The 56955-nt window shown below is 55.8% G+C and carries 57 protein-coding genes, 1 other RNA gene and 3 pseudogenes (2 of these 61 cut by a window edge); 22 read left to right on the forward strand and 39 right to left on the reverse strand.

Annotated elements, in window-relative coordinates; genetic code table 11:
* The 24 genes from BN1135_RS04050 to BN1135_RS21320 all read right to left on the reverse strand — a co-directional run.
* Positions 1-928: the 5' portion of an HD domain-containing phosphohydrolase gene (locus BN1135_RS04050; RefSeq protein ID WP_042019035.1), read on the reverse strand. The gene continues 617 nt to the left of window position 1, outside the view; only the first 928 of its 1545 coding nucleotides appear in the window; the start codon lies at positions 926-928; its stop codon lies beyond the left edge, outside the window.
* Position 929: 1 nt separating this feature from the next.
* On the reverse strand, positions 930-2387 hold the full coding sequence (locus BN1135_RS04055; protein ID WP_042019036.1) for an HD domain-containing phosphohydrolase: 1458 nt from the start codon (positions 2385-2387) through the stop codon (positions 930-932).
* Positions 2384-3520 (reverse strand): FIST C-terminal domain-containing protein, encoded by a 1137-nt coding sequence (locus tag BN1135_RS04060; RefSeq protein ID WP_042019037.1) that lies wholly within the window; start codon positions 3518-3520, stop codon positions 2384-2386. Before BN1135_RS04060 ends, BN1135_RS04055 begins: the two co-directional genes overlap by 4 nt.
* A 238-nt stretch (positions 3521-3758) precedes the next feature.
* Positions 3759-5222, reverse strand: a complete 1464-nt coding sequence (nuoN, locus tag BN1135_RS04065; protein ID WP_042019038.1) for an NADH-quinone oxidoreductase subunit NuoN — start codon at positions 5220-5222, stop codon at positions 3759-3761.
* Positions 5219-6763: an NADH-quinone oxidoreductase subunit M gene (gene nuoM, locus BN1135_RS04070; RefSeq protein ID WP_042019039.1), complete on the reverse strand. Its 1545-nt coding sequence runs from the start codon at positions 6761-6763 to the stop codon at positions 5219-5221. Before nuoM ends, nuoN begins: the two co-directional genes overlap by 4 nt.
* Before the next feature lie 98 nt (positions 6764-6861).
* Positions 6862-8709, reverse strand: a complete 1848-nt coding sequence (gene nuoL, locus BN1135_RS04075; RefSeq protein WP_042019040.1) for an NADH-quinone oxidoreductase subunit L — start codon at positions 8707-8709, stop codon at positions 6862-6864.
* A complete protein-coding gene (gene nuoK, locus BN1135_RS04080) occupies positions 8706-9014 on the reverse strand; it encodes an NADH-quinone oxidoreductase subunit NuoK (protein ID WP_042019042.1) in 309 nt (102 codons plus the stop codon). Before nuoK ends, nuoL begins: the two co-directional genes overlap by 4 nt.
* Positions 9011-9562 carry an NADH-quinone oxidoreductase subunit J gene (gene nuoJ / locus BN1135_RS04085; RefSeq protein ID WP_042019043.1) on the reverse strand — a complete coding sequence of 184 codons (552 nt, stop codon included), beginning with the start codon at positions 9560-9562 and terminating at the stop codon, positions 9011-9013. Before nuoJ ends, nuoK begins: the two co-directional genes overlap by 4 nt.
* A gap of 10 nt (positions 9563-9572) precedes the next feature.
* Complete coding sequence (gene nuoI / locus BN1135_RS04090) at positions 9573-10115, reverse strand: NADH-quinone oxidoreductase subunit NuoI (RefSeq protein WP_042019044.1); 543 nt, start codon at positions 10113-10115, stop codon at positions 9573-9575.
* Between the two features lie 10 nt (positions 10116-10125).
* Positions 10126-11094, reverse strand: coding sequence for an NADH-quinone oxidoreductase subunit NuoH (gene nuoH / locus BN1135_RS04095; RefSeq protein WP_042019045.1), 969 nt, complete (start codon positions 11092-11094; stop codon positions 10126-10128).
* Positions 11091-13829, reverse strand: coding sequence for an NADH-quinone oxidoreductase subunit NuoG (nuoG, locus tag BN1135_RS04100; protein WP_042019046.1), 2739 nt, complete (start codon positions 13827-13829; stop codon positions 11091-11093). The genes nuoH and nuoG overlap by 4 nt, the downstream gene beginning before the upstream one ends.
* A gap of 41 nt (positions 13830-13870) precedes the next feature.
* Positions 13871-15256 (reverse strand): NADH-quinone oxidoreductase subunit NuoF, encoded by a 1386-nt coding sequence (gene nuoF, locus BN1135_RS04105; RefSeq protein ID WP_042019047.1) that lies wholly within the window; start codon positions 15254-15256, stop codon positions 13871-13873.
* Positions 15253-15795 carry an NADH-quinone oxidoreductase subunit NuoE gene (gene nuoE, locus BN1135_RS04110; RefSeq protein WP_042019048.1) on the reverse strand — a complete coding sequence of 181 codons (543 nt, stop codon included), beginning with the start codon at positions 15793-15795 and terminating at the stop codon, positions 15253-15255. The genes nuoF and nuoE overlap by 4 nt, the downstream gene beginning before the upstream one ends.
* Before the next feature lie 91 nt (positions 15796-15886).
* On the reverse strand, positions 15887-17692 hold the full coding sequence (gene nuoC / locus BN1135_RS04115; RefSeq protein WP_042019049.1) for an NADH-quinone oxidoreductase subunit C/D: 1806 nt from the start codon (positions 17690-17692) through the stop codon (positions 15887-15889).
* A gap of 2 nt (positions 17693-17694) precedes the next feature.
* A complete protein-coding gene (locus tag BN1135_RS04120) occupies positions 17695-18369 on the reverse strand; it encodes a NuoB/complex I 20 kDa subunit family protein (RefSeq protein WP_042019050.1) in 675 nt (224 codons plus the stop codon).
* Positions 18370-18398: 29 nt separating this feature from the next.
* On the reverse strand, positions 18399-18803 hold the full coding sequence (locus tag BN1135_RS04125; RefSeq protein ID WP_042019051.1) for an NADH-quinone oxidoreductase subunit A: 405 nt from the start codon (positions 18801-18803) through the stop codon (positions 18399-18401).
* Positions 18804-19182: 379 nt separating this feature from the next.
* Positions 19183-19752, reverse strand: a complete 570-nt coding sequence (locus BN1135_RS04130; protein ID WP_042019052.1) for an Lcl C-terminal domain-containing protein — start codon at positions 19750-19752, stop codon at positions 19183-19185.
* A 13-nt stretch (positions 19753-19765) separates the two neighbouring features.
* A complete protein-coding gene (locus BN1135_RS04135) occupies positions 19766-21205 on the reverse strand; it encodes an Lcl C-terminal domain-containing protein (protein ID WP_042019053.1) in 1440 nt (479 codons plus the stop codon).
* A 59-nt stretch (positions 21206-21264) separates the two neighbouring features.
* Positions 21265-23712, reverse strand: coding sequence for a proprotein convertase P-domain-containing protein (locus BN1135_RS04140; RefSeq protein WP_082186717.1), 2448 nt, complete (start codon positions 23710-23712; stop codon positions 21265-21267).
* Positions 23709-25715 (reverse strand): prolyl oligopeptidase family serine peptidase, encoded by a 2007-nt coding sequence (locus tag BN1135_RS04145; protein ID WP_042019054.1) that lies wholly within the window; start codon positions 25713-25715, stop codon positions 23709-23711. Before BN1135_RS04145 ends, BN1135_RS04140 begins: the two co-directional genes overlap by 4 nt.
* Positions 25715-27853 carry a TonB-dependent hemoglobin/transferrin/lactoferrin family receptor gene (locus BN1135_RS04150; RefSeq protein WP_042019055.1) on the reverse strand — a complete coding sequence of 713 codons (2139 nt, stop codon included), beginning with the start codon at positions 27851-27853 and terminating at the stop codon, positions 25715-25717. Before BN1135_RS04150 ends, BN1135_RS04145 begins: the two co-directional genes overlap by 1 nt.
* Positions 27854-28015: 162 nt before the next feature.
* Complete coding sequence (locus BN1135_RS04155) at positions 28016-28894, reverse strand: flagellar motor protein MotB (protein ID WP_042019056.1); 879 nt, start codon at positions 28892-28894, stop codon at positions 28016-28018.
* On the reverse strand, positions 28869-29627 hold the full coding sequence (locus BN1135_RS04160; protein WP_042019057.1) for a flagellar motor protein: 759 nt from the start codon (positions 29625-29627) through the stop codon (positions 28869-28871). The genes BN1135_RS04155 and BN1135_RS04160 overlap by 26 nt, the downstream gene beginning before the upstream one ends.
* A 288-nt stretch (positions 29628-29915) precedes the next feature.
* A non-coding RNA gene (locus BN1135_RS21320) (RtT sRNA) lies at positions 29916-30045 on the reverse strand.
* Between the two features lie 243 nt (positions 30046-30288).
* On the opposite strand from BN1135_RS21320, the gene BN1135_RS04165 reads away from it, so the two are divergent.
* Positions 30289-31497, forward strand: coding sequence for a tyrosine-type recombinase/integrase (locus tag BN1135_RS04165; protein ID WP_042019058.1), 1209 nt, complete (start codon positions 30289-30291; stop codon positions 31495-31497).
* A gap of 2 nt (positions 31498-31499) precedes the next feature.
* Entirely contained in the window at positions 31500-31703 is a 204-nt protein-coding gene (locus BN1135_RS04170; RefSeq protein ID WP_042019059.1) for a hypothetical protein, read from the forward strand.
* Between the two features lie 23 nt (positions 31704-31726).
* Here the strand turns inward: BN1135_RS04170 and BN1135_RS04175 are convergent, their stop codons facing one another.
* From BN1135_RS04175 to BN1135_RS21340, 10 genes and pseudogenes are all read right to left on the reverse strand, one after another.
* Positions 31727-32149 carry a hypothetical protein gene (locus BN1135_RS04175; protein ID WP_042019061.1) on the reverse strand — a complete coding sequence of 141 codons (423 nt, stop codon included), beginning with the start codon at positions 32147-32149 and terminating at the stop codon, positions 31727-31729.
* 33 nt (positions 32150-32182) lie between these two features.
* A complete protein-coding gene (locus BN1135_RS21325) occupies positions 32183-32365 on the reverse strand; it encodes a hypothetical protein (RefSeq protein WP_082186718.1) in 183 nt (60 codons plus the stop codon).
* Between the two features lie 9 nt (positions 32366-32374).
* Positions 32375-32653, reverse strand: a complete 279-nt coding sequence (locus BN1135_RS21330) for a YceK/YidQ family lipoprotein (protein WP_082186719.1) — start codon at positions 32651-32653, stop codon at positions 32375-32377.
* A 186-nt stretch (positions 32654-32839) separates the two neighbouring features.
* On the reverse strand, positions 32840-33610 hold the full coding sequence (locus BN1135_RS04180) for a hypothetical protein (protein ID WP_139245135.1): 771 nt from the start codon (positions 33608-33610) through the stop codon (positions 32840-32842).
* Entirely contained in the window at positions 33586-36156 is a 2571-nt protein-coding gene (locus tag BN1135_RS04190; protein WP_223290093.1) for a hypothetical protein, read from the reverse strand. The genes BN1135_RS04180 and BN1135_RS04190 overlap by 25 nt, the downstream gene beginning before the upstream one ends.
* 25 nt (positions 36157-36181) lie before the next feature.
* The gene (locus BN1135_RS04195) at positions 36182-38263 is read right to left on the reverse strand and encodes a type VI secretion system Vgr family protein (RefSeq protein WP_042019064.1); all 2082 of its coding nucleotides are present in this window, start codon (positions 38261-38263) and stop codon (positions 36182-36184) included.
* A gap of 11 nt (positions 38264-38274) precedes the next feature.
* On the reverse strand, positions 38275-38562 hold the full coding sequence (locus tag BN1135_RS21335) for a type VI secretion system PAAR protein (RefSeq protein WP_042019065.1): 288 nt from the start codon (positions 38560-38562) through the stop codon (positions 38275-38277).
* A gap of 182 nt (positions 38563-38744) precedes the next feature.
* A complete protein-coding gene (gene hcp1 / locus BN1135_RS04205) occupies positions 38745-39263 on the reverse strand; it encodes a type VI secretion system effector Hcp1 (RefSeq protein ID WP_042019066.1) in 519 nt (172 codons plus the stop codon).
* Positions 39264-39360: 97 nt separating this feature from the next.
* Complete coding sequence (locus BN1135_RS22550) at positions 39361-39486, reverse strand: hypothetical protein (protein WP_263053670.1); 126 nt, start codon at positions 39484-39486, stop codon at positions 39361-39363.
* 6 nt (positions 39487-39492) lie between these two features.
* Positions 39493-39699, reverse strand: a pseudogene (locus tag BN1135_RS21340) (response regulator transcription factor); the annotation flags it as partial.
* Positions 39700-39823: 124 nt separating this feature from the next.
* Between BN1135_RS21340 and BN1135_RS04215 the strand changes: the two are divergent.
* Positions 39824-40021 (forward strand): annotated as a pseudogene (locus BN1135_RS04215) (transposase); the annotation flags it as partial.
* Between the two features lie 37 nt (positions 40022-40058).
* Here BN1135_RS04215 and BN1135_RS04220 read toward each other — a convergent pair.
* On the reverse strand, positions 40059-42752 hold the full coding sequence (locus BN1135_RS04220) for an AAA domain-containing protein (protein ID WP_042019071.1): 2694 nt from the start codon (positions 42750-42752) through the stop codon (positions 40059-40061).
* Positions 42753-42856: 104 nt separating this feature from the next.
* Between BN1135_RS04220 and BN1135_RS21345 the strand changes: the two are divergent.
* A pseudogene (locus BN1135_RS21345) lies at positions 42857-43063 on the forward strand (IS5/IS1182 family transposase); the annotation flags it as partial.
* A gap of 180 nt (positions 43064-43243) precedes the next feature.
* On the opposite strand, the gene BN1135_RS04225 reads toward BN1135_RS21345, so the two are convergent.
* The 4 genes from BN1135_RS04225 to BN1135_RS22610 form a co-directional block, all read right to left on the reverse strand.
* Positions 43244-43645 carry an H-NS family histone-like protein gene (locus BN1135_RS04225; RefSeq protein ID WP_042019072.1) on the reverse strand — a complete coding sequence of 134 codons (402 nt, stop codon included), beginning with the start codon at positions 43643-43645 and terminating at the stop codon, positions 43244-43246.
* Between the two features lie 71 nt (positions 43646-43716).
* Entirely contained in the window at positions 43717-44388 is a 672-nt protein-coding gene (locus BN1135_RS21125) for an inovirus Gp2 family protein (RefSeq protein ID WP_042019074.1), read from the reverse strand.
* A 416-nt stretch (positions 44389-44804) separates the two neighbouring features.
* Positions 44805-46418, reverse strand: coding sequence for a YfjI family protein (locus BN1135_RS04235; protein ID WP_042019075.1), 1614 nt, complete (start codon positions 46416-46418; stop codon positions 44805-44807).
* A 22-nt stretch (positions 46419-46440) separates the two neighbouring features.
* Complete coding sequence (locus tag BN1135_RS22610; protein ID WP_317624011.1) at positions 46441-46824, reverse strand: helix-turn-helix transcriptional regulator; 384 nt, start codon at positions 46822-46824, stop codon at positions 46441-46443.
* 87 nt (positions 46825-46911) lie between these two features.
* Here BN1135_RS22610 and BN1135_RS04240 point away from each other — a divergent pair, with 87 nt between their 5' ends.
* The 18 genes from BN1135_RS04240 to BN1135_RS04320 all read left to right on the forward strand — a co-directional run.
* Positions 46912-48981, forward strand: coding sequence for a hypothetical protein (locus BN1135_RS04240; RefSeq protein WP_042019076.1), 2070 nt, complete (start codon positions 46912-46914; stop codon positions 48979-48981).
* 748 nt (positions 48982-49729) lie between these two features.
* A complete protein-coding gene (locus tag BN1135_RS04245) occupies positions 49730-50278 on the forward strand; it encodes a recombinase family protein (protein ID WP_042019077.1) in 549 nt (182 codons plus the stop codon).
* 75 nt (positions 50279-50353) lie between these two features.
* Positions 50354-50797, forward strand: coding sequence for a hypothetical protein (locus BN1135_RS21355; protein ID WP_042019078.1), 444 nt, complete (start codon positions 50354-50356; stop codon positions 50795-50797).
* Between the two features lie 41 nt (positions 50798-50838).
* Entirely contained in the window at positions 50839-51282 is a 444-nt protein-coding gene (locus BN1135_RS04255; protein WP_052443813.1) for an IrmA family protein, read from the forward strand.
* An 86-nt stretch (positions 51283-51368) separates the two neighbouring features.
* A complete protein-coding gene (locus BN1135_RS04260; protein ID WP_042019079.1) occupies positions 51369-51947 on the forward strand; it encodes a lecithin retinol acyltransferase family protein in 579 nt (192 codons plus the stop codon).
* Between the two features lie 19 nt (positions 51948-51966).
* On the forward strand, positions 51967-52392 hold the full coding sequence (locus BN1135_RS04265; RefSeq protein WP_042019080.1) for a DUF2787 family protein: 426 nt from the start codon (positions 51967-51969) through the stop codon (positions 52390-52392).
* Between the two features lie 9 nt (positions 52393-52401).
* Positions 52402-52704, forward strand: coding sequence for a hypothetical protein (locus BN1135_RS04270; RefSeq protein WP_042019081.1), 303 nt, complete (start codon positions 52402-52404; stop codon positions 52702-52704).
* Between the two features lie 89 nt (positions 52705-52793).
* Positions 52794-53291, forward strand: coding sequence for a RadC family protein (gene radC / locus BN1135_RS04275; protein ID WP_042019082.1), 498 nt, complete (start codon positions 52794-52796; stop codon positions 53289-53291).
* The gene (locus BN1135_RS21360) at positions 53288-53479 is read left to right on the forward strand and encodes a hypothetical protein (RefSeq protein ID WP_082186721.1); all 192 of its coding nucleotides are present in this window, start codon (positions 53288-53290) and stop codon (positions 53477-53479) included. The genes radC and BN1135_RS21360 overlap by 4 nt, the downstream gene beginning before the upstream one ends.
* Before the next feature lie 24 nt (positions 53480-53503).
* Positions 53504-53842: a hypothetical protein gene (locus tag BN1135_RS04280; RefSeq protein WP_223290094.1), complete on the forward strand. Its 339-nt coding sequence runs from the start codon at positions 53504-53506 to the stop codon at positions 53840-53842.
* A gap of 117 nt (positions 53843-53959) precedes the next feature.
* Entirely contained in the window at positions 53960-54466 is a 507-nt protein-coding gene (locus BN1135_RS04285) for a hypothetical protein (RefSeq protein ID WP_042019083.1), read from the forward strand.
* A complete protein-coding gene (locus BN1135_RS04290) occupies positions 54466-54681 on the forward strand; it encodes a hypothetical protein (protein ID WP_042019084.1) in 216 nt (71 codons plus the stop codon). The genes BN1135_RS04285 and BN1135_RS04290 overlap by 1 nt, the downstream gene beginning before the upstream one ends.
* Positions 54678-55040, forward strand: a complete 363-nt coding sequence (locus tag BN1135_RS04295; RefSeq protein WP_042019085.1) for a hypothetical protein — start codon at positions 54678-54680, stop codon at positions 55038-55040. Before BN1135_RS04290 ends, BN1135_RS04295 begins: the two co-directional genes overlap by 4 nt.
* Positions 55037-55363: a type IV toxin-antitoxin system YeeU family antitoxin gene (locus BN1135_RS04300; protein ID WP_042019086.1), complete on the forward strand. Its 327-nt coding sequence runs from the start codon at positions 55037-55039 to the stop codon at positions 55361-55363. The genes BN1135_RS04295 and BN1135_RS04300 overlap by 4 nt, the downstream gene beginning before the upstream one ends.
* Before the next feature lie 28 nt (positions 55364-55391).
* Positions 55392-55934, forward strand: a complete 543-nt coding sequence (locus BN1135_RS04305; RefSeq protein ID WP_042019087.1) for a hypothetical protein — start codon at positions 55392-55394, stop codon at positions 55932-55934.
* A 1-nt stretch (position 55935) separates the two neighbouring features.
* Positions 55936-56277 carry a hypothetical protein gene (locus BN1135_RS04310; protein ID WP_042019088.1) on the forward strand — a complete coding sequence of 114 codons (342 nt, stop codon included), beginning with the start codon at positions 55936-55938 and terminating at the stop codon, positions 56275-56277.
* Positions 56278-56348: 71 nt separating this feature from the next.
* Entirely contained in the window at positions 56349-56645 is a 297-nt protein-coding gene (locus BN1135_RS04315; protein ID WP_042019090.1) for a hypothetical protein, read from the forward strand.
* A gap of 115 nt (positions 56646-56760) precedes the next feature.
* Positions 56761-56955 carry the 5' portion of a hypothetical protein gene (locus BN1135_RS04320; protein ID WP_042019091.1) on the forward strand. Its footprint extends 120 nt past the window's final position, so only the first 195 of its 315 coding nucleotides appear in the window; the start codon lies at positions 56761-56763; its stop codon lies beyond the right edge, outside the window.

A 56955-nucleotide genomic window follows, 5' to 3' on the forward strand; every position in this document is an offset into this window, starting at 1 on the left:
CCTGCTGCGAGTGCAGGTAGGCCTGCTGGGTATGGCGCGCTTGCAGGCCGTAGGCGAGGTAGTCGGTTAACTGGATGAAGAGTTGCTCCTCCTCCTGACTGAACAGCCGTTGCTGGTCGCTGTGAATGATCAGTGCACCCGGTTGCTCTCCCTGCAGTGGCAGGGGGATAAGCAGGTGGGAGTAAAGTGGGTGGCGTCTGTGCTGCGACCGCTCATGGCAGATGATCTGATTGAGGCTACGCTGGTGGAGGATGGCCGGTCCGAGTGCATCATCGGTCAACCACAGTGCCTGCTCTGATGCGTCGGCACTGCCTGCCCGCGCCACGATCCGGGGCGGTTGGCCGGGATCCGGGGAGTTTTGCAGCACGGCCACTAACGGAAAGCGATCGTCGAAGGCGATGGCATCACAAATATCTTGCAGCAGCAGCGGCTCATCGCCCGGTTTGAGCAGGGCGTGATGGGCGCGGCTGATCGCCTGCTGGGTCCAGCTGTACTGCTGCAGTTTCTCCTGCTGCCACTTCTGCTCGGTAATGTCTTCAAAGAAGATGCCGACCCCCACGATCGCTCCCGCTTCATCGCGCAGGGGAAACTTGGTGGTGCTGAGCCAGCGGGACTCTCTGCCCTTGAGATAGGGCTCTTCGATGTGTTGACGTATACCTTCGCGCATCACCCGAGTGTCATCCTCCCGATAGCGTCGCACCAATTCGGGCGGAAAAAAATCGCTGTCATTCTTGCCGACCAATGCCTCGGGAGGAAGGGCCAGATCATCGGCCAGCAGGCGGTTGCCGGCGAGGTAGATGAAGCGGGTGTCCTTGAGCAGCACCCGGTAGGGGAGCTGGTCCATCACCTGAGTCAGCAACATGGCCGATGAGGGGAGGGCATCTGGCAGGTGATGGTGGAGTGAATAGGGGGTGAGCAGTTCAGACATATTATCCCGCCTTGTTCATGGCCTGGCTGATGGGGGGGCTGAAGTGGTAGCCGGTTTGCCACAGCTGGATGCAGGTATTGACGACCTGTTCATCGTAGCGGATCCCGGCATAGCGGATCAGTTCGGCAAAGGCGTCGCTCAGGGGCATGGCGCGGCGAAACGGACGGTGGGCCGTCATGGCGATCAGCGAGTCTGCCACCCGGATTATTCTTGCTTCCAGGGCAATGGCATTGCCCGCCAGCCCTTGCGGATAGCCGCTGCCATCAAGGTTTTCGTGGTGTTGCTGCACTATGGTGGCGATGGGCCAGGGGAAGTCGATCTGCTTGAGAATATCGTGACCTGCTTGCGGATGCTGTTTGATCAGTTCGAACTCCACCGGTCGCAGTTCACGGGGGCGGGTGATGATCTCGGTGGGGGTCTGCAGCAGGCCGATATTGTGCACCATGGCGGCCAGCCCCAGCCCATCGAGCTGTTCCTGACGCAGCTGCATGGTCTGCCCGATAGCCAGCGCCAGATCATGCACCCTCCGCTCATGGCCTGCGCTGTTGCGATCCTTGTGAGAGATGGCGCTGGCGAGGGCGCTAATGGCCTGGAACAGCAGATCACGCTGGTGGCGTTCGCTCTCTTTAAGGCGGGTGATATCGACCAGCGTGCCGATGATGCCCGCGATCATCCCCTGATGGTCGTAGAAGAGATCCTTGAAGCAGATGACCTGATAGCGCATGCCATTGCGATCGTGCAGCTGTAGCTCGAAGCACTGGGGCTGGCGGTTTCGCAGTAATTCGGTTTCCCGTACGGAGTACTCCTCCGCCATGCCGACTGGCAGCAATTCATTGGTCCGCTTGCCGAGTAGCGCCTCTTTGTTGATCCCGATCACCTGACTGAAGGCCGGATTGCAGCCCAGAAAACGCCCCTCGATATCCTTGTAGAACACCGGGATCGGGATGGCTTTGAGCAGGGATTCGTTGAAGTGCTGCAGATCTTTCAATTCGGCTTGCTGGCGCAGGGCGAGTAGTTCGCTGTCTTTGCACAACTGAATGGTGCGCGCCAGATTGCCGAGCACCGGGCTGAACAGATGACAGACGGGCACCAGTTGCTGCTGTGGCTGGGGGGCGAGCAACAAGATGAGATAGCCCCCGTCGACTCTGAGACGATAGGCAAAGCGATAGGGGCGGCTACCCGGCAGCGGGATCGTCTGCTGCAGCAGGCAGTGCGCCTCCTCGCTGACCCATGCAGGCAGGGTCAGGGTGGTACCGGTATGCTGGCACAACTGCTCGTCGCCAATCGCCTTGAGCAGGGTGTATCCCTCCGGTTTTTGTTGCAAGACCACACCGACTGGCGTGGCGCAGTGGTACATGAAACGTTGCAATACCTTGGTAAGCAAGGCATCCAGGGTCACTTCGCGCCCGATACAGAGCGCCAGATCGCACACAATCGCCATGGCGTGATCGTTATTCATACCAATGCCCCGTTGCAGAGAATGGCGCCGTTATGAAACTGGGGATAATCCCCACTGCGGATGCTGCCAATTTCACCCAGTGAGAGCGCGCCTGCCAGCTCGCCAGCGCCCGAGTCGCTCAGCAGGGTGTGCAACTCGGTCACCGTCTGCTGGCCAAAGTGCAACTGGCGTCCCGCGCAGTAGTAGACCTCCAGCAAGTGCGCCCGGGTGAGGGCTTGTTGCTGGTTGAGGCGCCTGGCCAGTGAGCAGGCATGCTCGGTGGCACTCTCCGGCGCCTTCAGTAGTGTGAGGATGCTGTGCTCGGATACTTCGCTCGAGCAGATCAGGGCACCCTCATCCGTTACATCGACCGGGATCCTGACAATCACATCCCCATTGGCCCGCAACAGGCCAAGGGGCATGTGTACCACGAAGTGGTAGAACTCCTCGTGCGTCAGCGTGTGTTGGAACTGCTGGCGGATCAGCTCCTGATAGGTGTGAAAAGCCGGTTGCCAATCGATGTAGGTGATGGTGTTGGCACTGCTGCTGGTGGCCAGCATCGGTTGGGCCGAGAGTTGATAGCCATGCTCCAGAAAGGGAAAGCTGTTGTTTGGCAGCAGCGTGCAGGTGACCCCGTAGGCAAGTTGCCGCTGGTTGTCGAACAGACAGGCAAGGGGGGTGAAGCTGCCGCTGCCAGCGTTGGTTCCGGCATAGTTGACGCGATTGGCCAGCCGCAGATAAAGGGCATCCAGAATGGAGGCAATATTGGGAATGAGGTTGTCGAAGGTCAGAAACAGGGTCGGTGGCGGCGAGAGGGTTGGCCAGGTTGCCAGTATGCTTGCCACCTGATCTGCGATCAGTCGGGCCAGCTGTGCGGCATCCCCCTCTGGTGGCAGTGGTATCAAGGTCGCCTGATAGGGTTCTGGTCTGGGCAGTAACCATGCCCCTTGTGGTAGCAATCCTTGCGCGCCGAGCAGCTGTGGGAAAATGGCGCCATCTAGGGTGATCTCAAGGTCGTTGCACAACTGCTGCAACAGCGCGACCTGTGAACTTTCCTGTTCAGCCAGCAGTATGGTCAGTTTTCCGCCTTGATAGGGCCTGAGCGTAGCTGCCAGTTCTGTCGGGTTAAATTGGCAAACGTAATGTTGCTTCATCAATCTGAACTCCATTCCAGAATCTGATGACTATATCAACATGAGATTCATAAGGATATTTTTAATCCCTGTGACTGTGACTGAACACCAACTCGGGTGACAGCGACTCTCCTGTCGCAGGGGGATTGGGTGGCGAGTCAAAGAGAGCGGAAGCACGTTAATTGGGCTGGAAAGAAAAAACCGGCAGCCAAGGCTGCCGGTTTTGACGGGTAATGATGAGGGGGAATGTCAGCGAAGGTTACTGCAACACCACGTGCTGGAACCCTTGTACCAGGCTGATGACCGGCTGGGGATAGAGCCCCAGCAACACCACCAGAGCGGCAGAGAGCAGTACCACCACGCCGCCGGAGGAGAGTGCCCAGTCGGCGCTGGCATCGCGCTGCTGCATGCCCGGTTCGCGCAGATAGAGGGTCACCATCACCTTGAGGTAGTAGTAGAGACCCAGCGCGCTGCCGAGCACGATGGCACCGGAGAGCCACCAGAGCTGCGCCTCGACGGTCACGCCGATGAGGTAGAACTTGCCGATAAAGCCGAGGGTCATCGGGATACCCGCGAGGGAGAGCATCATCACCGTCAGCACGGCAGTGAGGTATGGGCGCTTCCAGAACAGGCCGCGATAGCTGTGCAGGGAGTCTGCATCCTTGCCGCGATAGGGGCTCGACATCATGCTTACCACGCCAAAGGCACCCAGACTGGTGAAGAGATACATCAGCAGGTAGACCCCGGCCGCTTCCACCGGCATCTGGCCGATGCGGCTCGCCACGATCACCGCCAGCAGGTAACCGAAGTGGGAGATGGAGGAGTAACCCAGCATCCGTTTGACGTTGGTCTGCACCAGCGCCAGCAGGTTGCCGACCAGGATGGAGATGACCGCCATGGCTGCCAGCAGCCAGTGGATCATGGGATCGCTCGCCGCCGGTACCGCCAGATAGAAGCGCAGCAGCACGGCAAAGACCGCCACCTTGCTGACGGTGGCGAGGAAGGTGGCGACCGGGGCCGGGGCTCCTTCGTAGACATCCGGGGTCCAGAGGTGGAAGGGAGCCAGCGACAATTTAAAGGCAAAGCCGACCAGCATCAGACCCAAACCGCCCATCAGCAGCGGGTGGTGAGCCGGGCTCTCGGCCAGGGTCTGTCCCAGGGCGGCAAAGCTCAGGCTGCCTGCCTGTGCATAGAGCAGCGCCATGCCAAACAGCAGGAAGGCGGTGGCGGCGGCAGAGAGCACCATGTACTTCACCGCGGCTTCCAGCGAGTGGCGCTCGCGGTAGGCGTAACCCACCAGACCGAACATCGGCAGGGTCAGCATCTCGATCCCGATAAACAGGGAGGCGAGGTGACGGGAGCAGGCCAGCACCAGACCACCGGCAGTGGCGATCAGCAGCAGCAGGAAGAACTCCTCCCGGTTGTCCGGGTAGGCTTTCAGCCACGATTGACCGAAGGTGCAGGTGGCCAGGGCGCCGATCAGTACCAGTCCCATGTAGAAGACGGCGTAACTGTCCACTTGCAGCAGCGGGGTGACGCCCTGATCCCCCTGCGCCATCACGATGGGCAGCGAGAAGAGCGCCAGGTTGAGGCCAACAATGGTCACGGTAAAGGCGGTGGTGACACAGCGGCGCCAGGCGATGGCCAACATCAGGGCCGCCATGGCCCCGGTGGTCAACAGCAGGGGAAGCAGTGCCAGCAGTTGGGCAGCGGTGAAAGTCATTGCAGGGCTCCAGCAGTCGGCAGCAGATACCAGTGCAGCACGTTGATGAGGCTGCTGCTGGCGGTATCAATCACGGGTTGGGGATAGAGGCCAAGCAGTACCAAGAGACCTGCGATCACCATCATCATGGTCAGCTCGCGGCGATCCAGTCCCTTGAGCACGCGCTCATCTTTGGCGGGGCCAAAGCAGGCGCGCTGCAGCATGATGAGGGAGTAGACCGAAGCCAGTACCAGACCGAAGGTGGCGACCGCCGTGATAACCGGGGCAACCTGGAAGCTGCCGACCAGGATCAGGAACTCGCCGACGAAGTTGCCGGTGCCCGGCATGCCCAGAGAGGCCACCGAGAAGAACAGCATCACGCCGGGCAGATAGCGCAGGCGCCCCCACAGGCCGCCCATCTGGCGGAGATCCCGGGTGTGCAACCGCTCGTAGAGCTGACCACACAGGATAAAGAGACCTGCGGCAGAAAGGCCGTGGGCGATCATCTGCACCACGGCGCCCTGCAGGGCCACTTCGCTACCCGAGTAGATGGCGATCATCACAAAGCCCATGTGGGAGATGCTGGTGTAGGCCACCAGCCGTTTGATGTCGGTCTGGCCGAACGCCACTATAGCGCCATAGATGATACCGATCAGGCCCAGCACCATGGCGTAGGGGGCAAATTCGGCAGAAGCTTCGGGGAACAGCGGCAGGGCAAAGCGCAGCAGACCGTAGGCTGCGGTTTTCAGCAAAATACCGGCCAGGTCTACCGAGCCTGCGGTTGGCGCCTGACTGTGGGCATCCGGCAGCCAGCCGTGCAGCGGCACCAGCGGCATCTTGACCGCGAAGGCGATGAAGAAGCCCAGCATCAGCAGCCACTGAACGCCCTTGCTCATCGGGGTGTTGAGCAGATCCAGATAGTTGAAGGTGAAGACACCGGTCGCGTGCTGGTGGGTCAGCACCAGCCCGATGATGGCCACCAGCATGACAAGGCCCGAAACCTGGGTGTAGATAAAGAACTTGGTCGCGGCGTTGATCCGTGATTTGCCGTCAGTGACCGAGTGGCCCCACAGCGCAATCAGGAAGTACATGGGGACCAGCATCATCTCCCAGAAGAAGAAGAAGAGGAACAGGTCCAGCGCCATGAAGACGCCGAGCACCCCGCCCAGGATCCACAGCAGGTTGAGGTGGAAGAAGCCGATGCGCTGCACGATCTCTTTCCACGAACAGAGGATGGCCAGTACCCCGATAAAGCAGGTGAGGATCACCATCAACAGCGACAGGCCATCCACCGCCAGATGCAAAGAGATGCCAAAGCGGGGGATCCACGGCAGACGCCACTCGGCGGCCCAAGCAGAGGCGGCACCGGTGACGCCAGCACTGTCGAGGCCGGTCGTGGCAAGCGAGAAGTCACTACCGAGCCAGATGGCGCAGGAGAGCAGCAGGCTGGCGCTCATGGAGATAAGGGCTACCCAGCGGACAAACTGCCCGCCGAGACGCTCCATCTGCCAGCAGAGCAAGCCGCCGATAAAAGGAATTAGCAAGATCCAGAGTAAGGTCACGGTATCAGCTCTCGTTCAAGTTCATATGAGATTGCGCTCCCTGTTCCATCAGGGAGAGCAAACAGCCTGGCTGTATGATTGTCCGGTTGTTCATCGCGTTACCCCAGCAGCAATAGCGCCAGCACCAGCACGGCGCCGATCCCCATGGAGGCGGCATACCAGCGCAATTTGCCGGTCACGGTCCAGGCCAGCAGCTGGTTGCCACGCAGGGCAAACCAGGCGGGCAGTTCCATGGTGCGGTCCAGTGGGTCGCGGGCCAGCAGCCGGGTAGCCAGCAGATAGGGTTTGACCAACAGTTGGTCGTAAAGCCAGTCAAAGCCCCAGGCGTTGAACCAGAGGGTGCTGAGCAGGCGACCCGGCGCACTGTTGGCAATCGAGGTGGCCAGTCGGCGCTCACCGAGGAACAGCAAGGCCGCCAGTGCAATCCCTGCGATGGCGATGATGCCGGAGGTGATCTCCAGCGCATGGCGACCCTCTTCGATATGATCCCCGGGGCCTGCCGGCAGTACCCCAGCTAGCGGCGGGGTGATCAGCGCCCCGATGCCGGTAGAGAGCACCAGCAATACCAGCAACGGCAAGTGATGAGCCAGACCGTGGCCCGCATGGGCTTTGGTCTGCTCTTTGCCATGGAAGGCGATAAAGATCAGCCGGAAGGTATAGAGCGAGGTGAGGAATGCCCCCACCAGACCTGCCCACAGCAGCGCGCTCTGGCCCGAGGCTTCTACTTGCCACAGGATGGCGTCCTTACTGTAGAAACCTGAGGTGACCAGCGGCAACGCCGCCAGCGCCGAGCCACCCACCAGGAAGCAGGCATAGACCAGCGGCAGGCTCTTGCGCAGCCCGCCCATCTTGAAGATGTTCTGCTCATGGTGGCAGGCGACGATGACGGCACCGGCGGAGAGGAACAGCAGCGCCTTGAAGAAGGCGTGGGTCATCAGGTGGAAGATGGCCCCTTCCCATGCGCCGACACCCAGTGCCAGGAACATGTAGCCAATCTGGCTCATGGTGGAGTAGGCGAGGATCCGCTTGATGTCGGTCTGAACCAGCGCCGCAAAGCCTGCCAGCACCAGGGTGATGGCGCCAACCAGCCCGACCAGATGGAGGATCTCCGGCGCCAGCAGGAACAGGCCGTGGGTACGGGCAATCAGGTAGACCCCTGCGGTCACCATGGTGGCAGCGTGGATCAGCGCAGAGACCGGGGTCGGGCCTGCCATCGCATCCGCCAGCCAGGTTTGCAGCGGCAGCTGGGCCGATTTTCCGACCGCACCACCCAAGAGCATCAGGCAGGCCAGTGACAGGGCAGGGGAGCCCTCGGCAAACATGGTCGGCGCCCGCACCAGCAGTTCGTGGATATTGAGGGTGCCCAGTTCCCGATACAGAATAAACAGGCCGATGGCGAGGAAGACATCACCCACCCGGGTCACGATAAAGGCCTTGAGGGCCGCCGCGCCGTTGTTGCGATCCTTGTAGTAGAAGCCGATCAGCAGGTAGCTGCACAGCCCCACCCCTTCCCAGCCGAGGTAGACAAACAGCAGGTCATCGGCCAGCACCAGAAACAGCATGCTGGCGATAAAGAGGTTGGTGTAGGTGAAGAAGCGGGAGTAACCCTCTTCTCCGCGCATATACCAGGAGGCAAACAGGTGAATGAAGAAACCGACCCCGGTCACCACCCCCAGCATGGTCAGCGACAGGCCATCCAGTGCCAGAGAGAAGCTTGGGGTAAAGTTGCCCACCGCCATCCATTGCCACAGGCGCTGGACATAGACGCCCCCCTCGGGCGGGTTGGCCAGAAAGTCGATGCCGACCCACAGGGTGGTGAGGGCTGACAGGCCAATGGAGCCCACCCCGATCAGTGCCGAGGTACGCTCGCCAAACCGGCCGAGGGAGAAGGCCAGCACCAGCCATCCCAGCAGCGGAAATAGAAAAGTCAGGTATAAGAGGCTCATCCGCGCATCTCGCTCACAATGTCCACGTTCAGGGTGTGGTAACGACGATAGAGCAGCAGTAACAGGGCGAGGCCGATACTGGCCTCTGCTGCTGCCAGAGAAATCACCAGGATGTACATGATCTGGCCATCGGCCTGGGCCCAGCGGCTACCTGCCACCACAAACGCCAGTGCCGAGGCATTCATCATGATCTCGATGCTCATCAGGATGTAGAGCAGGTTGCGGCGGATCAGCAGACCGCACAAGCCGATGCAGAACAGCACCGCGGCCAGCAAAAGTCCGTGCTCCATAGGGATTCCATTCATTGCTGATCTCCTTCTTGTGCAGAGCGGGATGCTGCGCGAGGGACCGAGAGTACTTCACCGTTCTTCTCTTCCCGACCCAGATGGTAGGCGGTCACCAGACCGGCCAGCAGCAGGATGGAGGCGAGCTCGACAGCCAGTACATAGGGGCCAAAGAGCTCGATACCGACCTGCTTGGCAGTCACCTCGGTCACCCCGATCAGGCCCCCGGTCACGCCGAGAATGCCGTGGGCCAGAAAGCCCAGCAGCACCAGAGAGAGCAGGGCAGGGCCAACCCAGGTCATGGGGGTAAGCCAGTTCTTCTCCTGCACTTGCGCCGTTCCCAAGTTCAGCATCATCACCACGAACACGAACAGCACCATGATGGCACCTGCGTAGACGATCACCTGCAGGGCGCCTGCAAAGGCGGCGCCCAGGCAGAAGAAGATCATGGCCACGGCGATGAGGGAGATGATGAGATTGAGCAGCGCATGCATCGGATTGCTGGTGCTGATCACCCGCAGCGTGCTGTAAATGGCCACCAGGGCCGAGGCATAAAATGCCAGTTCCATGATTGACTCCTCAGGGCAGCAGGCTCTTGACATCGATGGGTTTGGCTTCGTTTTCGGCATCCCCTTTCGGTTTGCCGTCGATGGCCATCCCGCTCATGCGATAGAAGTTGTAGTCCGGGTATTTGCCGGGCCCGCTGATCAGCAGATCTTCCTTCTCGTACACCAGATCCTGGCGGCGATACTCACCCATCTCGAAATCCGGCGTCAGCTGGATGGCGGTGGTGGGGCAGGCCTCTTCGCACAGGCCGCAGAAGATGCAGCGAGAGAAGTTGATGCGAAAGAACTCCGGATACCAGCGACCATCTTCCCGCTCGGATTTTTGCAGCGAGATACAGCCGACCGGGCAGGCGACCGCACAGAGGTTGCAGGCCACACAGCGTTCGTCCCCGTCGGGGTCACGGGTCAGTACGATGCGACCGCGGTAGCGGGGGGCCGCATAGACCGCCTCTTCCGGATAGCTCAGGGTTTCACGGGGCCGCCAGGCATGGGAGAAGACCATGGCCAGGCTGCGTAACTGGGTGCCGACACCCTGAATAATGCTAAAAATTTTCATAATGAGTGCCTCACTGCGTACTTATCAGTACAACTGCCGCGGTGATCAGCATATTGATCAGGGTCAGCGGCAAGCAGACTTTCCAGCCAAACGACATCACCTGGTCAAAGCGCGGGCGAGGCAGGGAAGCCCGCAGCAGGATGAAGAACACCATGAAACAGGCGGTCTTCAGAGCAAACCAGATGAAGGGGGGCAACCAGGGGCCATGCCAGCCACCGAAGAAGAGGGTCACGATGAGCGAAGAGATCAGCACGATGCCGATATATTCGCCCACGAAGAAGAGACCCCACTTCATCCCCGCATACTCGATGTGATAGCCGTCGGCGAGCTCCTGCTCGGCTTCCGGCTGGTCAAACGGATGGCGGTGGGTGACGGCGACACCGGCAAACAGGAAGGTGACAAAGCCCAGAATTTGGGGCACCACGTTCCACAGGTCCGCCTGTGCCTCGACAATATCCCGCAGGTTGAAGCTGCCGGTCTGGATCACGATCCCCATCAAGGAGAGCCCGAGAAACACCTCGTAGGAGAGGGTCTGGGCCGAGGCGCGCAAGCTGCCGAGCAGGGAGTATTTGTTGTTGCTCGACCAACCGGCGAACAGCACCGCATAGACCGCCAGCCCCGCGATGGCCAGGATGTAGAGCAGCCCCACGTTGAGATCCGCCACGCCCCAGGTGGGGGTGATGGGCACCACCGCAAACGCCAGAATAAAGGCGGTGAAGGCGATGATGGGGGCCAGGATAAAGATCCGGCGATCGGCGAACGGCGGGATCCAGTCCTCCTTGAAGAACATCTTGATCATGTCGGCGGCCAGCTGGAGCAGGCCAAACGGCCCCACCCGGTTGGGGCCGTAGCGATCCTGCCACAGGGCCAGCAGACGGCGCTCGATGAAGCTCATGAAGGCGCCAGCCCCCACGATCCCCACCAGCACGATCAGTGCCTTGCCCACCTCCAGCAACAGATCGATCAGCGACTCGCTCATGCGATCACCTCCTGCAGGTTAGTGATTGAGGCTTGTTGCAGGGCCGTTGGCAGGCCGTTCACCCCAAGGGGGAGCCCCACCAGACCGGCGCTCAGCTGTGCACTAAGACGCAGGCGCAGTTGCCAGTGGCTACCGCCCCAGGAGAATGAGACCTGACTGCCCCCATGGAGGGTCAGACGCTGTGCATCTGCCGGATTTAGCACCAGCTCGGGTTCGTTCATGCGGGCCTGAATCACCGGGCTGCGGGCCGACAGCTCCTCGCCGCCAAACAGCTGGGCATAATTGACCACCTGCAGTGCCTCTGCGGCCTTGAAGGGGGCTGGGATGGTGGTGAACCAGCCAAGGGTATCCTCTGTTGCTTCCAGCAAACGGCGACCCGGATCGCCAGCACGCAGATGACCACCAACTTCATCCTGGAACTTGTTCCAGGCGGAGGGTGAGTTCCAGCCCGGTGCCCAGGCAAAGGGCACTTGCGGCATGTTCTGGCGGGCACCGGCATACCCTTCCATGGAGAAGTTGAAGGGGGAGTCGGGATCTTGCGCCACCCGCGGCTCGCTGACGTTCTGATCCGCCAGCATGGAGGTGCGACCGCTGTAGCGGTGCGGCTCACGAGCCAACCGCATGCCACGGATGCGCAAGCCCGCGTTGGGGGCCGCTTCCAGCATGGTGGCCAGCAGCGGATGGCTGGTGGCGCAGTCATGGCTTATCTGTTCATAGGTCTGCCAGCGCAGCGGCTTGTGCTCGAGCGCCCCTTGCAGTGCCGCCAGCCAGCGCCACCCTTCACGCACCTGAATGTCGGCGTTGTAGAAGGCGGGCGCATAGACCTGGAAGAAGCGCTGGGCGCGCCCTTCCATATTGACCAGGGTGCCATCGGCCTCGGCAAAACTGGCCGCAGGCAGCACCAGATCGGCCTTGTTGGCGGTCAGGGTCGCCTGATGGTCGATGACCAGCAGGTGTTGCAGCCGGGCCAGTGCTGCGTCCACCCGGTTGCGCGGTGCGCGGCGGTAGAGATCGTTCTCCAGGGTGACCAGCGCCAGCCCCTCTTCGGCCTCGATACGCTCAAGGGCGGCTTCAAGCGGCTTGTCTGACAATGCTTGAGCGCCCAGCATGGCTAGACCCAGCGAGTTGGCCTCCTGGCCAACCAGCGCGATGCTGGCTTCCAGTCCACGGTTTTTCAGGGCGTGGGCAATATTGCTGGCCGCGTCGACCAATGCCACATCGCGGGCACTGGAACCTGCAATGATGAGCGGCTTCTTGGCGTTGCCCAGCAGCTCGGCCCAGCGAGCCGCTTGTGCCTGTTGCTCGGGGCTGAGATCGGCCACGGCCGGTGCGCTCGGGTCGAGCAGGTTGGCGATGGCAAAGCCAAGGCGCGCCTGATCGGCGTAGGGGGCGTGCAGCTTGTCGGCCGCTACATCGTCAAGACGGGTGGTGTCGAGACTGGTGATGAGCAGCGGGTAGCGCTCGTTCTGACCCAACGTCTGAACGGCGGCGACTTGCCACAGATCCACCTTCATCTTGCGGGCCAGCTCGCGAGCCTTGCCCTTGACGGCCTGACGCAGCGCAAGCGCGATACGGGCGGCGCTCATGGTGACATCTTCGCCGAGCAGCAGAATGGCATCGGCCTCTTCCATGTCCCGCAGGCTCGGGGTTGGCACGCCGCCCTGTTGCAGGATCTGCAGCATTTTCAGCTGACAGGCCCATTCTGCCTGCTCGACGCCTGCATAGAAGTTGCCTTCACCCACCAGCTCGCGCAGGGCAAAGTTGCTCTCCAGCGAGGCGCGGGGCGAGCCGATGCCGATGAGGCCATTGGCGGTGCGCAGGGCATCGGCGGCGCGGTTGAGGGCGCCATCGACTGTGATGGTCAGCTGGTCGTTGCCATCTTTGAGCAGCGGCTGGCGCGGGCGATCCGCCAGATTGACGTAGCCATAGCCAAAGCGGCCACGGTCACAGAGGAAGTAGTGGTTGAGGCTGCCGTGGAAGCGGTTTTCGATGCGGCGCAGCTCGCCATAACGCTCACCCGGGCTGATGTTGCAGCCCACGGAACATTGCTGGCAGATGCTGGGGGCAAACTGCATGTCCCACTTGCGGTTGTAGCGCTCGGAGTGGGTCTTGTCGGTGAAGACGCCGGTGGGGCAGACCTCCACCAGGTTGCCGGAAAATTCGCTCTCCAGGGTGCCATCTTCGACCCGGCCGAAATAGACGTTGTCGTGGGCGCCATAGACACCCAGATCCTCGCCACCGGCATAATCCTTGTAATAACGAACGCAGCGATAGCAGGCGATGCAGCGGTTCATCTCGTGATTGATGAAGGGGCCCAGCTCCTGATTCTGGTGGGTGCGCTTGGTGAAGCGGTAGCGACGGCTGTTGTGGCCGGTCATCACCGTCATGTCCTGCAGGTGGCAGGCGCCCCCCTCTTCACAGACCGGGCAGTCGTGGGGGTGGTTGGTCATCTGCCACTCCACCACGCACTTGCGAAACTCTTTTGCCTCTTCATCTTCGATGGAGATATAAGTGCCATCGGTAGAGGGGGTCATGCAGGACATGACCAGACGACCGCGCTTGTCGTCGGCATTCTGATACTGCTTGACCGCGCACTGGCGGCAGGCGCCGACGCTACCCAGCGCCGGATGCCAGCAAAAATAGGGGACGTCCAGACCCAGTGACAGACAGGCTTGCAGCAGGTTGTCTGCCCCGTCTACCTCGAACTCTTTACCGTCTACATAAATGGTTGCCATACAACTTCCCTGAAACCTGTTTTGTGAAATCGGTGGTGTTGTTACCAGCGTTCGCCCAGCAGATTGGGCTGGATCCCTTTAAATGGCTTGTGGTTGTCACCAGCGCCCTTGATCCCTGCCTCGAATTCGGAGCGGAAATATTTGATTGCGCTGGCGAGCGGCTCGACGGCGCCCGGTGCGTGGGCGCAGAAGGTCTTGCCCGGGCCAAGGAAACCGCAGAGTTGCTCCAGGGTGGCCAGATCGCCGGATTGCCCCTCACCACGCTCCAGTGCCCGCAGCAGTTTGACGCTCCAGGGCAGGCCGTCGCGGCAGGGGGTGCACCAGCCGCAGGATTCGCGAGCGAAGAATTCTTCCATGTTGCGCAGCAGGCTCACCATGCTGATGGAGTCATCCACCGCCATGGCAAGACCAGTTCCCATTCGGGTGCCGACCTTACCGATGCCAGCGGTATACATACGGGCATCAAGGTGCTCTGGCAGCAGGAAGCCGGTACCGGCGCCCCCCGGTTGCCAGGCTTTCAGGCGATAGCCGCTCTTCATGCCGCCGGCATAGTTTTCAAACAGCTCGCGGGCAGTGATGCCAAAAGGCAGCTCCCAGACCCCCGGGTTGTTTACCTTGCCGGAGAAACCCATCAGCTTGGTGCCGTGATCTTCCGAGCCCGGCAGCGCCAGCCCCTGATACCAAGCCACGCCGTTGCCGATGATGGCGGGTACGTTGCAGAGGGTTTCGACGTTATTGACGCAAGTGGGTTTGCCCCAGACGCCGGAGACGGCGGGGAATGGCGGTTTGGCGCGCGGGTTAGCGCGGCGCCCTTCCAGCGAGTTGATCAGCGCCGTCTCTTCGCCACAGATGTAGCGACCGGCGCCGGTGTGGACGAACAGCTCGAAGTCAAAGCCCGAGCCGAGAATGTTTTTGCCAAGCAGGCCCGCTGCTTTTGCCTCTTCTACGGCCCTGCGCAGGTTGATGGCGGCATCCACATACTCGCCACGCAGGAAGATGTAGCCGCGATAAGCCTTGAGGGCCCGTGCCGAGATGATCATCCCCTCGATCAGCAGGTGGGGCAGTTGCTCCATCAGCAGGCGATCTTTCCAGGTATTGGGCTCCATCTCATCGGCGTTGCAGAGCAGGTAACGGATGTTCATGCTCTCGTCTTTGGGCATCAGCCCCCACTTCACGCCGGTGGGGAAGCCTGCGCCGCCACGCCCCTTGAGACCGGCATCCTTGACGGTGCTGACAATCTCGTCCGGGCTCATCTGGCCGAGTGCCTTGCGGGCAGCCTCATAGCCCTGCTTGCTCTGGTATTCATCCAGCCACACCGGCTGGCCGTCGTCCCGCAACCGCCAGGTGAGGGGGTGGGTTTCGGCGGCGCGGGCAGTGCGGTTGGCGGTGCCAAGAGAGGCGAGCATTTTGCTCTGAGGCTGGCTCATGGGTAAGCCTCCAGGGTTTTCAGCAATGTCACCGGGTCGAGGCCGCCATAGGTGTCGTCATCGATCATGATGGCTGGCCCCTTGTCGCAGTTGCCAAGGCAGCAGACCGGCAGCAGGGTGAAGCGGCCGTCAGGCGTGGTTTGACCCGGGCCGAGATTCATTACCTCTTTGAGACCGGCCATCAGCTCTTCATGGCCATTGATGTAGCAGACCATGCTGTCGCAGACCCGGATGATGTGGCGCCCTACCGGCTGGCGGAAGATTTGGCTATAGAAGGTGGCGACACCCTCTACGTCGCTGGCGGGAATGCCGAGCTCGGCCGCGATGGCATGAATGGCACCGTCCGGTACCCAGCCGCGAGCCTGCTGCACGATCTTGAGCGCTTCGATACTGGCGGCGCGGGGATCTTCGTAGTGATGTTTCTCGTGTTCAATGGCATCGCGTTCAGCCTGGCTCAGAACGAAATCGCTCTGTTTGCTGCTGCAAGCCCCTTGCCCCTTTGGGGTCTGATTATTGTGACACTGACATTGCTGGCTCATGACTTGACCTTTTGTGGCTTGTCCTTTAACTGCGAGTCCTGTTGTCTCGTAATCGGTGGCTGTCCCCATCAGGTGGACACCCAGCGGTTACTTAACGGTCCACATCCGACATAACGAAATCGATACTGCCCAGGTAGGCAATGAGATCAGACACCATGCTGTTCTTGATCACCGAGGGGATCTGTTGCAGGTGAGCAAAGCTCGGGGTGCGGATCCGGGTCCGGTAGCTCATGGTGGAGCCATCGCTGGTCAGGTAATAGCTGTTGATCCCCTTGGTCGCCTCGATCATCTGGAAGGATTCTGCGGCAGGCATTACCGGGCCCCAGGACACTTGCAGGAAGTGGGTGATCAGGGTCTCTATATCCTGCAGGGTGCGATCTTTGGGCGGCGGGGTGGTGAGCGGGTGATCCGCCTTGAAGGGCCCCTCCGGCATGTTATTCACACACTGCTCTATGATACGCAGGCTTTGGCGCATCTCTTCGAGGCGCATCATGCCGCGGTCGTAAACATCCCCATTGGCACCGACCGGCACCTCGAACTCGAACTGATCGTAGCCCGAATAAGGGCGCCATTTGCGCACGTCGAAGTTGAGGCCGGTGGCGCGCAGACCGCCGCCGGTGACGCCCCACGCTAATGCCTGCTCTGTGGTATAGGGGGCGACGCCTATGGTGCGGCCGCGCAAGATGCTGTTGCGCATCGCCGCTTTTTCGTAATCCATCAGCCGCTTGGGCAGCCAGTTCAGCAGGTTCTCCTGGATGAGACGAGCCCAGCCTACCGGCAGATCGTGCGCCACGCCGCCGATGCGGAACCAGGCCGGGTGCATGCGGGCGCCGGTGATCGCTTCGATGATGGTGTAGATTTTTTGCCGGTCGGTGAAGGTGAAGAAGACCGGTGTCATGGCCCCCACGTCCTGAATATAGGTACCGAGGAACAGCAGGTGGCTCTGGATGCGGAACAGCTCCGCCATCATCACCCGGATCATGTCGACCCGCTGCGGCACCTTGATACCTGCCAGCTTCTCGACTGCCAGCACGTAGGGGAGGTTATTCATTACACCGCCCAGATACTCGACCCGGTCGGTATAGGGGATGTAGCTGTGCCAGGACTGGCGCTCGCCCATCTTCTCGGCACCACGATGGTGGTAGCCAATGTCGGGCACGCAGTTGCGGATCTCTTCCCCGTCAAGTTGCAACACCAGCCGGAAGGCGCCGTGGGCAGAGGGGTGGTTGGGGCCGAGGTTGAGGAACATGTAGTCCTCGTTCTCGTTACCACGGGCCAGGCCCCACTCTTCCGGTTTGAACAGCAGGTTCTCCTGCTCCATGTCCTGTTTGGCGGCATCGAGCATGAAGGGATCAAATTCAGTGGCGCGCGCCGGATAGTCTTTGCGCAGCGGGTGACCCTGCCAGTTCTTGGGCATCATGATGCGGGTCAGATGGGGGTGACCATCGAAGGTGATCCCCATCAGGTCCCACACTTCCCGCTCATACCAGTTGGCATTGGGGAAGTGGTTGGTGATGGTAGGCAGATGCAGGTCACTCTCGGCCAGCGCCACTTTCAACATCACATCGGCGTTACGGTCGATGGAGATGAGGTGATAGAAGATGGTGAAGTCGCTGGGGGGCAGGCCGTCGCGATGGCTGCGCAGCCGCTCGTCGGTGGCGCTGAGATCAAACAACATCACGAACGGAGAGGGTACCTTGCGCAGGAAGCCAATCACGTCTTGCAGCAGCTCGCGAGGGAGCCAGACCACCGGCACGCCAGTACGGGTGCTTTGCACAGTGAAGTGCTCGGCTCCGAAGTGGGCAAACAGTTCGCCAATGATTTTGGCATCCTGGTGGTCGCTGGGCTGCCACTGGGCCATGGCGTAATTGCTGGGAAAATCACGAGTCAGTTTCATGGTCAGATCTCATCCGGCGTACGCAGGTTGGTCACATTGATCCGCTCGCCGCGCTTGCGCTCTTTTTCGGCTTGCATCTGGGGACGGTAGATCCCCTGATCGCCTACCGTCCAGGAGAGGGGGCGGCGCTCTTTGCCGATGGAGTCCTGCAGCAGCATCAGGGCTTGCAGAAAGGCTTCGGGACGGGGCGGGCAACCCGGAATGTAGACATCGACCGGCAGGAACTTGTCGACACCCTGTACTACCGAGTAGATGTCATACATGCCACCGGAGTTGGCACAGGCGCCCATGGAGATCACCCACTTGGGTTCGAGCAGTTGCTCGTACAGTCGTTGAATGACCGGCGCCATCTTGATGAAGGGCGTCCCTGCAATCACCATGAAATCAGCCTGACGGGGCGATGCTCGGATAACTTCGGCGCCGAAGCGGGCTACGTCATGGGGGGAGGTGAAGGCGGTACACATCTCCACGTAGCAGCAGGAGATACCAAAGTTGTAGGGCCAGAGGGAGTTCTTGCGGCCCCAATTGACTGTGTCTTGCAGCACCTCCTCGAGACGGCCCATCATGATGCCGCGCGTCGCTTCTTGCGCCAGCGGATCATCGACGGTCTGGCGCTGCTCCTGGGGATAGCGCTCAACCGGCGCATCCGGGTCAATCCGGGTCAGGGTGTACTTCATGGTGCAACCTCAAGGAAAGGGTCTGTGGTTCAATCAGTTTTTTTATCGTTCAGTTGCGGCTTGCGCGGTGACCACTCCAGGGCGCCGATGCGCCACAGGTAGATCAGACCGATTAAGAGCAGCGTGATGAAAATAGCGGCTTCAATAAAACCGACCCAGCCGGTTTCGCGAACGGAGACAGACCAGGCGAAAAGATAGAGTGCCTCGACGTCGAAGATGACGAAGAACATGGCGACCAGATAGAACTTGGCGGAAAAACGCAGGCGGGCAGTGCCAACCGAGTCAATGCCAGATTCGAAGGGCTTGTTTTTGGCACGACCATAGGCGCGTCCCCCCAGCAGCGCGGCGAGACCTATCATCGTCAAACAGATAGCGATGGCACCTATGACATAAATGGCAAAAGCCCAATGTTGAGCAGAAATATCAGCAAACATAGAGGTTTTTCCTAACCAAATTAATCATGCGACTTAACAATGATGTTACGCATTATGACACTTTCGCACTGATTTACATGCCATTTTTACGAGTTAATTATTAATCTGTTAACTGGAAATTAAATTCTGTTAAGGAGCGCACTTTTTTACTGGTTATGGCAGGCAGGAAAGGCTTGGAAAGAGCAGAAAGCTGCTCCTAGCCATCACCTGAAAGGGGTAAATGTCGCGTGCGAAGCCGGGTCAGGTCGGCATTACGGAGATGGACCGTCGGTGGGCGAAGAATGTGGTGGCAGGTGAGACGTGGCTGTTACAAAGATAACAACAAGAGAGGCTCGCAAGCCTCTCTTGTCATAACGTTCCGGTTTCGAAAGTGGGGCGGTCAGGGTTTATTGGCGACCAGCAAAACCTGATCCGGGTAGGCGCCAATGACGCGAAAACCGATGTCTCCCGAGGTGATATCCAGATACGCCCGCTGGCCATTGGCGGAGGCCACCGTGCTGCTCATCAGATAGACGTAGCCGTCGTTGACCTCTTTACCATCTCCCGCCATGGCGCGCGGGAAAATGGCTTCATTGAGAGAGGGCTTGTAGCAGGCATGCTCGACCAGGGTCGCCAGCTCCTTGATGTCGGGCAGGCGCCACTGGCTGACACCGCCGAAGTGATAGAGAGCATGGCTGCTGTCACTGCGGATCCGCTCCGCCACTTGCAACCCCTGCTGCCAGTAGTAAGCGGTCGGTTCCCCCAGGCAACTACCGCCATCCCATGTTTGCCCCAGTTTGCAGCGCATCCAGGTGAGGCCGGTGTGTTGATCGGTGACGGTGCCGTTGCCATGGTCAAGAAAACGGGCAGAGGGGGCGGTGCGATCCATGGTGTCATCACAAATGGCAGCGCCGTGGGCAAGGGGGGCCAGCAGTGCCAGCATGGCGAACGAAAAACGATAAAGGTTCATGATATTCCTCGGATTATTGGGGAGTGGCGACCAGTCGCACCTGCATCAGTTCGATATAGTCATCTTGCTGAACCAATGCGGGATAAGTGGTGCCCGCATCATCTCCCAGGAACAGGGCCGTGCGTTTGCTGATGGGGCCACCGGAGAAGCGCTGGGCGGTGTTGCTGGTGGAGCTCCAGTAGTAGCCATCGTAGGTGTCATCTTCCGATGGGGCGATATCCGGGAAGTAACGGGTATCCACGATGATGCGCTGACCCAGCGGGTCCTTGGCCAGGCTGCCGTAGTGCATCAGTGACATCAGATCGCCCATGGTGGGCAGCCGCCACTGGCTGATGCCGCAGCGTTGTTCGCCATTGAGCCACTGCTGATATGCGCGGGTGGTCAGCATGGTGGTCAGCGCCTGTGCCCGGGCGAGGGCAGACAGATCCCCTTCGGCTGTGAGCTGTTCGATCCTGTTATGGATATGCTGGTAGGCCGCTTGCTGTTCGCCTGCGGTCGCCTTGAATTGCTCATCCTCATAGGCAAAGGGTCTGCTTTTCCAGGCCGGACTCAAGGGGTCGTCCGATTTGACCTCCCATACCAGACCGGTATTGAGATCCTTGACGCACTGCCAGCTCGGCGCGCTGTCGGGGAGCACCTGACCGCGATCATCAAGCTTGCGATAGGCAAGCTGGGGACGAGTGCGATTCCAGCTGGCATCTTGCCCCGGATAGTCGGTAGGTTCCTGTTCCAGCAGCGGATCGTTGCCATCGCTGAAGGTGGTGACGCCGCTGACGGTCAGCAGGTTGCGTGGCTGCTGTTGCGCCAGCAGGGTCAGCAGCTCGCTTTGGGTCTCTTCGGCAAATTGTCCGTTGCGCTGCCACTCCTGAGCCAATTGCCCCAGCATCAGGCTGATGGCGCGATAGCTGGTGGTGAGCAACTGCGTCTCCTTGGCGGTGGCAAGGCGTGTGCGGGCCTGTTGCTGCAAGCTGATCGCCACCTTCTGCAGCGCCTGATCAAACTGGCCGAGACCTGCGAGGGCCGCGCGGTCGCTGCCCGGTTGCAGCGGCGCGAGATCGGTCAGCAACTGTGTCAGTGCGCGATCGGCGGCCACCCCTTCGGCAATGCGGCTCTGCCACAGGGTGCTGAGCAGGGTCGGTTGCAGCCGTTGTGGCTCCCCTTTGGCGGCCGGATGCGCCAGCAGCAGCCCTCCGGCGCGCGGTACGAACAGCAGGGGCGAGTTGACGATGTTGGCCGAGCGGCTGACAAGGGCCACAGCTCCTTCGCCGCTGACGGCAGGATCGGCGGGATCACATTGCCAGTTCTGATCCAGATCGGCGCACAGGGTGCCGGCGGTCGGCAGGTCGACATCGACCCGGTAGTCAGGGATCGCCAGTGGTGCGTTATCTTCCCCGCCGCCACAGGCGCTGAGCAGGGCTGAGAGGGTTGCAATAACCAGTACGGATGGTTTCACTTCACATTCCTTGATTCGGTCACAGGTTCACGGGGGCGGTAACCCCCGTGGTACAGGATTCAACGGCGCGGGGTGCTCCGGCGCCAGAGGCGGGGCCACAGGGCCAGCAACAGCAGCAGGGGGGACGCCGTGCCGCCACCCCCTTCATCCTGCTCAAGAGGAATGATGCCTGTGTTGGGCAGGGCTTCATCCTTGTCGCAGCGGGCGCCGACTTGTTGGGCTACGCGCCAGTTGCGCAACTGACCGATGTCACCGGCGCTGGTGTCGTTGATCTCCAGCAGCCAGCGGCCAGCGAGCGGTTCACCGTGCAGCTTATCCAGCGATTCGAACGGTACCAGTTCACGGGGGAACTCCCCCTTGAGCCGGGTATGGCTGGCGTAGCCCTTGTTCCACAGACTGATCCGGGTGCCGTAAGGGGAGGTGAGCCAGATCTCCAACTGCTCCAGCTTGCTGTGTTCCAGATCGAGGGCGACCACGAATCCGCTGTCGATGCGGGCCTTGCTCTCGGGCAGGGTGAGAGTGAAGCGGGACAGGCCGTGCCGTTCATTGCTCAGCGCATCCTTGATCTGGCCACCCTGGCCGATGGCCCGCTGCCAGAGCGGTTCACCGATCGGCAGTTGCAGGTCAAGGCGGGTCTGGCGCTCGGTGGGGCTGGGCAGGGTGAGCTGGAACTGCAGCGGCAAGATGACTGCCTCGCCACAGGTCAGGTTGCTCGCCGCTTCCAGCGGCAGGGTCCAGCGGGCGGTGCCATCGGCGTTGAGCTCTCCCAGCCAGTGACCGTCACCCATGAGCCCCTTGGTCGGGAGCAGGCTGGCGTCGGCCACGGTCAGGGGGCGGCCGCTCTGGTTGGTCAATTCGATGGCGAGGCTCTTTTTCTCTCCGGGCAGCAGGTAGCTGTCATCGGCTAGGCGGGCCGCGATGGGCGTGGGCAGCAGGGCGTGGTGGCGGAAGGCCTGCTCCAGCAACTGGCCATAGCTGCGATCCGGATAGAGGCGGTTGGCGGTATCCACGGTGACGCGCGCCAGCTGGGGCATCCGCACCTGCGGGCCGAGGCCGAAGTGGGATTCAATCAGCAGGGTATCGAACTCGTCACGGGCTATATCACCATACTGTTCAACGGCCTGGCGCAGCGCGGTGAAGAGCGGGGTGCCCCACAGCTGGTCGCCGTTGCTGCCATTGATGGTGAGGTGAGCCGGATAGAGGAAGCCCGGATGATAGCGCGCCCGCAGATCATCGAGCTGACGCGGCGTCCGGCCGCTGATCCTGGCATCCCAGTTGAAGACCATGAAAGGCTCGAACTGGCGGGCCTCTGGACTGCGCTGGCGCCAGCTGGCGGCCAGATAGTCGCTAAAGCCCTCACCGATGGCGCCCCAGTCACCCTCGTCTCCCATGTCGGGCAGGATATGGTGCTGCACCGCATGGCCAAACTCGTGCCAGATCACCATGGGATCTTCGGCATCGGGCACGCCGACCCGGCCAATTTCCAACCGGCGCAGGAAGGGATCATAGAGGGAGTTGTCCTGCTCTCCGGCATCGGTATCGATGGCCAGGGGGCCGCCCATCAGCGCCGGGTAGCCAAGGGATTCCACATGGCGCTGGGCCAGATCCAGATGGTAGTAGCCATTGATATCGAGGAAGGCAGGCTGCTGGTGATCCAGCTGGAAGCCATCGGCATCAGAGCTGCTAAAGGGAACGGTTGCCGGCGCCGTGCCATCCACGACCCGGGCGCGAGGGCCGCTCAGCAGGTAGGTGTTATCCACCTTTTGTACCGTGAGCGGCACGGTGCGATAGGCCCCGTTGTCCAGCACCAGATCATGGCGCCACAGCAGGCTGCCATCTTGCAACTGGGTGCGGGGATCGAGGGCAAAGATGCGTGCCTGCACAGTGGCCGTTTCCCCTGCCAGCGGGGCCGCTTCGGCACGGGTGTTGGCCTCTTGCAGCGTGCGCCCCAGCAGGGCGCTACCATCGCAAGTGACAAACAGTTGCCAGTGGCTGCTTTTGTTGTTGCCCGGCTGGCTTTCCACCGCCAGCAGACGCCAGGCCGGGGTCAGGGTGTCACCATCCTGCCAGTACCAGGGCTGGGCTTCTTCACTGCCGGCGAATTGCCACACAGTGCCATCCAGCGTGGCGGTATAGGCATCCCCCCCGGCGCGGCTTGCTTCATCACATGGCGTCGCCTGTGCCTGCATCAGTCGGGTATTGTGATAGAGACGCCACGGGCGACCCTGCTCATCGAGACTGACGGCGGCCATCAGGCCGGCGATCGGTGTACCATTGAGCTGCTGGCGATAGTGCAGATAGTGGCCCAGCTTGCCTTGGCGCTGATAGGCCGGGGCATCACTCAGGGTGACACCGAGCTGCTGTTCGAGCCAGAGGCGGGTATCGGCGGGGGCGTTCTGTTCGACAAAACGCAGTTCGGCGGCCTCGGTGGCAAAGCCAGCCAGCCCCAGCAAGAGGGCGGGCAACAGGGGTTTCATAGTGGTACTCCCAATCAGCGGCAGGGTCATTGGTTGATCCCCGCCAGATGCAACAAGAAGGCAAATTCACGAGCCCGATCGCCACCACCGGCGCGGTGGCCCCCCTCCAGTTCGGTCAGCAGCAGGTAGGGGCCGGAGCCCGTGCTGTGCTCCCGCAGGCGGGCCAGCCACTTGACCGGCTCCCAGTAGGGCACCTGACTGTCGTGCAGGGCGGTGGTGACCAGCAGGGGTGGGTACGGTGCGCGGTGCAGGTTGTCGTAGGGGCTGATGCGGCGCATCGCCTGATACTCTGCGGGCTTGGCCGGATTGCCCCACTCCTGGTACTCCTGACGGGTCAAGGGGAGGGCGGGATCGCTCATGGTGCCGAGCATATCGACGAAGGGAACCTGCAACACGGCGCCGCTAAAGAGTGTCGGTTGCTGGTTGAGGGCCGCAGCGACCAGGGTGCCCCCCGCGCTGCCACCCATGGCAAACAGGGGTAGAGGGGGGACGTCGGGCGACCAGTGGCGCAGGGTGTTACCGGCAGCGATAAAGTCGCTGATGCCGTTCTGCTTGTGGATGCCCCGCCCGTCGCGGGTCCACTGCTCCCCCAGCATGCCGCCGCCGCGCACATGGGCGATGGCGTAGACAAAGCCCCGATCCAGCAGGCTCAGCAGCTCTTTCTGGTAGTAGGGGCGCATCGGCGTGCCATAGGCGCCATAGCCGTAGAGCAGCACGGCGCGGGGAGCCAGATCTTTGCGCCACACCAGCGAGACAGGCACCCGGGTGCCATCGGCAGAGGTGACCCAGCGCCGCTCGCTTTGATAGGGCAATGCCTTGTCGTCACCGGAGTGCTGGTCGTTGAACCACTGACCGTTATTCAAATCCAGCCAGCGCTGGCCTGGGGGCTGGCTCAAGCCCTGACTGCGCACCAGAATGCGGTCGCTGGCCGGGTCATGTTCTCCTTGCAGCCAGCCGGTTCCTGCGCCACTGGCCAGCGGCAGGCGCTGGCGTTCATGGCCGTTGCGATCGAGGAGGGCGAGCCAATCCTCCCCCTGCTGGCGAAACTGCACCACCAGATGGCGATCAAACAGCCGCCACTTCTCGGGATCGCCGAGATCCTCCCCTTTGGCGGGCCACAGGCGCTGCCACTCACCGAGCGGCGTGCTGGCTGAGTAGAGGGCAAACGCCCCCTCCCGGTTGCTCTTGATCACCCAGCCGGATTGGCTGTCCAGATAGTATTCCACCCCGCGCTGGCGGGGTTTGACCTGCAGTGGCTTGCCCGAGTCGAGCAGGTACTGCTCCGAGCTGTCGTGGTTGTTGCCCTGCAACACCAGATGCTGGCCATCCGTGGTGCGATAGAGGCTGAGCAGCCAGGCGGGATCCTGCTCCTCATAGAGGGTCTGCTCCTGGCCATCCTGCCAGCCGCGCAACTGCCAGGGGCGCAGGGTGTAGCGCTCGTTGGCGATGGTGTAGAGGGTGCGACCATCTTGTGACCAGGCGAGATCGGCGCTGCGCTGCGCCAAGCTGGCCAGCGCCTTGCCGCTCTGGATATCGAGCAGGGTGACCTGATAGTCGAGATCGCCCCGGCGATCTTCGGCGACGGCCAGCGTGCGGTTATCCGGGCTCAGGGCCCAGCCGCCCGCTTCGTAGTAGCCCTCACCCGCTCTGGCGGGGAGCCGTTGCTGCGCCTTGCCCCCGTGGCGTTGCCAGAGGGAGCCGTCCGGACGCAACTGCCATGCCTGATCGCCACGCACAAGCCAGTTGTCTGGCATCGGTTCCCCCGCCGGATGGCGGGCAAACTCGGCGCGCAGGGTGGCTTCCAGCGGCTGCTGCGCGGCGAGTTGCTGCTCGCTCCAGCGATTTTGCTGCTTGAGCAGGGCGAGAATGGCCGGGTTGCTGCGGCTCTCGTCCCGCAACCAAAAGTAGGGATCCTGGCGTACGGGACTGCCCGAAATCAGGTGTGGCTGGGACGGGATAGGCGGTGGCAGGGCCTCTTGCGCCCACGCCAACGGGGCGGCCAACAGGGCCGCCATGATTGCATGATGTTTCATCACATCCCCACGAAACGGTAGCTGAGGCTGGCTGACAGGTAGCGGCCGCTCTGGCTGTAGAGGGAGGTGTCGCTGCCAGCCGGAAGTCCGGCCACATCCTGATAGCGGACGTAGCGGGTATCGAGCAGGTTGCCGATGGTGGCATTGACCTTGAGCGCCTCGGTGATCTGCCAGTCGCCGGTGAGATCCAGACTGAACCAGCCTGCGCTGCTCTGGCAGGCGCCGCTGTAGCCAATTTGGGCACTGGCGCACTGGGGCACCTTGGTCATGGCGGCGGCATAGTTGCCACTGAGCTCAACCCCCAAGTTAAGCTGCTGCCAGCGCAAGGTGGTGTTGCCTTCCAGCGGTGTCTGGGTGCGCAGCGGCTCGCCGCGGTGATCCTTGCCATCCATCCAGGCCAGATTGGAGGAGAGCTCCCACTCGTCGCTCAGCCAGAGGCTGGCGGCCAGCTCGGCGCCCCAGGTTTCCGCTTTGGCGACGTTGCGATACTGACGCAGGAAGACACCGTCATCGAGGCGGAAACCGGTCTGGCGCCAGTCGATGAAGTTGTAGTAGCGGTTGTAGAAAACGGCCGGTTTGACGCTCCAGTTGTCACTTTGCCCATTCACTCCCCACTCCAGACTGTGGCTGGTCTCCTCCTTGAGGTTGGGGTTGGCAATGATCTCGAACGGCGGCATGGCAAAGTAGTGGGGAATGTTGCCGTAAACCTGATCGTAAGCGGGGGCGCGGAAGCCGTTGGCATAGCTGAGCCAGCTGCGCCATGTCTCGTTGAAGCGGTAACTGGCCGCCAGACTGGGGGAGATGTGATCGCTGTGGTTCTGTGCCAGATTGCTGTCCGGTGCGCGCAGGCGCTGGCGGTCAAAGCGCAGGGTTGGGGTAAACTGCCAGCGGCCCAAATCGATCACATCGCTCAGCCAGATACCATCGCGGCGGGTCTCGGCCTTGCTGAAGGGGGCTTTCTGTCCCTGGGTGGTGATGCCATCTTCCAGGGTCAGATTGCTGACCGGCCGCTCGTGGTTGGCCTGCTCCAGCTCCACACCGTAGCTGAAGGTGTGATCCAGCGAGCCGGTGCTCAGCTTGCTCTGCAGCTCCAGCTCGCTGCCAAGGCGCAGCTCCTCGAACGTGGAGAGGGTGCGCTGGCTGCGATATCTGGGATAGCCGCTCAGGGCATCGTTGCGCAGCAGCTGGCGCTGGTTGGCCTCGTTACGTGACTGGTTGCCAAACAGGCTCCAGTTGAGGGTATCGACCATGCCCAGATCGCTGGCTTCCCAGCCGAGTTTGCCGCCCTGGGTGCGCTGATCGCCATCTTCCTGAAAACCGACCACATCCCAGCTGCCATCGGGTTGGGGCACCGCTTTGGGGCCCATCTGGCGTTTGGCATGATCCTCGTAGTAGTCCAGCTCCAGCCGCAGGGCGTGATGGGCATTGAGGGGGAGGCGGCTGCTGGTGGAGGCACTCATGCCATCCAGATCTGCCGGAATGCGGTTCTCCTCAAAGTTGGCGGTTTCGTTGCCGCGCCAGCCGGAGAGGCGTAGCAGATGTTCGCTCTCCAGCGCCCGCACCGCGCCGGTCATGCTGAGCTTCTTCTTGTTGCTGTCGCCACCGTAGAGGGTCTTGGCCGCCAGATAGCTATCCTGCTGTTGCAGATAATCTTCCGGCTGCTTGGTATTCATCACCACGGTGCCGCCGATGGCATCGGAGCCATGCAGTGAGGATCCGGCCCCTTTGGCCACCTCAATCTGCTTGATGTCATCGAGATCGAAGTTGAAGCGACCCACCTTGTCATTGATGTTATCGGCGCCAAAGCCATCGCTGACGCGCACACCATCCTTGATCAGCAGGATGCGGTTGCCACCTATGCCGCGCACGCTGATGTTTTGCGGTCGCCCGGCAGAGCCGGTGACCGAGACACCGGGGATCTTGCGAAACACATGGGTCAGCTCGCTGGCGACCTGACGGTCCAGCTCTTCCTGGGTGATGACGGTGATGGAGCCGGAGACATCGGAGAGTTTCTGTTGTACCCGTTGCCCGGTAACAATGATGGTGTCGTCGCTGCGCGCCTTCTCCACAGGGGGAAGATCGGCCGCGCCAGCGGAGGCACACAGGAGTGCCGGCCATGCCTGAAGCAGTTTGTTCATAATGATAATTGTTTTTATTTAAGCCTGAGGGGCGGCATTATTGCAGAGGCCTGACCGCTTGACAATAAATGGCAATCATTATCATTAAGATCTTATGGCGTTGATATTAGTGAGTTATTTGTTTTTAAAAAGAGGCTCCCGCGCGAGGCGGGAGTGGGAGGGTCAGGGCTTGAGCAGTTGCAGCGACTCTTCTGCGGCCTTGCCTTGAGAGAGGGTGATATCGACCCGACGGTTTGCCTGGCGATGTTCGGCGGTGTCATTGGCAAAACGGGGCTGGGTGTCGGCAACACCCTGGGCAATGACCCGTTTGGCATCCAGCTTGGGATTGGTCAGCATGGTTTGCACGATGGAGGAGGCTCGCAGCACAGAGAGTTCCCAGTTGTTGCGATAAAGCTCCACCGGCGCCTGTGAGTCATCGGTATGGCCGGTCACCACCACCTGTCCCGGGATGTCGGCTAGGATGCCGGAGATCTTGTGGACCAGCGGCACGAACTGGGGTTGCAGGAACGCCGAATCGGATGGGAACAATGCCTTCTCACCGATGCGGATCACCAGCTGACTGCCAAGCTGCTCGACCTCGAGATCCTTGGATTCAATCTGTGCCTTGAGCTGTTGATCCAGCTTCTGCTTGGTTACTTGCACCCACTCCTGTTCTTTGGTCTTGTGGGGCCAAGCTTCGGTGGCACTCGGTTTTTCCGAGGCACCAATGGTTTCGTTGAAGGGATCAGACGCCGCCATGGGAGCGTCTTTCTCTAGCACCGTCTCTTTTTCCGAACTGCTGGGGCTCGTTTTTGATTCTGGTTCGAGAATACCTGTGCCACCCTGCATCACTGGCGAACCGGCAGGCGGGGAGATGAGGCCAATTTTGCCCAGTGACTCGATAAAGCCTTGGATAAGCACCCGAGTCTCGGACTGCTTGGCCATGGCAAAGGAGTAGAGCACCACAAACAGGGCGAACAGCAGGGTCATGAAGTCGGCATAGGAGACCAGCCAACGTTCGTGGTTTTCCGGTGCTTCAGCTTTTTTCTTTTTGGCCACCATGGCCTCCGATAAATGGTTCGAGGGATACTTGCAGCCGAGCCTGTGACTCGCCATCCACGATGCAGAGGATGCCGGTCAGGGTCATCTCCTTGTAGTGGCGGATCTCGTGGGCAAATCCTTTGTAACGGTTGCCGAACGGCAAAAAAATCAGGTTAGCGGCGGCAACCCCGTAGATGGTGGCGATAAAGGCCACCGCGATGGCGCCACCCAGTTTGTCCGGTGCATCCAGCAGACCCATGGCGTGGATCAGACCAAATACTGCACCGACTATACCCATGGTTGGGCAGTAGCCACCCATGGCTTCATAGAATTTGACCGTCTGTTCGAGATCCTCTTGTTCAAATTCGATCTCGTTTTCCAGCACCTCATGGATCTTGGTCTTCTCATAGCCATCGACCATCATCTGTACCCCTTTTTTCAAAAAGGGATCCTTGATCTCTTCGACCATGCCTTCGAGGGCCAGCATACCGCTGCGGCGGGCATTACCTGCCATGGTCTCCAGCAACTGTGCCTGCTCCTGCATGTCGAGCTTGAGGGGGGAGAGCAGCCATTTGAAACGCTTGACGGTTTTACCGACCACGGAGAAGGGGAACTGGGTCAGTGCCGCACCTACGGTACCGCCAATCACAATAAGAAAGGCGGGCAGATCGAGCAGCGCACTGGGATGGCCGCCCTCTATGATGTTTCCGCCAAGAATGCAGATCAGTGCAAAGACAAGGCCTATCAAGCTCATTTTTTCTACGTCCCTGAATATTGATAATGGCTAGTGTAGCTACTTAAGTATCAGTTTTTCAAAATGATATCCAATCGCCGAGGAATTAATGAGAGCTGGGCAGCGTTAGCAAAGGGCGGTGTGTGGCGGTAATGAGATTGCCTTGCAATTACCTTGTTGCACCGTGTCGTGACAGAAGGACAGACTTGCAGGGTTGGTCAATCACAAGAGCAAGATCTGGATGGGGGCGAGTGTCCGAAATCCGGAAAGCAAAAAACCCTGATGTTTCCATCAGGGCTTTTTGCAATGTGGCGGTGAGGGAGTGGATGATTCGCCACTGCGTGGCTCACCCCTTCGGGGCGGCCGTTGGCCGTTCATCGCAGCAAGCTGCTCTGCTCGAACCTGGCGCGGGTTCTCACCCTCCCTTGTCAGCATCGGTGTTTGCGTTTGCCGGAAAGCAAAAAACCGACCCTGAGGTCGGTTTTTTTAAATTTGGCGGTGAGGGAGACCGCCTGAATTAAGTTCAGCCAAAACCAGTCACATCCTACATATCCAATTACAATCAGTATCTTACAGACAAAACCGTCCAACATCGTCCGACTGTAAATGACTCTATCCCGTACTAAATGGCACAATGGATGGCATAGTCCATGGCATGCCACATTCTCAAGGAATCTTCCCTATGGCACTTCTTACCGATACCAAAGCACGTAATCTCAAGCCGGGTGACAAAGCAATTGCACATGGTGGCGTAATAGGCCTTGCTCTTCATCCGTCAACAGCGAAAGGTCGAGGCAACTGGGTGCTTCGCTATGTCAGCCCAGTGACCGGCAAACGCAGAAATGCGGGGCTTGGTTCTTACCCCGAGATATCCATAGCCGATGCCACCAAGCAAGGGCAGAAGATGCGAGAGCAACTCGCCAATGGCCTTGACCCACTAGAACTCAAACGAACAGAAGAGAGCAAACCCTCTATCCCAACTTTCGAGGCTGCGGCTCGGGAAGTTCACTCCAAACTGCTGCCTGGATGGAAAAACCCCAAACATGGCAAACAGTGGATCTCGACGCTCGAGCAGTATGCATTCCCCATGATTGGCCAGTACTCAATCTCTGCCATCACTCCTGCGCAGATCGCTGAGGTCTTAATGCCGATCTGGTTGGAGATCCCTGAAACTGCCAGCCGTGTGAAACAACGGCTGCATGCGGTCATGGCCTGGGCCTGGGCGCATGGTCACTGCCAAGCAAACCCGGTCGATGTGGTAAATCACTTACTCCCACTACAACCCAGTAAAGCCGTTCGTACCGAGCATCAACCAGCCATGCCCTGGCGTGATATTCCAACCTTTGTTCAGCAGCATCTCAGGACAACACAACAGTACGATGTAACTCGCTTAATGCTGAAGTTCTTGATCCTGACGGCTTGCCGTTCAGGTGAAGTCAGATCGATGAAATGGTCAGAAGTAGACCTGGAAGCAAGAGTCTGGACCTTGCCAGCGGAACGAATGAAGGCCAAACAAATGCATCGCGTCCCGTTATCTCTTCGAGCCGTCGAGATCCTGATGGGGTTGCAGGGGTTGCATGATGAATTGGTCTTCCCTTCTCCACGCGATCAAGTCCCCCTATCAGATATGGTGCTGACGACATTTTTGCGACGGGTAAAAGCGCCAAGCTCTACTCCTGGCCGTCTGGCAACGGCTCATGGTTTTCGTTCCAGCTTTCGCGACTGGTGCAGCGAGCAGGGCTATGCACGGGATCTCGCTGAACGAGCGTTAGCGCATACAGTACAAAACAAAGTGGAGGCTGCGTACCATCGCACCGACTTGCTGGATCAGCGACGTCCGATGATGGATGCATGGGCTGAGTTTGTGGTTGGCAATTTGCCAACTGAATAAGAATGAAGCGGCCCATCAGGGCCACTTCATTCTGTGTTCTTTTTTCTGCTGATCCTCGTATTGGTCGCAGCTGCCAACTTCTTGGCGATAGGGCCGAGCTGGTCGCGCTGATCTCCAACCTCATTGGCGTGGTGATCGGCGCACTCTTAAACGAGCGCAACAGCGTAATTTCGTTTTTCTTTGGCTCATCGAATCAGCAACAGTAAACGTAAGAAGGAAGGGCGTATATTTATTGCCTCGCTGCTATTATTCCGAACGCGGTGCTAATAGCAGTCTCTGAGACTACCACCACACACAAACCTACCATGGCCCAAGAAATAATTACTTCTATCAAATTTACTTTGCTGTTGCAGAAAAGCCTCTTGGCAGTTATTTTATCAGTTGGTGGTATATTGTTTTTAATTTTAAATATGTTCTGCGTTCCATTTAAAAAAATAGATGCAGCAGAAAAATATGCATAGATCGATAAACAAGCAAAGAAAGCAAGCCCTATAATTTTTGATATGCCATTGTCGACATAAATGTCAACAGGGACATGGATTGCAAATAGTGCCATGAACACAGCCGTGAGCGACGAGGATAGAAAAAGATGGGTCATATAGTCCCAAAACACCTTCATCCCTTCTGGTGATAAGAAAATAGATCTTGTCATGCGTATATCCATAATAGTAAAAAGAATTGATGTTTACTCAACTTTATCCAAGTGAAATGCCACAACCGATGCCCACTTTGCTTCCTCAGTTGCATTACCATGATACCGCCAATAACTAACAATAGACTCGGCAAAGTCGGCAGCCATGGCGTGATCTCCATCACGCCGACAGACTAGATACTGGGAAAGCCAATTTTGATATTGTTTTAGTTTCATTAGCCAACCTTATCTTGAGGATGCCGCATCAATTGGGAGTAATACTGTATCGATCACGGCGTCAATAGGTAGCGATGCAACTGTTAAAATAGGACATACTACTGACATATAACAAACAATTGCTGCCCCACCATTGTCACGGCTTGTTTGCATTGACAACACATATATATCTGCGCTCACTCCCTTATAAAGGTTGGGTGAGTCAGCGGTGATACCATTTCGTCCAAATAAAGTTCCACACCCAGAGATTAAAAATGGGACAATAATTAAGAGCATTAATCTTGACATGTTAAACTCACTTTTATTTTGGCGCCAATGTGTTGTTCTTTCACTGAAAGAACATGGTGCGGCTAATGAAAGTTGAAAAAAATATCTTGCTATGGCGTGACTTTCATCACGCCATCAACCTGATATTAGAAATGGTATATGATAAAGTAAGGTGCCATGGTGAAATGGCATTTTTCTAAAATCAAGCTATTTAACATGCTTATCTAAATCCAATGCTTTACTATTTATCCACATTTTAGTATCTTTTTTTCCTTGGTATAAAACATATGTCCAATTATTGTTTTTGCGATCCATCTTTTCATCTAATGGAATGACTTTATCTCCAGGTACTAGATATTTTTTAGTCTCACTTTCTGCATCCGCAGCATTATAAAGATACGCCTTTCCTTTAACATGTGAAGGTCTATAGCAGCGAATGTTGTCAGTAGAAACACCAAAATTATAGTCCTTGGTGTAGTAATTACAGAAAATGTTATCTCCAGCACTTGTCTGCTTGGATTCATTCAGAGGAACATCAAACAATACTAAGTCAGAAAATGTTTTTTTATCTGAATAATATTCACCTTGAGTTATCATGATGTCTCTGTAGTCTGATATCTGAACATTGTTCAAACTGACTAACTTTAACGCCGGTAGTTTCTGACCATCCTTGATAGAGATTATTTCATCAAAGCAAATAGCATATGATGAATGATACTCTCCCAGTTCATTCTTCTTAAATTCCATTGAGCATTGCTCAGTTGAGCTACCTAAGAAAGTATCTCTATATAAAGTAATTGAGTCCTGTGCGTTTTGGCGTAGGGAATATGAAAACGTAGTAGCCTTATTAGATATTTCACTATTCATGAGCTTGCCACTATTTGAGTAAAGGCCATCTTCCATGATTCTAAAGTTATCAGCAGCATTCGCCGCTGAACAAAATAAATAGACAATTAACCAATTGATTTTAAAAGACATGCTTCAAACTCCTCAGCATATACAGAAATAGTATCAGCTTCATTCATACTGTTTATTATTTGTCTGGCATTACGGTAGTTTTTAGAACCCTCTGAAATAAAGCCTGAAAGGCTATGCCCAGTAAACAATCCATCTTGCATACCTACTATCATTATAGAAAATGCGTTATCCCATGACAATGCAAGGTCGGGGGTGTTTTCTAAATCCAAGCCTAACGCACGTGAAAATTTTATGTAGTTACTTTTTCCTGTTATTTGTACGAAACCACGCCCCTTATATTTAACACCATCACCTTGCTGAACGTTACCAAGACCTCTTGCGATACCTTTGCGTCGGTCGTCTTTACCTAAAACAGGGTCATACATTGCCTCTGCGTACCGATCGCCACCAAGCTCCGCGATTGGGTTAAAAAGAACCCCAGTCAAATAATTGTATGATTCAATTTTTGTTGTCGCTAGCATGTAGGAAATATGTTGCAAGGTTAAAGGAGTGATATCTTCATACTGGGCGTTGAAATCATTAAGCAAGCGCACCAATCCTTGTTCTGACTGGGAATTCAGAGGTAGTTTTATGAAGCTATGTGAGCGAGAATCCCAGATTGAATGAATTTTTTTATATTCACTGATAAACAAAGGCACATTGATTTTAACGAACGATCTTCCAACCAACGTCATCATCCCAGCCGGATGAATAAACCAAGGTTGGGTATCACCCAATATCGCGCTAGCATCTTCCACCCACGCCATATTGCGATGTACCTGCATCGCATACTCATAGAGCTTCGGCTGCTCAGCCAACTCCTGTTTTAAGCGTGGCCACTCGCCTGGCTGTACCCATTCGCTTTTGTGCTTGATAAACAACATGCGCAACTTGCCCGCCAACTCCTCATCGGCCAGCGCGGCCTTGATGTCATTGCCGCTCAGGGTGCCATCGTTGTCACTGTCTGTCACCAGCTTGTCATAGAGGGTGCTGAAAAACTCACCTCCTTCTTTGCCTTCGGTATCTGCTTTGTCTAAAAATCCATCTGGGTCACTGCTGCCATCGACCAGTTTGACGCCCAGCTTGTGCCAGTCATGCTGACTGACTACTTCGACATCTCCGCCCTGCAAGACGAACTCACCAGCCAACTCCCCGTCCGCAGCAGTCCGCTCACGCACTTTCACAAAGTTGTTGGCGCCGTGAGTGACAATATCAGACTCTTTCACCGCCAACGGTAAGACCAGCGGCCCATAGACGGCCACATTGTGAAAACCATGCTGGCTATCGTTGGTGAGGCGATAGGTGGTCACCTCTTTTTTTACCAGCAGGTAGCCCTGGCCACTGGTGACCCGCGCCTTGTTATTGATGCAATCTTCAAGCGCCTGCTTGTCGCTCTTTGCCACAAACACCTCAAAGTGCACGGCTTTGCTGTCGGCGTCTTTCACAAAACCGCTGGCACCGGCAGTAGCCAGTTCATGTTCGCCCCAGTGACCGATGACCTCTCCGGCCTGTACCGCTATCGGGTTCTCGCTACGGTCTACGACTGATGCACCCTCTTTGAATTCGACAGGGATGCTCGGTTCGGCGGCCAGTCCGGCCCCCATCTTGCTTTTCGCCAACCAGCCAATGGCCCCTTTGCTGGCATTGGTCATCACCTGATTGGCGCTGTCTTTGACCGTACCGCTGCCTACCTTGAACACCTGCACTTTACGAAACTCGGTCGGGCCGCCATTGATGTTCACCATCTGTGGCTCACCGGATACCACCACCTCACTGCCAGCGGGTAGCCCCAAGCTCCCTGCCGTGGTGTTGGCCGATTGTCGCAGCCAGGTATTACTCGGGATGCCATGACGGGCCGGTTTGCCTTCCGGTGGGGTCATCCATTTCGGCTTTTGCGGATATTCCTGCTGCAATTGACTTTCTGCGATATAGAACAGGCTGTTCGGTTCATCGACGTAGTGCACCAGAAAATAATTGTGGGGCTCATCTCTGTGGTTGAGCAGGTTGCTCGGGGTTTGCTGGAGCAACTTCACCTCAGCCCCTGTTTTGGCATACACAGGGCTACTGCCCGACAGTCGGCGTGTCAGCTTGAGGTGGGCCACCGGTTCATAGGTGGAGACACCTGAGCCCTTGACGGTGACTCGCGCCGCCTCGGGACTGCTGTAGGTGTTCTCACACGCGATGTGCATGTAGAGGCTGTAGAACGTGAGACGATTCTTGTTCTGCTCTCCGGCTTCGTAGCGATGACGAACCAGACAAAACGAAGGGGAGGTATGTAGCTCAATACCGTCTCCTGGCTTTCCTGCTTCGGGGCTGCGGGTTGCCTTGGCCGGTTTGGTTGCCAACCGGTAGGCAACGATCTCCCCGTCAGCGATGGCGCGTACAGCGCCGCTCGGGTGCCAGCCTCCTTTCTCACTGAAATGGATGCCACCGTGCCAGATACGGTTGCGACCAATCGGGAAGGTGCCGCTCTTGAGGCTGTTGATCTTCTCGATAAACGCATCGAGAGAAGCGAATTCGCTGGGGGTGTTACCACCGGCCAGTTGCATGGGATAGACGATTTTCATCTTTGCTTTAATCCTGTGTTATCCATCAAGCGGAGGGCTGATAATCGTCATCAGGCGTCAGCTCTTTGAGCAGCGCCTCCATCGCCTTCTCGGTAGGAATGGCTTTGACCAGTTCAACCAGCTCTGGGGCCTTCACCACGTCAACGCCTTTGGGAATGACGGGCACTTGACCTGCCCAACCAGAGCCTGAGCCAGGGCTACCACCGGCATTGAGCTTGATGTCGGGGCCGACCAACTTGATGCCACTCGGGTCAACTTTCACAAAGCTGCTGCCGCCCTTGAGGGTGATCTCGCTACCAGCCTCCAGCACCATCTTGTCACCCACGTGGATATGTACCTCTTCACCCGCCTCAACCAACAGCGATTGGCCCAGCTTCTGGTGCATCGAGGTATCGACCGTCAGCGAATAGTCCGCCTTGATGTGGTCGCGTTTTTCACCTTCAACGGTCAGGTGGTCATTACCGAGGCTGGGTGGTGCGCCATCCTTTCCCGGCACTTTTCTGATGCGGGTCACCCGCTCGTTGTCGATGTCGGTGTGCTGGTCGTGCTTGATATGCCAGGCTGCATCATTCTCTATCAGCACGTTCAGGTCTTTCTGACCGTGGATGTAAATCTCTTCCTGACCCGCCTGGTCTTCGAAACGCAGCTCGTTGAAACCTTCACCTTTGTGGGTTTCGGTGCGCAGCACGGTGCGGCTCTTGTTGGCTGGCAGGTCGTAAGGTGGCCGGTTGGTGGCGTGATAGGTACGACCGGTCACGATGGGTTGGTCGGGGTCTCCTTCCAGGAAACTAACGATGACCTCGTGGCCGATACGCGGGATGGCCATCATGCCGTATTGACCACCGGCCCAACCCTGGCTAACCCGTACCCAGCAGGAGCTCTGGTCGTTGCTCGAGCCGTAGCGGTCCCAGGGGAATTGCAGTTTGACCCGGCCATGCTCGTCGCAGTAAATCTCTTCCCCTTCTGGGCCTACCACGATGGCGATTTGCGGGCCATCCACCATCGGCTTGTGGGGTGCTTCTGGGCTGCCGATGCGGGCCCGCCAGGTGGTGCTCGCTTTGACCACGCCAAATTCATTGTGGTAAACGGTCGGGCCACTGCCCCCTTCTTCTTCCAGTGCCTGTGGCTGCTCGCCGGTGTGGCGGATATGAACGATTTGCCAGTCGGTGTTGAGGCTACCGTTGGGGTGTTCAGTCAATGAAAAGCGCTGACCCGGCAGCAAAGCCGCGCTGTTGGACTTGCCACTGCCTGCCACAGCGTCATTGCGCAGGGCATCGAGCCGGTGCTGGGCAAAGGCCTTGCCGCTGCCGTCCTGCTTGTAGCGGCCCGGGTAGTCGAAGTGCTGGTAGGTATCTCGTTGATGGTCGAGCTCTGCGCCCATTTTCTTCTGGGAGAGGCCATAGGCCGGGGTCTTGAAGCTGTAGTCTTTGAGCTCCACATCCGAGGGTCGCACCGCCTCGCGGTAGTGGAACTGGCGGACATAAGGCCCTTGTTCCAGCGAGCGGTTGCCGAGGTTGAAGAACAGCTCGGGGCCTGCGGTCAGGGCCGCCGCATCGTCGGCAAAAACGATGCGATGTTTGCCTGCTTCGAACTCGTGGAAGTAGAAGAGCCCCTCTTCGGCAGCAAGGCGGTTCACAAAGTCGAGGTCGGTCTCGCGATACTGGACGCAGTATTCGCGCTGGGCGTGCTCATTCTTGAGCGCAAAGGCGTAATCGGTGATGCCGTGCTCTTGCAGCAGGATGCTGAGGATTTCGTCAGGCTTCTGCGCCTGAAAGATGCGGGAGTTCTGGCGCAATCCCAATCGCCACAGCGCAGGTTTGACTTCCAAGCTGTAACGGGTACGGCGAAAGCCGCTGTCCCCTTGCGCAAACTCGCTCACCACCCCACACACCCGGCGTTGCAGCTCGCCGTTGTACCACACCATCAACTCACAGGGCTGGTCCAGTACGGCGCCGAAATCGATATCGGGCTGGGCGCTGGCCACCTCCAGTTTGAGGCTAAACGGGCGGTTCAAGCCCTCATCCAGCTTGAAGCTCGCGACCGCAAAGGTGCTGTCAGCCAGTGCGCCGACCTTGACGGTGAATTGTAATCCTGTGCTCTGTGCCATGCCCTTATTCCTTATCCTGCTTGCCCACTACCCGAACCAATCACCACACCACCACAATCCACTGCCGTGCCTGTGACGGCGATAGGTTTGCCGTTCACCAATACCGAGCCCACTCCACCGGCAATGCTGCGTGGATGAGGAGGGTTATTCGGCTTGTCGTGCGGCGTCAGCGGGTCCCCCTGACGGGCCACTGGCTTGCCATCAAGGAACACGTCAGGACTGGCGGCAATCACCGAAGTCGGTGGAAAGCCATCGTGGTCGGTGCCAATGTCACCGAGCAGTGCAATGGAGGGACACATAACTCAAACCTCTTGTGTGCTTTGCCATCACTCCGCCCTCAACATCAGAACAGGGGAATGGCAAAACATAAAAGCTCCGGCAGCCAAAAGCTGACCGGAGAAACACGGGATAAATGGCCGGTGCACACCGGCCAGACAGTACAAGATTTACTACAAGGAATACCAAAGTAAGAAAGGGAGGCTTAGGCCTCGATAGGCGCACGCCAGTCGTCAGCACCAGAGGTACCGGCAACGGTGTGCTCCCAGTCAATCTTGCGGTACGCCAGAGAGACCTGGATAAGCTGGGTGAAGTCAGACTTCGCCGGGTCTTGGCAATGCGGCATCTGGCAGTCGATGTCAACGATGGTGGCATCGGTCAGCACGGTAGAGAAGAAGTGCTCCTGCTTGCCTTCAACGGAGGTGCGGTACCACTTCAGGGTCACTTTCGGCAGCATCTCGCCGGAGGCCAGGGAGTTGTACATCAGCGGCACGGCTTTGTTCAGCGCAACAGTGAACTTGAACGGCTTGTGGACACGCTGACCAGCAGGCTGGCCAGATTGTGGGTCAGTCGGTACGGTTACCTGGTGATTGAACTCTTGCACCAGCATCTCATCTTCGTGACCTTGTACGAAGATGTTGCCGACGGAATCGGAGGTGAAGGCACCGGCGGTGATGTTGCCCTGGGTTTTACCTTCGATGCTGATATAACATGGAGTTGGCATGGGTATGCTCCTAAATAGGTTGGTTAAACGAGATAGCACTCGTCCAACCTCTAGCAGCGACCATGCCAATCTTCCTACATTGTTATTTATCAACAACTTAACCAAGCAACGCGACTGCAGCAGCCCAGCGCTGAGCAATATTTTGCTCAAATTGATTGCATGCACTATAAAGGGTTGCTGGGTCAGTAGCTTTCACTGCAATTCGCGCAATATGTTGCGCCATTTAGCATCATTCACTGAGCTCGCAGGTATTTCCTACTTCTGCTGCACCGATATTCAGGCGTATCAATCCCTGCTTGAGAGCCCAAGAGATTGCCTGGCTCTTGCTGCTCGCCCCCAACTTCTCGGTTATGCGTTCCAGATGAAAGGTGGCTCTCCGAGGGGTAATACCCAAGATTTGAGCAATATCACTGACTTGCTTCCCCTCCGCTGACCACTGATAGACCTCTTACTCCCGCAAGCTCAAAGGAGTTGCGTTGTTTCTCAAATCGATGCACCCCGAATGGGGCCATGTGGCAACGTAGCGAACTGATCACCGCCACCCCCTTCAAGTCTGCAACATGGGCAAAGCACTTCACCCCATCACCAACTGGTCCCAGTACCACAAATTTCGGATTAACCGTGGCTCTCTTACCTTCTGGGTGGATGTCGAGGCTATGGACAACTGGTTTTACCACGCCCATCACATGCAACAGGGAAGCAGCCAGCTCTACACCGACAAAACCATCGTCATGACTTACTGGCTGATTAGGGCCATAACACCCTCTTCCTCCAGAGATCTACTATTCGGAACAGCTATTTAATCCACTGCCCAATAAAGTTGCCGATCCTCTGCTTAATGCCACTATCAACTGTCCGCAGTCGTAAAATGGGAATGCGGCATTTATCCAAAATCTCATTCTTCATGATATCTCGAGCCGCCTGTACTGGGTGGTCGTGATACCCACCATCGACCTCGATCACCCCTATCGGGGTCTTACCCACTTTGAAATAGAGCACAAAATCGCAACTGGCGCGCCTCATGAACGCCCGCTGAGTTTCCGTCCAGTCGGAGTTAGTTGGCGATGCGAGCTTTTCTAGTCGGATCTGCGTGTGGTACTTCAGTGCCTGGCACGCCGGAGCCGACAGCACTTCGCGCAGCAACTGCGCTACGATCTGCTCGGACTTGTAGTGTGAATCCTCGGGTCGTAGACGGGCGTTCAGGCGTGCCAAGGACTGATCGTACTCGTGGTACAACAAGTCGAATGCCGACACCACCGGCGCACGCACGATCTGCTCGTCCTGCGCGTAATAGCTGATATAGCGGATCAGCGCGGCGATGTGGCCGTTGTTCTCGGTGAACACCTCGTCACCGGTCACCAGGGTGAAACGATGTTTGGCCCGCGACACTGCCACGTTGATCATGCGTGGGTCGTCGACGAAATCCAGGCGTCCTTGCGCCTGGTTGTAGCGCTTCTTGTCCAGCACGGTAGAAAAGACGATCTCGTCGCACTCGCGCCCCTGGAACTTGTGCACCGTGTCATTGACGAAGTCCGCTGGCAGGTGCTTTTCGGAGAGGCTGACCTGTGCCCGGAACGGCGCGATATAACCGCGACCTTCACCGTCCACTGCGACGGGCGTCCCCTCGTCTTCGAGCACCTTCAGCAAGGAATCCAACTCCCGAAGGTTGGTGTTCTTGCGTGCGTGGTTGCCCTTGGCGGTCACCACCAGGCGCAGGGGCTCCTCGCCGTTATCCACTGTCATCGGCACCAGTGCGTTGTCATAGAACTGCTGGTTGCAGAACTGGATGATCCTGGGGTGGCAGCGGTAATGTTCCTTCAGCAGCGTCCTTGGCAGTGCGTCCAGGAATACGGCAATGCACGAATCCAGCAAGCTGTAGCGCTCGCAATCGTAGGCCTCGGCCGGCGCCTGCAGCCCCAGTTTCACGGGGATGTGCGGCAACTGGCGGTTGTCGCCGACGACGATCAGGTTCTTGGCACAGCCCAGCGGCAGGATGCCCGGCACTATGTCCTGCAAAGAAGCTTCATCGATGATCACGTAGTCGAGGATCGCACCCGGCGCGATCGAGTTGACGATGGAGTGCGTGCCGCTGCCCAGGATAGGGAAGCGCCGTATGAAGGCATCAAAGTCCCTGCGGTAGGTTTTGACATCGAAGCTGTCTCGCGGCGGAACTTGGCCTTGCAGATGCTGCTTCAGATGGTGCATCGATGCGGTTGTCAGCTCTTTGAGCAACGCCGTGAAATTTGCGCGCGCCAAGGATTCACGGCACGCCCGCAGCTCGGTTTCCTTATCCTGCAGCGACTTGTCGTAGTAATGCATCTGCAGGGCATGGAACGCGGCCATGCGCGCCTCGCCCTCGGCGAACGGTTTGGTGCGAAAGATTCTGAATTGGAACAGCAGCTCGATGCGGTCCTTGAGCCTCACGCGCTGCTCGCCCAAGTGCGCCAGGTAGGCCATGAGGTCGGCAGTCTTGCGCGGAGTCAGCCTGTACTTGTCCAACGACGTGGCCTGCACACCGTTTTCTGCCTGCCACTGTTGCAGGTAGCGCCGCTCGATGACCAGCTCGTCCAATTCGATCTGCAGTTGTGCCGCCCGGTTGTGGTCTTGCAGGTGCTGCTTCAGGCGGGTCAGCAAGCCCTGGATCTCTTCCAGGGACGGTGCCGGTCCAGGCGCATTGGAGGGCCATGCAAGCAGATCGTCGAAGAAGGCTTCGCGGTTTTCCTTGTTGCCAAGCTTGGCGACTAGGTAGCCCAGGCCGCATTTCTCCAGCTTTTCGTAGACGTTTGCCACGGCCGCATTGTTGTTGGACAGCACCGCCACTGTCTGCCCGCGCAACAGGATATTGGCGAGGATGTTGAGGATGGTCTGGGTCTTGCCGGTTCCCGGTGGGCCTTCGATCACGCTGACTTGCGCGCTGAACGCCCGCTCAACGGCCTGGTACTGGCTTTCGTTCAGCCCGAACGGATAAATGAGCCCCTGACCTGGGGCGAGCGTGCCGTTGCGCCCGGTGCAATAGGCTTGCAAGGCAGTGCTGGCGATGGCTGGCAGTTTTCCAAGCTGAGTCACGATATTGCTGGCTATGTCACGATCAGCCTTCGACTGCGCTTGAGCGTGTCGGGCACTCGCAACCGTCGTGAAGTAACCGAAGACCGGAGTGTCCTTGAGCGAGGTGGGGTTGGTAAAGACGATGCCGTCCATCTTGTGGACATAAGGCCTGCTGCTGCCCGGATAGTGCACCACGGCATATCGCTCACCGTAGATCACCGCCTTGTCGATAGGTTTGACGATCGTGCTGCCAGGTTTGGTCAGCAGTACATTGCTCAACTCGCGGGAAGGTGATACTTGGCAATGATTGAGTGGGCGAGTGTATTTTTTACTGGAGGGAAAATGACAGGTCAGTTCCAGCGTTTCGTGCTTGTCGTTCCAGCGAATCGTCCAGTCGCTAATTTTTGCGGTTTTATCCTCACCATCAACCAGAATCGATATCATGTATCTTTAATCCTTAGCCGTATTACGTCCGGCTTTGCTTCACGTCAAATACTACGGTCTCCAAGGGAGAACATATTGCCATCATTGCATGCAAGGTGGAGATGAAAAAAGGGCCCCTGAGGAATGAGGCTATGCTGGTGATGCGAAAGGAAGGGTTGCCGCACTGGAAAAAGGTATCGGTTTAAACAATTACTGGCGGCGAAATCAGTCCGCGTAACTACAACGGCCAAGTAGGAGAAGTCATGGAGTATGTCAGCGCCATAAACAAGCTGAATACCTTGGCCCTACCTGTCAGACAGCCCCGAGTGTAGCGTTAACCTGGTGCTAGGAAAGCCATGACTTGATGGCTTATTTGGGCAACAACACCTCATTAGCGCTGACCTTAGTCATGCGACAGAACAAGTTCGTAGCTATGAGGGCTGTCATGATTTGGGTCACTGAACCTGTTAACAGAAAGGCCATAGCGTGAGGGCATGGCCTTGTCTATTTAGTTAGATGAGGAAGTCATCCAGCTGACGACCTTGCTCGAGTTGCTCAGCCAGGAACTTAGGGGTACGGCCCTGGCCGGTCCAGGTTTTCTCTACGCCATTTTCAACATAACGGTATTTCGGTGGGCGAGGTGCTCGTTTAGCTTTAACCGCTGTCGCAACAATTGGGGCACTGCCTACCAACTCAGTCGGGTCAATGCCAGCTTGAGCCAACATCGCTTGAAACTCGGCCAGCTTTTGCTGGTGCTCAGCTTGGGCGGCTTGTTCTTTCTCCGCCAGCTCCAACCGTTCCAGATAAATCAGCTCGATTTTCTCGTGGGCTTCTTTGAGCTGATCCAGAGACAACTCACGCAGTGCTGCCCGCAGACTACGGATGTTCAACAGCACTTTCAGAAATTCACTCATAGATATCCTTTAATTAAATACGCAGGGATTGTTCTATAGCATACTAATGAGCACTGACGTGCTCAAGCGTCTTATCGTATTTGACTGCAACCGAAGTTTCGTTGCCCATCCATAACCTTCGTACTCTGTTTACTCAGGTAAGCCAGACGAAATAGAAAATCGTGATAGATTTTATCTCGATTAATTGCCGTACTGCGAAATAGATCATAGGTGCCTTTGGTAGGAAAATGAACCAAGTGAGCATGCTCTGGATGCGGTAAGTTTAGTGCACTACACCACGCTTTCTGTATCCTCACCCCCATGTTATCACCATCACTTTCTAAATAGTTACCCAGATAGGCGTAATCGTCTCTGTGGAAGAACAGCATGATGTGGTAATGGTGGTGCGCTGATAACTCCTTTTCCCTGCACCAGATGTAAGCAGGTAGACGAGGCTCCCCTCGTCGGTTGTTACGTCTATGGTTTGCTTTGATCTGGCTTTTAAGGGATTCCATGAAGCGTGTGATCACCGCCGGGTCAGTGCGCTGCAGGCAGGTAAGCTGATCCAGGTCGTATGCAGTGGTATCCACTGCGAACCTTAAATCGCATCGAATAGCAAAGACTCTAGGCGTCTCTGTTAATACTTGAGCTGTAAAGTCTACACTACGCGCCAGATAATCCAGGTTCATTGGCCCATATCCAGATATGCATTTCTGCAACAGTGCTTCAAATTCCATATTGGTTAATAATATTTTGTCATACATAATGATCACTCCTAAATGCTAAGTGTTTGAAAATGTTATGCCTAACACAATAACGTGAGTCAGTATTTTAAATAAAATTTAATCCTCCCCTCTCAAGAGAGAGGGGATATATAGACTATAATGTAGTCCCTGTTACAGGGCGTATAACGCGTATGATTACATATGGTTTATCGATATATATCAGATATGCTTTGTTGATATGCAGTAAACATACTTTATATATTACATATGGTTTATCGATATATATCAGATATGCTTTGTTGATATGCAGTAAACATACTTTATATAATACATATACCGGACACATTCTCCCCATCAATTAAATAATGTAATAAGCTCAAGTCTTGCCATATAAGGCCCGCAATGAATTACACGTTAAATAACGTGATAAATATCAACTCTGAAGTTATTTTCGATTAGAAGACAAATTGTTTACCCAATTCATCAGGATCAATCAAGTCTTCAATGCTTGGAACTGCCGTATTATTTTGTAAGCTGATACCTCCTCTCCCGCTATAAAACCTTGAGATATTACTACCATAGTAGGGCTCACCATAGGGGCCACTTATGTCTTTAAAAACCATAGGATTCTCTAATCCATTACTAAGAAATGGATGCTTCCTGTACGACAGGATAACACTAATAGATTGTTTTTTCTTAAAGCAAATTATGTGTTCCTCTGCGAGGAGTATGTTAATTGCCTCAGCCAGCCCCTTTTGATTCCGAATGCTATAAGGGCCACAACGTCTAATCGTACTTTTTTTAATCGGCATACCATTGAAGTTATCGTATAACCATTTTAATAGTACCTCGGCACCACGACGGTCCGGCAGCGTAAAGGATGCAGATGATTTGAATAGATTCATCGCATGTTCAAAATATAGTTCTGTTAGCTGAATCGCAGTTTTCATCGTTTCTTTCTCAACAACAGGTTCTATCTTCTGAGCATGACTAATGACATGCAGTACTGCCGCCAACCGGGTCGCCTGCTCCATAAATTTAGAACCAAACTCCGTGTACTCCTCAAGCCATTGCCCCTTAGCCATCGCAGCTTCAATTTGGTTGTACTTCTCCAGCCATAGCCACTCAGCATCAGGAGATAACGTTAATACATCACGTTTATCGCCTCGTGTGACTCGTTCTTCTCCTAATGCTAAAAGGCGATGAACAGTTGCGTAAAAATCATCGAGCGGCATCATGTTGTGTTGTGTAACCAAGCCGTATTCATATCGCTTACCAATTTCAGATTCAGGCTGGCAAAAAAATACCCTTGAAAAAAAGCCTGAACTACGCATGGTCTCCCCGTTCCGTTCATTAAAGGCGTTGAACAGTTCAGGTTGGATCATCAGGCTCATTGTTAACCGAGCACCTTCTATTTTGCTGCTTGCGTTATTAACCCTATCAATGATAAGTGGTTGGTTAGACCACAGAGAACAAAAAAGCGCAGAGTCTTTCAGCAAGTCACCATTAAAAATGGAACCAGCTTCGTCTGACATTAGAGCAAGAGAAACCTCATGGCCGATTAGCATTTTTTTTAATGCCGCAGTTGAGACATCATTAATCAACATACGCTTACTCTGTGGTTCCATGGGTTTACTTCTCATATGGTCCTTAAATTTTTCATCAAGCTCGCTGAATTCAGTACTTCCCTGTGCACTCATTTTTCTCAAGGCAGTAATGATTGCATTTTTCTTTATCTCCCACAGTTCCGCCCCTATCTTGAACTCTTCATATTCACGCTTGTAGGCCTCGTACATATTTTTTGCAAATTCATAAATGGGTTTCATCAAGTACTTATCAACCGTACTTTTTCTCTCACCCGAGTTCGCCAACACAATAAAAAATAACGATGTGGGGAAAACCATTCCTTTCTTTGGACTGATGTCAACGAGCTGTTGAGCTAGGATACTCACCACACTCAACAATTCCGTGAGGATCAGCAGCCGAGGAGCCTTTGTTATACAGTGCAAGAGATCCATGACTGCCAGTATCGATAGCGGCAGTCTTTTAAGTATGCGGTCAAGGTTCATAAGGTTACTCCTTACCTATGTGTTAGCGGGTAGCAATCCAGTGTTGTACTTCACTCAGGCGCCAACCTATGGCTGATCTAGCCGATCCTGAGAGCCGAATTGGCTTTGGGAAAGACGGATCGTAACGACGAGATTTCGCATTGATCTTTTCGTAAACCGTTGACCTGCCAGTAGCAACCATGGCTAGCAGCTCAGGCAATCTGATAATCCGATCAACATACTCAACGTTCTTGGGATCTCGCATTTGATGACTTCCTTCTTGGTTATGTGAACTAGCGACTCGCATCATTCCCCAAAGAAGCGTTAATCTCACGGAGGCAAACTGAGGACCCAAGACTTTCTCTTTTTTGTTTGTTTTTCGACCACAAAACAACAAGGTTGTATGAGGCTGGTAAAATTTAAACATTATATTTACATCCGGGGTATCTCCCAGGTATCAAGACACCAGATGTACATCCATCAATCTCATGCCCTGTACTAAGGAGCCGACCATATGCACGTACACGCAACGCACGTTTTTGCCAACTTGATGTATTTTCTTTCCGATGCTCTGGGTTTCTGGCCCAAGGGCCGTAAATCTGAAATGCGCTATAGAACAAAGTACGATTCTCACAGAAAACACTTCGCTGAATATGGTGTTGAAGAGGTAACGCTGAACAAGCTCACTGCATACCTTCATACGGGGATTACTCTTCCTCCATTAATGATCAATAATCACATCGATATTCTAGAGAGTCTGTGTAATACCGTGCTCAGAACCCCCCTGATGCCTAACCTTAGATCTAATGAGTACATGACTCAGATTTATATTAGGAGTGCTTTAATACCGATACTGTGTGCTGATATTGCCATATTTCAATCTGATTCATCTAAAGAATCAATTTACTATCATCTTGATCACTGGCTAAAATTAGATGGTCTTCTTAAAGAAAGCGAAAATGAACCTAAAGTGATAAACAAACTCTTTGCAAAAAAACACTTGCAGGAATACATTGAAACTCACTTTAACCTTTCAGAAATGTTCGTTATCAAACCGATAACTGATTATCTTGACTTGCTTGCTAAAAAAGGAAATCAAACTGCTACTACAGTGAGACAACGCACTGCAGAGTGTGTTTCAACCATTGAAAAGCATCATTCTTTACAAGAGAAATTCGACAACAATGAAGAGAATATATCAAATAACAGCATAGAGCTCGACCATACACTAAAATCTAGAGTTCAAGAGCTATCTGCCATGTATATAGCATTCACAACACTCCAATATATACAAGCTCAAATCGGTCTAATTGACATTTTCCATCATACATATAACGCTATGTGTAGCAATGTTCAATCACACCTATCAATAATTAAAGAAAGATTAACGGCGGCTCTTAGTGAAGACTATACCAAGAGGGGGACATTAGAACAGCAAGTCTCGCTTATTGATAGTAAGGCTTCAAGAAAACTGACTATAGAAAAAAAGAAATATATTACACGCTTGATACTAGAGGATATGATCCCACTATTTCATCAGGAATTTCCTTCGTTATCTCCGAGCGAATACCAACTTATGACTCAAGCACATAAAGAGTCTCAAGTTTTGTCAAAGATGGTTTCACTTCCCCCTAATAGCGCCACAGGAATACTGAATGAGCAACTTAATGCATCTGAATATTCAGATGATGGTGAAATCGTTGTCCCAGCATTTAAGAACGAATATTATAAAGTTATTTACAATTTTGCTCACTCACGAGGTAGCCTATTGCAATGGCATTACGATCCCATCTCATTCACTGTTTTTATCCTCTCTTTATTACAATGTGGAAAACCCAATAGTGCATTGCAAGCAATCAAGAAAGCACCAAGAGAAAAGCTACCGCTGTTTGGTTTTGTAAAACATTTATTAGCCGTTATTCGAGTAGGGTTAACCTACAAATTAGAAAAGGAGAAGATTAAGCACGAGAGCTTAACAGAGCAAGTCAACGACATTATCAATCATCAGGGTGTTATTAGCCTACTAGCACCGCGACCTTATCACTTGTTTGATGAAAATTCATGGCTAGGGGAGAAACAATACCTTAGATACTCTTTGGTCTCAGGAAATAACACATACGCGGCAACAGTTATTCAAGCTATTTATGCATACAATTATACAGTCGCAAAAATCACTACACGCAACGACATGATCTTCTCGGACGACAACCCTCCCTATATCGACAGGGTAAATATAAAAGATATAAATCATCAAACACCATTAATAGTCCATGGTTTATTGAATGAACTAAATAACATATCAGGAAAACTCTTGGCTAGTCTTGAAAAAACAAAGCGACTTGACACACCAAGTGAATTTATGAAATGTATTCTCGATGAAGATATCCTGACTCGCTCCGACCTAGAGAGAAATCTTATACACTGTATTGATGGTTCCACACTAGCGGTATGTCTGCTGGACTACTTGACGCTGATTATGTTTTTATCTCCCAAAGGGGATGATGTGAGTAACATTATAAAGTTAGGTGAAAATCATAAGGTGGTCGAATTATTATTTAAGTCATCTACCGCCAAGACATGTTAGCCTCTAGGGAGCTAGAATGAGGCTCTATCAGTGCTTGCATTGATAGATGCCTCCACTCTAAATCCTATTTTACCCAGCTACTTTTGCTATTCGTATCAAAAATAGCACTTAAAAAGCGCATCGAGGGTATTGACAAAAGTTGAATTCTTGGTTCCCTTGCTAGTTCGCATCATTGGTGATCAGAGGCTGTTGCATGATTTAAATAATGGATTTTAATCGCCGTATACATTTCAGATACTCTTAAAAGTCATTCACCACACAAATACATTAATGTTAATTTCAAATAACTTTGGATATACTTTATTAAAGTGAACCATCCCAAAGGAGTGCGCAATACGCACTCCTTTTCTTATAAAGGAATCATTATGTTTGCCTCTATAACTTATATGCACTGTATGAACAGTTGGTCAAATTTAATATTGATACTGATTTGGGGAGGGACCACGCATTAGTGATGTGTATTCCCAGCTGTACTCCAAGAGTGATTAGGACGGCTGTCTAACCAAATCAAAGTAACACCACTAGATTTTTGTGATACGTGGTGTAGTCAACAATTACTGAAACAGTCATAAGATGACACATTACGTCTTTAAACCACTGGTTTGATTCAATAGATCAAGCCCTAGTGACACTCACGAAATCGGCACTCATTTCATCTATTTTCCTCCATTTTCTGGTCATTAAGGTCTCTTCGAGACTTTTGACCATGGGGGTCAGTGTACCTTGCCCTATTGACCGGGAGGAGACCATGGCACTGGTAGGTTACGCACGTGTTAGTACGGGAGGTCAGAGCCTGGAAGTCCAGCTTCGAGCGCTGGCCGAATGCAATAAAGTTTTCCAGGAGAAGGTTAGCGGAGCCAGTGATGATAGACCGCAACTTACTCTCCTGTTGGATTATGTGAAGGAGGGAGATGTGATGATGGTTACCAAGCTGGATCGTCTGGCTCGTAATACTCGTCACCTATTGGAGATATCAGAATTTCTACAACACAAGCAAGTTGCATTGCGGATATTGAACCTGGGGATCGATACCTCAACGCCTACCGGCAAGTTAATGCTCACCATGATAGGCGCTATAGCGACGTTTGAGCGAGAGCTAATGTTGGAACGACAAGCTGAGGGTATTGAGTTAGCCAAGCGACGAGGTGTTTATAAAGGCCGAAAGCCTACAGCCATGGCAAAAGGCAATGAAGTCCTAGCACTGGTCGCCAAAGGATTACCCAGAACTGAAATTGCCAAACGCACGGGGATCAGTATCTCCAGTGTGCAACGCATTCTCAGATCTCAGAGCAACTGAAAAATAGTGTGGTTTACCGTTCCTAACGATAGCCATGCACCTCTATTTAATAATCGTAATTCGGTGAGATAAAAAATGAAAAAGCTGACATTCTGCTTACTACTAACGCTTATGTCTGGAAGTCAATCAATACAGGCGGCAGAGCCGTTCACAGGCTTTCTGCCAGCACTAGTACAGGACAAAACAGGGAAACCTTTTTGGTGCAATGCTCATTTGAAGTTAAATAGAAAATGTATCGCAACTGAAATCAGCAATCTTTCAATGGTCATTGTTCGCAGTCAGCCATTCGGTGAGTGTGAAGCGGGCATGTGGGGCTGGATCGCCACTGCGGGCTCCCCACACAAAATTGCCATTGGCTACACTATTACACCTGATGAAAAATTCAATATTTCAATGAAAGATATGTGTAGCCCAGGAACCGTCGTCAAATTTCAACCAAACAAAAAATATAAGAATGAGGATGACTTGGTTGGTTTTTACAATGGCAAAGAAATATTCAGATATCTAGGGCGTAAATAACCAAGTGATTTAAGAGATGAGTAATTGCTACGAGGGTTTTTATGAAAGACGTAAATCGGTATGTATTGGCCTCGACTCTGATATTCTCGGCCATCGCCTGCAGTGCGCAAGAACAACGTTATCTTGCTATCCAACACACCGACACCGTATATGCCAACCAAGGCATCTGTGCATACAACTTCTCTTTAGATAGTGGTGGTGCAGACGAGTTTGGTCATTTGTATATCACGCTGCAATTTAATGACAAAAAGGGCAAAGCGCTGGTCGAATCAACGCTGGAGGTTGAACCCTTCGGCGGGAGCTCCGCTACTCGTTATGGTGGCGGTTTTACGGAGGTTGATTGCGGACAGGTTGAGCAAGCCAAATCTATCGCCATTATTCAGGCGACCGAAGTCTTTGCACATAACCAAGTTACCCGTCTCCCCATCTCCACCTTCACACCCAAGTTTCATCAACCACTGAAGATCACCGTGGGCGGCAATTAACCGCTCAGGAAAAACAAAGCCAAAGGGCGTCACCATTACGGTGACGCCCTTTTTCATTTCCAACCCTTGATGAGGATCATCACCCCATGACACGACATTTCATTATCGGCGATCACTTGGTAACACCGCAGCCTGAAGGACACCATCACGGCATCTTTGTTGGCCATGATCAGGTCATTCACTACCTACCAACCCCTACTGGTGAGCACTCAGGCCAACTGGCGCTGACCTCGCTGGCTGAATTCAGTCAGCACTGCACCATTGAGGTCCAGCCCCATGTCCAACGCCTGTTCAGTCGAGAGGAAAGCCTGACACGGGCTTACGCCCGACTAAATGAAGGTGAGCAAGGTCAACAGTTCGCCAGTGGCGAGCGATTTGTCACTTGGTGCATCGAAGGGGTTGCACATCCCCCCAAGCTGCTGCAGACCGCAGTTGCTACGGTGGTGGCTGCCGAAGTAGCTCGACACACGTTGGGTAAAGCAGCCACCAGTGCAACCGCAGGACTTGCTGCCAGTACGCTAGCCACGGCTGCTGGCGGTAGTGGTACCGCTGCGACGGTGGTGTCGCTCACCGGCATTGCTTCAGCCCCGCTGTTAGCTCCTCTTGCAGTAGGCGCCGTTGCAGCCTATGGCGTCAGCAAACTCTGGGATTGGCTCAAAGACTGAATCTGTACGAGGAGAGATCATGACAATTCCTTTTCACCGGGATGGCGTTAGCCTGCTTGTGACAGAGCCACTGCTGGTACTACTCAATCAGGAAGCCGTGAAATATAACTTCGACCTTGAACAACTCACCCGGCTTACCTTCAGCTTTCGCAACCCTGACTATCAACCTCAAAGTGGTGGGGTCCATCCGGTCGAAATCCAGCTGATACATGGTCTTGATGGTTGGCTATTCGACTACGTCACTGATTTTAGCTACCAAGGCTTGGGACAAGATACCGAGCTCTGCAAAGAACTCGACTTCCACTTCCTGGATAACGAGCACTACCTACAAGGCTGGGGACCGCTCCCCATGGCGGATGCCCAAGAGTTATTCAACATGTGGCAGAACAGTTTTCTTGCCTACGCCCAGCTGGGCTTTTTTACCGTCACCGTCAGTGGTGACTGAGGAGGCATGATGCCCAAACATCCTATAGCCGTTGAACTTGAAGCCATCAATCGAGAGGGAGAGACACAGGTGGTACGTGACAGCGGCCTGACGGTTCAGGGCTACAGCGTCTACCTGCGGGCCGTCGAAGCCAGCGGACTTGCGCTGGCCACCTGGGTAGCTGACTACGACACTATCGGCCAAGCCTATGAGCTGGCGGAACGGCTGAGTGTGGCTCTGACTATCCCACTCACTGTGTTGGTTCCCGGATTGCTGATGCCGGTGAAGCGTGACCCCGCTGCCACGGCAAGCCCCATCACGATGGCCAACTGAACTTCCCTCAACGTGAGCCAACAACACCTCTGCATTTAGCCCCGGTATGCCTCGCGCTGCCGGGGTCTTTCTTTATTCAGGAGACCACCATGCGTTACCACAAACTGAAAGCCGGGGAATGCCCCGGCACCTATGTCGTCACCGAACCGGTGACCGAGCAAGACCTGCTGCGCATCGCCAACCAGATTGCCCGCAAACGCCTGGCCAAAGGCACTGCCATCACCAGTACCACAGAGGCAGCTGAGCGGCTGCAAACCCTGCTACAAGACCGGGAGCATGAAGTGTTTGGCGCACTGTTTCTCGACTCCCAACATCGCGTACTGGCTTTTGAGGAGCTGTTTCGCGGTACCCTCGATAGCGCCAGCATCTACCCACGGGAAGTGGTCAAACGGGCCTTGCTGCTTTGCAGTGCTTCGATTATCGCGGTGCACAATCACCCCAGCGGTGACCCGGAGCCCAGCCAATCAGACCGGGTCTTTACCCAGGCCCTCAAAGAGGCGTTGGCGCTGATCGATGTGCGATTGCTTGACCATCTGGTGGTCGGTGCTGAGGGCGTCGTCTCGCTGGCCGAGAGAGGCCAACTATGACTCTAACACCAGGTAAGTCACACCTCACCGCCCTCGATATCCTCCTCGAATTGCGCTGCTGGCTTGCTGACTACGTCCAGATGCAGGCAGCGCCCGCTATCGTGGCCCACCTGCCCAACGGCTACCTGCTCACCCAAGCCGACTGCATAGAGGCCATTGATGCACTGCTGCATCAGCTACGCCATTAGCCGTGCCAAGAAGGGACAAACACCGTGCGATTACCTAACCCCTATTCCCTGAAAGAAACCCTGGGCAAGCTGCGCGATGGCCTGGCAGCCGCCAGCAACGAAGGGGCGCTGGCGTTGTTGGAGCAAGCAGTCACCAAGGCTCGTGATGACAGGGTATATGCCAAGCAGCTTGAAGAGACCTTGCTGCACGGTTCTACCGTTGAGATCCGCGAGTGCCTCAGCTGCTTTGGCGACTACTTCGAGCGCTCCAGAGACACACAGCCCTATTACCCGCATCACGATGCCGTCAACGGCATTGATTGTGCGCTCTACGCCATCTTGTTTGATGTTGCTAACCCAGACGCAGAACAGGCGCAGCAATAACATACAGGCCGATCGTTCACCCGGATCATTAGAGCCAGCACCATGATCCGGATATTCCGACACAACCCACAGGGCCACCTCACCAAAGGTGGCCTTTCGCATTTCAAGGAGTCCCCCATGTCTGCCTTCATGATCGACCGCCAGGATTACCTGGCCTTTGCCGTACAGTTGCACCGTTTTTGCAATGCCCCGATGCCACCGCACTACACCCTTGAGTTGCTGCGCACCCTCTGGTGGTTCCCGCCAGCAGACACGACCAGTACCTGGACATGGCGGGTAGACCGGTTGGTACGGTTGATGATGCTCGCCAACAGACGGGCGGTCTGGCATCGCTATCAGTTAGGACGCCAGCAAGACCAGAAGGAACCACGCCAGCGTGGCTCAACCAAACTGGGACCGCTTAAACCTGCCCACCGTTACCACCAGGCACCACTCAACGATGCCGCACTGGTAGCCCTCTACAAATTCACCTGCTGCGCCCTGTACCAATCGAGTGAATGGAGCGGGAGCCATGAGCAGGCACCTCGGCTTGTGAAGGTACTACAGCAGTTGCAACAGGCTCTCGCGCAAGACGTGCTGACCCGGCTGTCACTGTGGGAGCAAGCCCCTTGGGGAGAGATGTGATGAACCTTTCCATCATCCTGACGGTGACAAGCTCACCACCGAGCTCAACTGCCCATATAGCCCAGCGTATCGCCGATGACATGGCACACCTGCATCACCGTCTAGGGGATGGGGTCAGTGATGAACTGGGAATCAGCATCAGTTACCTAGTCGAACAGTTTGCGCTGCTGGCAGCGGCTTACCGTTCACCTGCAGAAAGGGAGAAACACCCATGATCGAATTCAACGATAGCTTCACTCAGGTCGCAGTAGCTCAGGCAATGAGCGCACATGGCGATTTGCATCGGCTCATTACCTATCAGCTCACCTTCCCGAAGTGGGCACACGACTATGACGAGATCGGCAAGCGCGCTGGCCCCGACAAGATCAAGCCCGTGCCAACGATGCACAAGACCACGTTGTTCGTGAGTCCACTGGACATGGTGGACAACCTGCCCCGCGAGATTAACTTTGCGTGGTGGGAGCGTGAGTGCAACGACCTCGGCTATCCCGCTGGGGAGTGGCGACGCACCATTGTGGGGGCCTACTTCAACCACGGCACCAACGACAACCCAAACTGGAGCAGCCACACATGAGCATCTTCGAGCACATGACATGGGGACTGGGCACCCCGAACCTGCCCAAGCTGGGGGCTCGAGCCATTCTGCAACGTGGTTATGTTGATTTCCTGGGCGACCGTGCCGGTATGTACGGCGAGCCAGACGAGGCGTGGCGGGCCGAGTGCGACACGGTGCTGCCGCACTTCCTGCGTGAGTTAACCAAGATGGCCAAGGCATACCAGATATGCACCGACATGGACGAGGTGTTTCGCCTTGAACACAAGGGCTGGGTGTGTGAAGCCAGTCCGAGACGCAGCTACGGCTACCTCTACCTCGACATCTACCACCCCGCTAGCTAGCGGGGTGTTTGTTTCAAGGAGAAGTATCATGAACAAGTTCTATCACGTGGGCACACTGGCCCGCCGTGAAGTCACCGCCCTGCTGCACACGCTGACGCACAATGCAGCCGCCAATGCCGAGGGGATCCTCAACTACGTGGGCAGCAAGCTGAACCCCTACGACCCGCGCAAAGAGAAGGCCAAGGCACGGCACACATTGCGCCGGGTCAAGAAGGCTCTGAAGGTAGGGAGTATCCCGCTTGAGCTCACCGTGACGGGTTGCCGCATCGACCGTGGCAGCCATCAGGCTGACCGTTACTACTACGACCGGACGCTGCTGGCCCAGGGCTGGCAACAATACGATACCGAGGAAGACGCCTGGTATTTCGGCATATGGATTCACACAGAGAAGCTGGAGACCTTTACCTACGCCGAAGGGGATACCAGCCATGTGATTGCGCCAAACGTTGAGGCGTTTCGCGCTGAATTGGCGCGGCTCTACCAGTACCACCCACAAGCACCGGCGTTTATCAGCATCGACCCAGAAGCGGGCGTTGTGACCCGACATTTTGAAGCCAAGCCGGAGGTGTGAAATGGCTAAGAACATCACCATCAAGGTGCCCGGCAAACATCCGCAAACTGGCGAGCTCACCACCTTTGAGCAAAAGGGCCAACGCATCGATATCGACATCGGCGGGCAGGCTGTGCCCTTCCTCATTCACGGGAGGGGGATAGGAACGTCGCTCACCCACATCCCGAGCGGCTACCGCATTGCACTGCTCGGCGGCTGGCTCACCGCGCGTTACGCAGTCCCTGAGAATAAGCCCAGCAGAACGGCCTGCGCCCGGATGGCCATAGACCGACTGGTAGCCCAATACGGTTCGCTGCATCTGCTGGACCGACTCAATTGCAAGCCGGTTATCAATCAGCTGTAACGCACTGCCCGTGCCCCCCTTCTCGCCAAGACTTAGAGGGCACGACAGCCCAGACAACAAGGAGCGATGCCATGACCAACACCCTACCTACAACACCTAATCCACTGGCAGGCCACTCAGTGATGCAGATGCTGGATGTCGCCATGAGCGCCATCATCGGCGATTACGATGACACAGACCTGGTGCCAGAATGGCAATGGGTCAAGCGTATGGCCTCCCATGAACATGTCGGTGTGAAGGATGACTCCGCATATGAGTTCACCCTGAACCTGGCCATGGAGCTCGATGTCATCCCGCCAGCACTGCAACCCTTGCTCACTGCCGTCCAGCAGGCTGGCGTGAACTACATCCTGTTTTACAACGACTAGCCACCGTGACCTGGTAGCGGTCAACAGCCACAACAACCCTGCCACGCTTATCCACAAACAGCATAAAGGGCCAGCCCTAACAGGCTGGCCATTAGCATCATTTGAGTCACAAAACATGACCCGTCTTATCACAGGGCTCGAGGTGCATCGCTATGCCCCCGAGCTTAACAAACTGCATCTGCGAAACCGGCAGACGTTACCGGCCCCCGGCATAACCACCATCAAAGAGGCGAAAGCCCGCCTGTTTAGCCGCTGGCAGCCGGGGCATCAGGTAACTATCACCGTGAGCCATCCTAACTACGTCAATCTC

Origin of the sequence: Aeromonas sobria (genome assembly GCF_000820145.1) — a bacterium.
Lineage (GTDB): Bacteria > Pseudomonadota > Gammaproteobacteria > Enterobacterales > Aeromonadaceae > Aeromonas > Aeromonas sobria.

Coding starts and splice junctions, on each gene's coding strand:
- nuoF (WP_042019047.1), bottom strand. CDS start 15,256: ATGAGCCAGCCTCAGAGCAAAATGCTCGCCTCTCTTGGCACCGCCAAC.
- BN1135_RS04160 (WP_042019057.1), bottom strand. CDS start 29,627: ATGAGCTTGATAGGCCTTGTCTTTGCACTGATCTGCATTCTTGGCGGA.
- BN1135_RS04270 (WP_042019081.1), top strand. CDS start 52,402: ATGCCCAAACATCCTATAGCCGTTGAACTTGAAGCCATCAATCGAGAG.
- BN1135_RS04295 (WP_042019085.1), top strand. CDS start 54,678: ATGATCGAATTCAACGATAGCTTCACTCAGGTCGCAGTAGCTCAGGCA.
- BN1135_RS04310 (WP_042019088.1), top strand. CDS start 55,936: ATGGCTAAGAACATCACCATCAAGGTGCCCGGCAAACATCCGCAAACT.
- BN1135_RS04225 (WP_042019072.1), bottom strand. CDS start 43,645: ATGAGTGAATTTCTGAAAGTGCTGTTGAACATCCGTAGTCTGCGGGCA.
- BN1135_RS04150 (WP_042019055.1), bottom strand. CDS start 27,853: ATGAACAAACTGCTTCAGGCATGGCCGGCACTCCTGTGTGCCTCCGCT.
- BN1135_RS04145 (WP_042019054.1), bottom strand. CDS start 25,715: ATGAAACATCATGCAATCATGGCGGCCCTGTTGGCCGCCCCGTTGGCG.
- BN1135_RS04125 (WP_042019051.1), bottom strand. CDS start 18,803: ATGTTTGCTGATATTTCTGCTCAACATTGGGCTTTTGCCATTTATGTC.
- nuoC (WP_042019049.1), bottom strand. CDS start 17,692: ATGAAACTGACTCGTGATTTTCCCAGCAATTACGCCATGGCCCAGTGG.
- radC (WP_042019082.1), top strand. CDS start 52,794: ATGCGTTACCACAAACTGAAAGCCGGGGAATGCCCCGGCACCTATGTC.
- BN1135_RS04235 (WP_042019075.1), bottom strand. CDS start 46,418: ATGAACCTTGACCGCATACTTAAAAGACTGCCGCTATCGATACTGGCA.
- BN1135_RS21360 (WP_082186721.1), top strand. CDS start 53,288: ATGACTCTAACACCAGGTAAGTCACACCTCACCGCCCTCGATATCCTC.
- BN1135_RS04220 (WP_042019071.1), bottom strand. CDS start 42,752: ATGATATCGATTCTGGTTGATGGTGAGGATAAAACCGCAAAAATTAGC.
- BN1135_RS04245 (WP_042019077.1), top strand. CDS start 49,730: ATGGCACTGGTAGGTTACGCACGTGTTAGTACGGGAGGTCAGAGCCTG.
- BN1135_RS04265 (WP_042019080.1), top strand. CDS start 51,967: ATGACAATTCCTTTTCACCGGGATGGCGTTAGCCTGCTTGTGACAGAG.
- BN1135_RS04060 (WP_042019037.1), bottom strand. CDS start 3,520: ATGAAGCAACATTACGTTTGCCAATTTAACCCGACAGAACTGGCAGCT.
- nuoJ (WP_042019043.1), bottom strand. CDS start 9,562: ATGGAACTGGCATTTTATGCCTCGGCCCTGGTGGCCATTTACAGCACG.
- nuoE (WP_042019048.1), bottom strand. CDS start 15,795: ATGAGCCAGCAATGTCAGTGTCACAATAATCAGACCCCAAAGGGGCAA.
- BN1135_RS21125 (WP_042019074.1), bottom strand. CDS start 44,388: ATGTATGACAAAATATTATTAACCAATATGGAATTTGAAGCACTGTTG.
- BN1135_RS04255 (WP_052443813.1), top strand. CDS start 50,839: ATGAAAGACGTAAATCGGTATGTATTGGCCTCGACTCTGATATTCTCG.
- BN1135_RS04260 (WP_042019079.1), top strand. CDS start 51,369: ATGACACGACATTTCATTATCGGCGATCACTTGGTAACACCGCAGCCT.
- BN1135_RS04290 (WP_042019084.1), top strand. CDS start 54,466: ATGAACCTTTCCATCATCCTGACGGTGACAAGCTCACCACCGAGCTCA.
- nuoL (WP_042019040.1), bottom strand. CDS start 8,709: ATGAGCCTCTTATACCTGACTTTTCTATTTCCGCTGCTGGGATGGCTG.
- BN1135_RS04120 (WP_042019050.1), bottom strand. CDS start 18,369: ATGAAGTACACCCTGACCCGGATTGACCCGGATGCGCCGGTTGAGCGC.
- hcp1 (WP_042019066.1), bottom strand. CDS start 39,263: ATGCCAACTCCATGTTATATCAGCATCGAAGGTAAAACCCAGGGCAAC.
- BN1135_RS04305 (WP_042019087.1), top strand. CDS start 55,392: ATGAACAAGTTCTATCACGTGGGCACACTGGCCCGCCGTGAAGTCACC.
- BN1135_RS04285 (WP_042019083.1), top strand. CDS start 53,960: ATGTCTGCCTTCATGATCGACCGCCAGGATTACCTGGCCTTTGCCGTA.
- BN1135_RS04240 (WP_042019076.1), top strand. CDS start 46,912: ATGCACGTACACGCAACGCACGTTTTTGCCAACTTGATGTATTTTCTT.
- nuoH (WP_042019045.1), bottom strand. CDS start 11,094: ATGAGCGAGTCGCTGATCGATCTGTTGCTGGAGGTGGGCAAGGCACTG.
- nuoG (WP_042019046.1), bottom strand. CDS start 13,829: ATGGCAACCATTTATGTAGACGGTAAAGAGTTCGAGGTAGACGGGGCA.
- BN1135_RS04300 (WP_042019086.1), top strand. CDS start 55,037: ATGAGCATCTTCGAGCACATGACATGGGGACTGGGCACCCCGAACCTG.
- BN1135_RS04140 (WP_082186717.1), bottom strand. CDS start 23,712: ATGACCCTGCCGCTGATTGGGAGTACCACTATGAAACCCCTGTTGCCC.
- BN1135_RS21335 (WP_042019065.1), bottom strand. CDS start 38,562: ATGTGTCCCTCCATTGCACTGCTCGGTGACATTGGCACCGACCACGAT.
- BN1135_RS04195 (WP_042019064.1), bottom strand. CDS start 38,263: ATGGCACAGAGCACAGGATTACAATTCACCGTCAAGGTCGGCGCACTG.
- BN1135_RS04170 (WP_042019059.1), top strand. CDS start 31,500: ATGAAGCGGCCCATCAGGGCCACTTCATTCTGTGTTCTTTTTTCTGCT.
- BN1135_RS04175 (WP_042019061.1), bottom strand. CDS start 32,149: ATGACAAGATCTATTTTCTTATCACCAGAAGGGATGAAGGTGTTTTGG.
- nuoN (WP_042019038.1), bottom strand. CDS start 5,222: ATGACTTTCACCGCTGCCCAACTGCTGGCACTGCTTCCCCTGCTGTTG.
- BN1135_RS21355 (WP_042019078.1), top strand. CDS start 50,354: ATGAAAAAGCTGACATTCTGCTTACTACTAACGCTTATGTCTGGAAGT.
- BN1135_RS22610 (WP_317624011.1), bottom strand. CDS start 46,824: ATGTTTAAATTTTACCAGCCTCATACAACCTTGTTGTTTTGTGGTCGA.
- BN1135_RS04165 (WP_042019058.1), top strand. CDS start 30,289: ATGGCACTTCTTACCGATACCAAAGCACGTAATCTCAAGCCGGGTGAC.
- nuoI (WP_042019044.1), bottom strand. CDS start 10,115: ATGAAAATTTTTAGCATTATTCAGGGTGTCGGCACCCAGTTACGCAGC.
- BN1135_RS04190 (WP_223290093.1), bottom strand. CDS start 36,156: ATGAAAATCGTCTATCCCATGCAACTGGCCGGTGGTAACACCCCCAGC.
- BN1135_RS04155 (WP_042019056.1), bottom strand. CDS start 28,894: ATGGTGGCCAAAAAGAAAAAAGCTGAAGCACCGGAAAACCACGAACGT.
- BN1135_RS22550 (WP_263053670.1), bottom strand. CDS start 39,486: ATGGCGCAACATATTGCGCGAATTGCAGTGAAAGCTACTGACCCAGCA.
- BN1135_RS04130 (WP_042019052.1), bottom strand. CDS start 19,752: ATGAACCTTTATCGTTTTTCGTTCGCCATGCTGGCACTGCTGGCCCCC.
- BN1135_RS21325 (WP_082186718.1), bottom strand. CDS start 32,365: ATGAAACTAAAACAATATCAAAATTGGCTTTCCCAGTATCTAGTCTGT.
- BN1135_RS21330 (WP_082186719.1), bottom strand. CDS start 32,653: ATGTCAAGATTAATGCTCTTAATTATTGTCCCATTTTTAATCTCTGGG.
- BN1135_RS04055 (WP_042019036.1), bottom strand. CDS start 2,387: ATGAATAACGATCACGCCATGGCGATTGTGTGCGATCTGGCGCTCTGT.
- nuoK (WP_042019042.1), bottom strand. CDS start 9,014: ATGAATGGAATCCCTATGGAGCACGGACTTTTGCTGGCCGCGGTGCTG.
- BN1135_RS04315 (WP_042019090.1), top strand. CDS start 56,349: ATGACCAACACCCTACCTACAACACCTAATCCACTGGCAGGCCACTCA.
- BN1135_RS04180 (WP_139245135.1), bottom strand. CDS start 33,610: ATGTCTTTTAAAATCAATTGGTTAATTGTCTATTTATTTTGTTCAGCG.